The sequence below is a fragment of the Pseudomonas sp. ACN8 genome (assembly GCF_002303925.1).
Classification (GTDB): Bacteria; Pseudomonadota; Gammaproteobacteria; order Pseudomonadales; family Pseudomonadaceae; genus Aquipseudomonas.
Genome location: NZ_MRCS01000033.1, coordinates 1 through 57671 on the forward strand (window position 1 = coordinate 1; position 57671 = coordinate 57671).

A 57671-nucleotide genomic window follows, 5' to 3' on the forward strand; every position below is an offset into this window, starting at 1 on the left:
GCCGCACGCTTTGCCGACGGCAGTTTTTGTGGCGCAGCGGTCAATGGATTGAGCGGCAATGGCCTGGACAACCTGGTGCTGATCACCACGTTGGCGGTGCTGAGCATTGCCTTGCTGACCTCGATCCACAATGCCGCGCCCGAAGCGCCGACCGCGATCAACAGCGAGGCGCCGAACAGCGTCGGGTCGTAGTCGATGCCCGGTTGCATGCGCATGGCGGCCATGCCGGTGTAGTGCATCGCGCTGATGCCGGCGCCCATGACCAACGCGCCAAAGGCCAGTTGCCAGGCCGGCAATTGCGGCTGGCTGACCAGCCACAGCGCAAAACCGCTGGAAAGCACGCCGATCAGCAGCGACAACAGGGTGATGGCGCCGTCATACCCAAGATCGATCGGCAACTTGAACGCGAGCATGCCGATAAAGTGCATCGACCAGATGCCGATGCCCATGGCAACGGCCCCGCCCGCCGTCCACAAATGCACGGCGCGGCCTTTGGCGGTGGCGATGCGTCCGGTAAGGTCGAGTGCGGTGTATGAAGCGAGAATCGCTACGCAGAGCGAAATGATGACCAGGGTGGGGGAATAGCTGCCGATGAGCATGGAGACTTCTCGCGAATGCCCCCCTTATTGGTATTGATTCTCGCTGGGGGGAAAATGCGGCGATTGTACTGATTCCAAATAAGAACGCACTCACAAAATGAGCAAAGGGCCATCAGTCCGATGAAACGCTTGTTTTAAGGTTTTACATTAACTCCTTTCTAACGCACAAAACCTGTGGGGGTGAGCTCGCTCCCACAGGGATTGCGCTATCGGCTATCGCTCACCTCAAGCTGCCCGTCCCAGCCACCCCCCAACGCGGCAATCAACTGCACGCTGGCGATCAGGCGGCTTTGCAACAGGTCCAGGTTGCTGCGTTCATTGCTTAGCGCCGCCGCCTGGGTCACCACCACATCGATGTACGCGATCAAACCGGCCTTGTACTGATTCTGGGTCAGGCGCAACGATTCCCGGGCAGCATCCAGTGCCTGTTGGCGCACGACAGCTTCGTCCTCAAGCACCTTGAGCTGCACCAGGAAGTTTTCCACTTCGCGGAATCCGTCCAGCACGGTCTGACGGTACTTGGCCACCGTTTCGTCATAGGCCGCTTCACTGCGGTCGACTTCCGCCGAGCGCTGGCCGCCGTCGAACAGGGTCATGGCCAATTGCGGTCCGACCGACCAGAAACGGTTCGGCAGACTGATCCAGTTGGCATAGGTGCTACTGCTGTAACCGCCGTTCATGTTCAGGGTCAGGTCGGGGTAATAGGCGGCCTTGGCCACGCCGATATTAGCGTTGGCGGCCATCACTGAACGCTCGGCGGAAGCAATGTCCGGGCGACGCTCCAGCAGCTGTGAAGGCAGTGCCGGCGGCACTTGCGGCAACTGCGGGATGTCCTGGCTTTCCGCCAGGCTGAACTGCGAAGGCGGCAGGCCGATCAGCACGGCGATGGCGTTCTCGAACTGGGCGCGTTGCCAGATCAAGTCGACCATATCGGCTTCGGTGCCTTTGAGCTGCGTCTGGGCCTGGGCCACCGCGTCCTTGCCCGATACGCCGGCGCGGTACTGGTTTTCGGTCATCTTCAACGAGCGCCGATAAGCCTCGACCGTGTCCTGGAGCAGGCGTTTCTGGCCATCGATCACCCGCAATTGCAGGTAATTCTGCACCAGCTCCGACTGTTGGCTCAGGCGCATGGCCGCCAGATCGGCAAAGCTGGCCTGGGCATTCGCGGTGTCGGCTTCGAGGCCCCGGCGCAGCTTGCCCCAAACGTCCGCCTCCCAACTGACGCCCGCTTGGGCCGAGTACGTGTCGCGAATACCGCTGGACGAACTGCTCAGGCTGGAGTTGCTGCTGCCGGTGCCCTGGCTTGAACGGTTTTTGCTGACGTTCAGGTCCACCGTCGGGAAAAACGCCCCCCGTGCGCTGCGCACCAAGGCCTGGGCCTGGCGGTACTGAGCCTCGGACTGGGCGACGGTCTGGTTGGCGCTATTGAGTTTTTCGATCAGGTCGTTGAGCTGCCGGTCGCCATACAATTCCCACCACGCACCACGCGCCAGGGCATCACTCGGATTGGCCTGACGCCAGCCCTCTGCGGCCTTGTACTGCACAGGCTCGGCGGTTTGCGGGCGCTGATAATCCGGGCCGACGGCGCAGGCACTGAGCATCGCCACGCACAGTGACAGGCTCAACAGGCGCGAGCCTCGAGCCGTGAGCAGCGGCGCAGCCAGGTTGAAAAACGAACGTTCAGTCATAGCGGAGTTTCCAGGGCAGCATCGGTACGCACGCCACGCCATTTATTGAAGCGATGGCGCAGTCTGTCGAGATAGAGGTAAACCACCGGGGTGGTGTAAAGCGTCAGCACCTGGCTGAAGATCAGCCCACCGATGATGGTCAGGCCCAGCGGCTGGCGCATTTCCGCCCCTTCGGCGCGGCTGAGCAGCAACGGCAAGGCACCGAGGATCGCCGCCAGCGTGGTCATCAGGATTGGTCGCAAACGTTGCAGGCAGGCGCTGCGGATCGACTCCAGCGGGGCCATGCCCTGGTTTCGTTCCAGCTGCAACGCCAGGTCGATCATCAGAATCGCGTTCTTCTTCACCACGCCGATCAGCAGAAACAGCCCCAGCAACGAAATCAGGCTGAACTCGCCGCCCAGCGCATAGATCGACAGCAATGCGCCGACCCCGGCCGACGGCAGGGTCGAGAGAATCGTCAGCGGGTGAATGTAGCTTTCATACAACACACCCAACACCAGATACACCGCCACCAGCGCCCCCAGAATCATCCACGGCTGACTTTTTTGAGTCGCCGCGAAAGCGTTGGCGGTGCCGGCCATTTTCGCGATCACGTCTTCCGGCAGGCCGACCTTGGCAATCGCCCGCTCGATGGCGGCACCGCCCTGCTCCACGGTCACGCCTTCGGCCATGTCGAAGGCAATGCTTTCCGAGGCGAACTGACCTTCGTGGCTGACCCGGTCGTTTTCCAGGCTGTTCTCGTAATGGGCGATGGTCGACAGCGGGATCCGCGCGCCATTGGCGGTGATCACCTGGACCTGCTTGAGCGTGATCGGGTCCTGGGCGTACTTCGGATTGACCTCCATCACCACCTGATACTGGTTGAGGCTGTCGTAGATGGTCGAAATCTGCCGCTGGCTGTAGGCGTTGTTCAGCACCGCCGTGACCATGTCCATGTCGACACCCAGGCGCTTGGCCTGGTCACGGTCGACGATCAGGGTCACTTGCCGGGCGCCCCGGCCTTCCCGCGCATCGATCGCCGTCAGCTCCGGCAAGGCCTTGAGCGCGGTCACGACTTTCGGGTACCACTCGCGCAATGCCCCCAGATCCCCGCTCTGCAGGATGTACGAGTACTGCGAGGTGGTCTGCTCGCGACCGCCACCGAATTGCAGGTCCTGGTCCGCCATGAGCATCAGTTGTGCCCCGGGAACCTTGGGCATTTCCTTGCGCAGGCGCTCGATGACTTTCTGCGCCGAAATGCTGCGCTCCTTGATCGGCTTGAGGCGAACCAGCATGAAGGCGTTGTTGGTGCCGTTATTGCCGCCAATGAACCCGGCGACGCTTTCTACCGCCTCATCCTTCAACACCGCCCGGCGGAAAATCTCCATCTTCGGCTGCATCACGCTGAACGACAGGCCATCGTCGCCGCGCACGAAACCGATCAGCTGGCCGGTATCCTGCTGCGGTAAAAATGTTTTAGGAACAATGATATACAGCGCAATGTTCACACCAATTGTCACGAACAGACTGAGCAATGTCAGGCGCTTGTGGCGCAGCACCCAGTCGAGACTGGTGGCGTATTTGCCGACCATCCAGTCGTTGGTTCGTCGGCTCCAGCGTTGCAGACGGTTCTCCTGCCCCGGCGTGTGCGGCTTGAGCCAGCGGGCGCAGAGCATCGGGGTCAGGGTCAACGACACCACCAGCGAGACCACGATGGCCGCCGCCAGGGTGATGGAGAATTCGCGGAACAGGCTTTCAATGATCCCGCCCATGAACAGGATCGACAGGAACACCGCCACCAGCGATACGTTCATCGACAACAAGGTAAAACCGACTTCCTGGGCACCCAGGTACGCGGCCTGCATCGGCCGCACGCCTTCGTCGATGTGCCGGGAAATGTTCTCCAGCACCACGATGGCATCGTCCACCACCAGCCCGGTGGCCAGGATCAGCGCCATCAGCGACAGGTTGTTCAGCGAAAAGCCATAGAGATACATCACGGCAAAGGTGCCGACCAGCGACACCGGCACCGCCAGGGTCGGGATCAGTGAGGCGCGGAAGTTGCCGAGGAACAGGAACACCACCAGGATCACCAGCGCCACGGCGATCAGCAGGGTCATTTCCGCTTCGTGCAGCGTGGCCTTGATCACCGGCGAGCGGTCCATGGCCAGGTTCAGCTTGACGCTGGCGGGCAGCACCGCCTGCAACGCCGGCAACTGCGCCTTGATCTCGTTGACCGTCTCGATGATGTTGGCGCCGGCCTGCCGGTTGATCACCAGCAGCACCGCCGCGTCGTCGTTGAAGAAACCGCTGTTGTAGCGGTCCTCGACGCCATCGCTGACCTTGGCCACATCCTTCAGGCGCAGGGCCGCGCCGCCGTTGTAGTGGATGATCAGCGACTCGTAGTCCCGGGCTTTTTCCAGCTGGTCGTTGGCCTGGACCTGCCACAGCCGTTGATCGTCTTCCACCGACCCCTTGGGCCGGCGCACGTTGGCATTGGCGATGGTGTTGCGCACATCGTCCAGGGCCACGCCGTACTGGTTCAACGACTGCGGTTCAAGCTCGATACGTACCGCCGGCAGCGAACTGCCGCCGATCTGCACTTCACCAACGCCCTGCACCTGGGACAGGCTCTGGGACAGGATCGTCGAGGCCAGGTCATAGAGCTGGCCTTTTTCCAGCACATCCGACGTCAGCGACAGCACCATGATCGGCGCCTGGGACGGGTTGACCTTCTTGTAGGTCGGCATGCTGCGCATCCCGCTCGGCAGCAGGGTGCGCGAGGCATTGATAGCCGCCTGCACTTCCCGCGCCGCGCCGTTGATGTCGCGGTCCAGGTCGAATTGCAGGATCACCCGGGTCGAACCCTGGCTGGAGCGGCTGCTCATGGTGTTGACCCCGGCAATGCTGCCGAAGGAGCGTTCCAGAGGCGTGGCCACGGTGGACGCCATCACCTCGGGGCTCGCCCCCGGCAGGCTGGCCTGGACCACGATCACCGGAAAGTCCATTTGCGGCAGCGGCGACACGGGGAGCAAACCGAAGCTCACGCCGCCCAGCAGCATGATCGCCAGGCTCAGCAACATGGTCGCGACCGGGCGCTTGATGAAAGGTCCGGAAAGATTCATGGCTGCTCTACCGCTTCCGCGGACTCAGGCTTGCGGCCCCAGCGCCGACCGAGACGGTCGAAATACAGATAGATCACCGGCGTGGTGAACAGCGTCAGCACCTGGCTCAGCAACAGCCCGCCGACCATCACCAAGCCCAACGGCTGGCGCAGTTCCGCGCCGGAACCGGTGGCCAGCATCAATGGCACGGCACCGAACAGCGCGGCCAGGGTGGTCATCAGGATCGGCCGGAAACGCAGCAAGGCCGCCTGATAGATCGCCGTTTGCGGGTCCATGCCCTGGTTGCGCTCGGCGTCGAGGGCGAAGTCGATCATCATGATCGCGTTCTTCTTCACGATGCCGATCAGCAGAATGATGCCGATGATCGCGATCATGCCCAGGTCATTGCCGCTCAGGATCAACGCCAGCAAGGCGCCCACCGCCGCTGACGGCAGGGTCGAAAGAATGGTGATCGGGTGGATGTAGCTCTCGTAGAGCACGCCCAGCACGATGTACATGGTCACCACCGCCGCCAGTATCAGCAGCAAGGTGCTCGACAACGAAGCCTGGAACGCTTGCGCCGCGCCCTGGAACTGGGTCTGCACGCCAATCGGCATGCCAATGTCCTTCTGCACCTGCTCGATGATCTCGACCGCATGCCCCAAGGCCACGCCGGGCGCCAGGTTGAAGGACATCATCACCGCCGGGAACTGGCCGATGTGGGTGATCGCCAGTTGCGCCTGACGCTCTTCGATGTGCGCCAGGCTTGACAGGCGCACCTGCCCGCCATCAGTGGTCTTGACGTGAATCTGCTCCAGCGCCTGCGGGCCGATCTTCTCGCCGGACTGCGATTGCAGCACCACGCGGTACTGACTGGCCTGGGTGTAGATCGTGGATATCTGCCGCTGACCAAAGGCGTCGTACAACGCATCGGTGATGTTCGACACCGACACCCCAACCCGCGACGCCGCATCGCGGTCGATCACCAGGTAGACCTGCAAGCCCTTGTCTTGCAAATCGCTGGCGACGTCGGTCAATTCCGGCCGGTCGGCCAGGGCCTCGACCAGACGCCCGCTCCACAGGCTCAGCAACGCCGAGTCCGGTGACGACATGCTGAACTGGTACTGCGTGCGACTGACCCGGTCTTCGATGGTCAGGTCCTGCACCGGCTGCATGAACAGGCGAATGCCCACCAGCTTGTCCAGCTCCGGTTGCAGCCGGGCAATCACTTGCGTGGCGCTCAGGTCGCGGTCGTGGTGCGACTTGAGGTTGATCAGCAATCGGCCGCTGTTGAGGGTCGAGTTGTCGCCATCCACGCCTATATAGGACGACAGGCTCTCGACCGCCGGGTCGGCCAGGATCACCTTGGCCAGTTCCTGCTGGCGCTCGCTCATGGCGGTGAAGGAAATCGATTGCGGTGCTTCGGAAATACCCTGGATAACGCCGGTGTCCTGCACCGGGAAGAAGCCCTTGGGCACCACCATGTACAGGAAAACCGTCAGCACCAGAGTGCCGATGGCCACCATCAAGGTCAGCGGTTGGTGCTTGAGCACCCACTGCAACTTGCGTCCGTAGGCGGCGATCATCCAGTCGATGAATGCACCGCTGGCACGATAGAAGCGGCCCTGCTCTGCTTCCTTGGGTTCACGCTTGAGCAACCGCGCGCACATCATCGGCGTCAGGGTCAGGGACACCACCAGGGAAATCAGGATCGCCACCGCCAGGGTGATGGCGAATTCGCGGAACAAACGCCCGACCACATCCGCCATGAACAGCAACGGGATCAGCACGGCAATCAGCGACAACGTCAGGGAGATCAGGGTGAAACCGATCTGTTTGGCGCCTTTGAGCGCAGCGTTCAGAGGGCTGTCGCCTTCTTCGATGAATCGGGAAATGTTCTCCAGCATGACGATCGCATCGTCCACCACGAAACCGGTGGCGATGGTCAGGGCCATCAGGGTCAGGTTGTTGACCGAGAAGCCTGCCAGGTACATCACGCCGAACGTACCGATCAGCGACAGCGGCACGGCCACCGACGGAATGATCGTGGCGCTGGCGCGACGCAGGAACAGGAAGGTGACCATGACCACCAGGGCGATGGCGATCAGCAATTCGTGCTGCACGTCCTTGACCGAGGCGCGGATGGTCTGGGTGCGGTCGGTCAGCACCACCACGTCGAGGCCGGCCGGCAGGTTGTCGGTGATGCTCGGCAGCAGGGCCTTGATCCGGTCCACCACCTCGATGACGTTGGCGCCGGGCTGACGCTGGATGTTCAGCAGCACGGCCTGGTTCTCGTTGGCCCACGCAGCGAGGCGCTCGTTCTCGGCGCCGTCGACGATTTGTGCCACGTCCTTGAGCCGCAGCGGTGCGCCATTGGCGTAGGCCAGGATCAGGTTGGCGTAGTCCTTGGGCGACGTCAGTTGATCGTTTGCATCGAGCATCGAGACCCGGGTCGGGCCGTCGAAGTTGCCCTTGGGCTGGTTGACGTTGGAGGCGCCGATCAGGGTGCGCACGTCCGACAGGTTCAGACCATTGGCGGCCAAGGCCTCCGGATTGACCTTGATCCGCACGGCCTGGCGCTGGCCGCCGGCAATGCTGACCATGCCGACGCCGCTGATCTGGGCAATCTTCTGCGCCATGCGCGTATCGACCAGGTCATTGAGCTTGGGCAACAGCATGGTCTTGGAGGTGATGGCCAGGGTCAGCACCGGCGTGTCGGCCGGGTTGACCTTGTTGTACACCGGTGGTGCCGGCAGGTCCTTGGGCAACAGGTTGGTCGCGGCGTTGATCGCTGCCTGCACCTGCTGTTCGGCCACGTCCATGTTGATGTCGAGGCTGAACCGCAGGGTCAGCACCGACGCCCCGCCCGAACTGGTAGAAGCCATTTGCGTCAGGCCGGGCATTTGCCCGAACTGCCGCTCAAGCGGTGCGGTCACCGCGCTGGTCATGACATCCGGGCTGGCGCCGGGGTACAGGGTCATGACGCGAATGGTCGGGTAATCGACCTGGGGCAACGCCGACACCGGCAGCAGACGATAGGCGATGACGCCGGCCAGGATAATGGCCAGCATGCTCAGCGTGGTGGCTACCGGGCGAAGGATGAACAGCCGCGAGAGATTCATGCGCCGCCCTTTTTCGCCTTGTCAGTGGTCGCAGGCTCAGCCGCGTTGACCGCTGACTTGCCTTGCAGGTGTTCGGTTGGCGTGGTCGGCACGTCCTGGCTGTCATTGACCACCTCCACGTCGCTGCCGTCCTTCAGGCGGTCGGTGCCCTCCAACACGACCCGGTCGCCCGCCGACAGGCCTTCGGTGACCACAGTGTTCACGCCGTCACTGGCGCCGACTTTCAACTGACGGATCTTGACCTTCTTGTCACCGTCCAGGGCATAGGCGAACGTACCGTTGGTACCGAACTGGATCGCGGCCGAAGGCACCAGTACTACATCTTTGAGGGTATCGGCCAGCAGGCGCACATTGACGAACTGGTTGGGGAACAGCGACTGATCGCGGTTCTCATAACGGGCCTTGAATTTCAGGGTGCCGGTGGTCACGTCGATCTGGTTGTCCAGACTCTGCAGCACGCCAGTGGCTTGCAATTTGGTATCACCGCGATCCCAGGCTTCAGCCGGCAACTTGGCGCCGCTGCGATAACGGGCCAGAACGGTGTCGAGGCTGTTTTCCGGGAGGGTGAAAGCCACGCTGATCGGTTGGGTCTGGGTGATGATCGCCAATGCGGTGGTGTCGTTGGCCGCTACCAGGTTGCCGACGTCCAGTTGACGCAGGCCGACGCGACCGGTGATCGGTGCGCGGATCCTGGTGAATTCGAGATTGAGTTTGGCGTCGTTGACCGCCGCCTGATTGGTCTTGACCGTGCCCTGGAACTGACCGACCAACGCTTCGGCGGTGTCCAGGGTCTGCTTGGCAATACTGTCTTCGCGGTACAGGCCGCGATAGCGCTCGACGTCGACCTGGGCGTTTTTCAGCTGCGCCTGATTCTGCAGCAAGGTGCCCTCGGCCTGGAGCAAGGCATTCTGGTAAGGGCGCGGGTCGATTTCGGCCAGCAGGTCGCCGGCCTTGACCATCTGCCCTTCTTCGAAATGGATCTTGACCAGCTCACCGCCGACGCGGCTGCGGACATTGATGGTATTCAGCGCCGTGACCGTGCCCAGCGCCTTGAAATAAAGCGGGAAATCCCCCTTGACCGCCGGCGCCACTCGCACCGGTACCGGTCCGGACGCGCCACCGAATCCAGGTCGCATTCCGCCTGACCTGCCGGTTTGCCCGGCGACGGCTTTCTGCCCCGCAGCCTCTTTGGGTGCAGCGCTGCCGGGCCAGAACTTCCAGCACAAGCCAGCGATGACCAACAGGACAAGCAGGCCGAACAGCCAGCGACGGGGACTACGGGAAGCGGAGGATTGCATTGAGTGATCAACCATTGGGCGCGTGGGCTTTTTTACATGAGGCTGAACGATAAGCACTGGCGGGTTTTAAGCAAAGCGCCTTTACCGGCAATTTACCTTTGGCTTACGTAGCAGGAGATTTATCCAAGACACTGAAACACAAATGAAAACGGCCTGGACAGAGCCAGGCCGTTAACAATTGTAAAGCTTTACTTACTTCAATACGGCAAGGGCTGCTTCGTAATTCGGTTCGTCAGCGATTTCGCCAACCAGCTCGCTGTGCAGCACGTTGTCGTTCTCGTCCAGAACCACCACGGCACGGGCGGTCAGGCCTTTGAGCGGGCCGTCGGCGATGGCAACGCCGTAGTCCTGGATGAACTCGGCACCGCGCAGGGTCGACAGGTTCTGTACGTTTTCCAGGCCTTCGGCGCCGCAGAAGCGGGCTTGGGCGAACGGCAGGTCAGCCGAAATGCACAGCACAACGGTGTTGGCCACGTCGTTTGCCTGGGCATTGAACTTGCGCACGGAAGTGGCGCAGGTCGGGGTATCAACGCTTGGGAAGATGTTCAGCACTTTACGCTTGCCGGCGAAGCTCGCCAGGGTGACGTCGGACAGATTGCCGGCAACCAGGGAAAAGGCTGGCGCCTTGGAACCGGCTTGTGGCAGTTGGCCGTTGACTTGAACCGGGTTGCCTTTAAGGGTGACTTGAGCCATGAACGGAGTCCTTCTGAACGTTGTGGTGGAGAATTTTGACGAGGCCGAAGTTAACCATGAAATTGTCCTGCGACCTATGGCCAAACATGAATTGTCATGTAACAAGATACAAAACTGGATACAACCCACAAACCCGTGGCAGCGAGCCTGCTCGCGAAAGCGCAATGTCATTCAACATCGCGGGCGACTGATCTGACGCCATCGCGAGCAAGCTCGCTCCCACAGGGTTTGTGTGTTAGCCGAACAAGTCGGCAAAAGTACAGAGTACGCCCTCACCCGCCGCCACCCGATGTTCATGACGAAAGGCACGTGACACGTCATCGGCGAAAACTTTTGTTAACACTCTGTCGAATGGCTCCACCGTCGTTCGACTATAAATCGAGCCACTCAACTGCAACGGAGACGACACCATGCGATTCATGATCATCATCAAGGCCAGCCAGGATTCCGAAGCCGGCGTCATGCCCAGCCAGGAACTGCTGACGGCCATGGGCAACTACAACGAGGAACTGGTCAAGGCCGGCATCATGCTCGCGGGCGAAGGCCTGCACCCGAGCAGCAAGGGCGCACGGGTAAAATTTTCCGGTGACAAACATACGGTAATCGACGGCCCCTTCATCGAAACCAAGGAACTGATCGCCGGTTTCTGGTTGTGGAAAGTGAAGTCCAAAGAAGAAGCCATCGAATGGGTCAAGCGCTGCCCCAACCCGATGCCGGGCACCGAGGCCGAGATCGAGATTCGTCAGGTGTTTGAAGCCGAAGATTTTGGTGCCGAGTTCACGCCGGAACTGCGCGAGCAGGAAGAGCGTGTGTGGGAGCAGGCGAAGAAAAACTGAATCCCCGGCTGGGGCGAGCCTGCTCGGGATAGTGCCGATCAGTCGCCCCTGTTTACTGGTTGCAAACCTCAGTCGCAAGCACGCTCTGTCCCTGCGGGATATTGCCTACACCCCTAGCCACCATCCTCCCCCGACAGATCACCTCCAGACGGCAACCCCTTGTTTCGTATTAACTTCTTAGTACACAAAAAAACAACGAGAACCTGCACACAAAACGAAAGAATTAACTCATTCGACTGGCTAACTCATGTTTAGATGCTTAACTCTATCTGACGCGTCCTACGGCTCGTTCAGAAAGAGATTACGGAGTAACGGCCAAAAATAAGGCCGAGTACCCAATGAGCCACCAGGGAATCGGGGGAATCATGTCGAAAAATATGGAGATGCGCGCCTTTTTTTTGGTGAGTCTGCATACGCCTTGCCTTTATACCCGGGCACACCCCAACACCCCGTCCAACCTGTCGCACGCCGCAAGGCTCTCGACTGATACGCCCTCCTTTTCTGTGCTCCATTCCATCCGGTTTGCGTACGCACCACGCGCTCGATGTGTTCGCCGAGCAATCGCCGCACTAACCCGCCCAGGCCATAAAACAGCTATCCATGAACGCTGGTATTTGCCAAAACCGCAAGTCAGCAACGGCGAATGGAAAATGCCGCTGTTGAACCCCGTCAATCAAAAACAATAAGTGGAGTCAGTCATGATCAGGCCTCTCGTAGTGCGCCCCCTGTTGTTGGCGCTGTGCATGGTCAGCGGCAGCCCGTTGGTACTGGCGGCTGAAGGTGGTGTCGGACGGCCGATCACCGGCCAGCAAGTGTTCTCCAATGCCGGGATCGTGCCGCCGGAACCCGGCTGGGTCATGTCCCTGACCAGCATCTGGTACGACGGCGACCTCAAGGGCAACGCCCAGGTGCCTTTGGTGGGGGCCACCAGTACCGGGCTGGACATGAAGGTTTCCTACACCATGGCCAACTTCACCCATGTCTGGGACACCGGCAAGGGTCGCTGGAACTATGCATCGGCCGTTGGCGTTCCGGTGCAGTACACCGACATCACGGCCAACATCACCGGTCCCCGAGGCAGAACACTAGGCTCTTCCGACACTGGCACGCAGTTCGCCGACATGCTGGTGACGCCGATTGCCGCCGGCTATCACTTCGACGAACTCAATCACATATCGTTCTCGCTGCCGATCTACGTGCCCACCGGCGCCTACAACGACGATCGCCTGGCCAACCCCGGGCAGAACAATTACACCTTCATGCCGACCGTGGCGTTCACTCATCTGGACGGCAAGGGCGGCGAATTCACGCTGTCGAGCGGCCTGGAGTTCTACACCGAGAACGATGCCACCGATTATCGCAACGGCAACATCTACACCCTCGATGCGTTATGGACCCACGGCTTTGGCAACGGCTGGAACGCCGGTATCGCCGCCGGTTACATCCAGCAAGTTACTGATGACTCGGGGTCCGGCGCCGACAGCGGTTTCCGCGGTCGCTCCGTGGGTGCCGGCCCGACAGTGGGCTGGACCGGCAAGTTCGCCGATGCCCAGGCCAACTTCAATGCGCGCTGGGTGCCGGAGTTCGACACCAAGAACCGCCCTGAAGGCAATGGAATCAGCGTCAACATGACCCTGGCGTTTTTCTAGGAGAACCCATGAGCGCACTCAACGACCTCAACGCCCTGCAAGCGAGCATCGCCGAAGCGGTGCTCGGCCAGGACCAGGTGATCCGGCAGATGCTCGTCGGCTTGCTGGCCAACGGGCATTTGCTCCTAGAAAGCCTGCCCGGCCTGGCCAAGACCCGCACGGTCAAGTCACTGGCCAGACACCTGGACGCGAAGATGAGCCGCATCCAGTTCACCCCGGACTTGCTGCCGTCGGACATCACCGGTGCCGAGGTGCTGCATCAGGTCGAAGGCAAGAACGAAATCCGCTTCCAGCCAGGCCCCCTGTTCGGCAACCTGATCCTCGCCGACGAAATCAACCGTGCGCCGGCCAAGGTCCAGGCGGCGTTGCTCGAAGCCATGGAAGAACGCCAGATCACCGTGGCCGGCAACAGCCATGCGCTGCCGGACCTGTTCATCGTGGTCGCCACCCAGAACCCGATCGAACAGGAAGGCACGTATCCGCTGCCGGAAGCGCAGATGGACCGCTTCCTGATGAAGGTGCTACTCGATTATCCGAGCGCGGAAAACGAAAGCCAGGTGCTGCGCCTGCTGCGCGAAGAAGAACAGGCCCTCGGCGCCAAAACTGCCGCCGTGCAGGGCTTCTCGTTGTCTCAGGACGTGGTGTTCGCCGCGCGCCGTGAAGTCAGCGCCGTGCACGTCTCCCCGGCCATCGACCGCTACCTGATCGACCTGATCAACGCCACTCGCCACCCGACCGATTACGACGCCGACCTCGGGCGCTGGATCAGCATCGGCGCCAGTCCGCGCGGCGGCATCGGCCTGGACCGTTGTGCCCGGGCCGACGCCTGGTTGCAGGGCCAGGATTTCGTTTCTCCGGACAACGTCCGCGCCGTGCTGCACCCGGTGCTGCGCCATCGCCTGCAACTGAGCTACGACGCGGTGGCCGATGGCGTGAGCGCCGATCAGGTGCTCGACCGTCTGCTCGATAAAGTGGCGATTCCGGCCTGATGTCCATGAACAGCGCGGACGGGCTGGTGTATGTCTCTCTGGCGCAATTGATGGCCCTGGAGTTCAAGGCCCGTGACCTGAGTTTTCTGGCGCGTCAGCCCCAGGGCAGCATCCTGGCCGGCAACCACGCCTCGCGTTTGCGTGGCCGGGGCCTGAACTTCGATGAACTGCGCCGCTATCAGCCGGGAGACGATTTGCGTCATCTCGACTGGCGCGCGTCCCTGCGCACCGGCAAACCGGTGGTACGGACATTCACCGAAGAGCGCGACCGCCCGGCGCTGATCCTCGTAGACCAGCGCATGTCGATGTTCTTTGGCTCGCAACGCAGCTTCAAATCCGCCGTCGCCGCAGAACTCGGCGCCCTGGCGGCGTGGATGGTGTTCAACGCCGGCGACCGCGTCGGTGGACTGGTATTCAACGATCAACGCATCGACAGCATCGCCCCGCTGCGCAGTCGAAAACGGATCGAAGCGCTGTGCAGCCGCATCGCCCGGCAGAACCAGGCACTCAATGCGGCCAATCCGGACGCCGAAGGCGAAGACCAGCTCGACAAGGTCCTGCAGCATTGCCTGGCGGTGGCCGGTCACGATCACCTGATCTGCATCGTCAGCGACTTCGCCGGGGCCGGCGAACGCACCTTGCAACTGATGCGACAACTGGCGGCCCACAACGATGTGATTGCCATGCAGGTGTACGACCCGCTGGCGCTGAACCTGCCGAAAAACGGTCGTTTGCTGATCACCCAAGGGCAATTGCAGGTGGAACTGGCGGTGGATCGGCAGCAAGTGCATCAGCCGCTCGGGGATTTCCTCAGCGGACGCCTCAAGGACGTCGCTACCCTGCTGCGCCGCAGCCAGGTGCCGTTGATGATGTTCAGCACGGCGACAGAAGCCCACGAACAACTGCGCGCCGAACTCGGCAAGTTTGCCGGAGGGCGCCGATGAACCCCTCTATCCCGAGCATCGACCAACTCAAGGAAATGGCACTGCCGGCGCCGGTCAGTTATGCACCGCAAACCTGGGGTTGGTGGGCGTTGCTGGCGCTATTGATCGTTACGCTGGCAGTAATAGGCGCACGGCGCTACTGCCAATGGCGGCGCGATCGCTATCGGCGCGAGGCGTTGGTGCGCCTGGAGGAACTGCAACAGCGCAGCAATGACCTGAGCGCATTGCGCGAGCTTCCCGAACTGCTCAAGCGGGTCGCGATCTCTATGCCTAACGCGAAACCTGTGGGAGCGAGCCTGCTCGCGAAGAGGGCCCTACATTCAACGTCGATGGCGTCTGATACGACGCATTCGCGAGCAGGCTCGCTCCCACAGAGATCTCCTGCGGCATTGGGGAAAGAGGATTGGCAGGCATTTTTGCAGCGGCACAGTAAACAGCCGCTACCCGCCGACCTGAGCCAACAACTCTCGCTGCTGGCCTACGCCCCCGACGCAACATTGCGGGCCATGCCCACCGAGCAGCGCCAACAACTATTCAGCACCTGCAAAACCTGGGTGGAGCGTCATCATGTGGCAGCTTGATTACCCCTGGTTGCTGATCCTGCTGCCGCTGCCGTGGTTCGGCTATCGCTACTTGCCCGATTACCGCGAGGCGCGCAGCGCTGTGCGTGTACCGTTTTTCGGGGCGATGAGCCGTGCGGTCGGCCAGGCCCCGAGCCAGGCCGGCACCCGCGGCAACCGCTGGCAATTGCTCCTGAACCTGCTGGTCTGGACGCTGTTGCTGGTGGCGGCGAGCAGGCCGGTGTTGGTGGAAAAACCCATCGAACGCCAGCAGCCGGTGCGGGACCTGATGTTGGCCATCGACATTTCCCAGTCGATGGAAACCACCGATTTCACCGACGCCAACGGTCAAAAGATCGATCGCCTGGCCGCGGTCAAGGAAGTGGTGCACGGGTTCATCGACAAACGTAAAGACGATCGAATCGGACTGATCGTGTTCGGCACAGGTGCCTATCCGCAGGCGCCGTTGACCCTCGACCACGCCAGCCTGTCTCTGCTGCTGGACGACACCGGCATCGGCATGGCCGGCCCCAACACGGCCATCGGCGACGCCATCGGCCTGAGCCTGAAACTGCTGGACAAGGCCCACGAGCAGGAAAAAGTGCTGATCCTGCTCACCGACGGTAACGACACCAGCAGCGCCATCACCCCGGATCATGCGGCCGCCATGGCCGCGGCCAAAGGCGTGGTGATTCACACCATCGGCATCGGCGAGCCGAATGCCGAGGGCGAAGCCAAGGTCAACCTGCAAGGCTTGCAGGACATTGCCCAAGCCACGGGCGGACGCTTCTTCCGCGCCGAAGACCGCAATGCCCTGGATCAGGTCTACAGCACCCTCGACAAACTGACTCCGCATCAGGTGAAAACCCTCAGCCACCAGCCCAAACGCGATCTGTTCTGGTGGCCGCTGGGCGCGTCCATCGCCCTGCTCGCGCTTTATCACCTGGGCGCCCTGCTGCTTCCACGGCTGATGCTCACCCGTCAACGGCAGGAGGCCTGACATGGACAGCAACCTCAGCGACTTCCATTTCCTGCGCCCCCTGTGGCTGTTGCTCGCGGTGTTCGGTGCTTTTCTGCCATTGCTGTGGCGGCGCAACCAGGACCTGCAACGGCGCTTGCGCAGCAACATCGCCGCGCACCTGCTGCCGCATCTGCTGATCACCCCGCAGGACCGGCAACGCCTGCGTCCGGTACATCTGGTGTGTGCGCTGCTGGTGCTGGGCGCCATCGCCGCCGCCGGGCCGACCTGGGAGCAGGACCGGCCGGACTTTCTGGAAAACCGTGCGCCGCTGATCATCGCCATCGACCTGTCACCCTCCATGGACGCCGGCGATGTTCCACCCAGTCGCCTGGAAGCGGTCAAGCACAAGCTCCATGACTTGATCCAGCGCCGCGCCGGTTCACGCAACGCCCTGATTGCCTACGCCGGCAGCGCGCATCTGGTATTGCCCGCCACCGACGACCCGGCGCTGCTCGATACGTTCATTCAGGCCCTGAGCACCGACCTGATCAACAAACCGGGGAAAAATGTCAGCGCGGTCATCGATCAGGCCAAGCGCCTGCTCGCCGCCGAGAAAACACCCGGCACCCTGCTGCTGATCACCGATGGCGCCGACACCTCGGCACTGGCCGGGCTGGACAAGCAACTGGCAAACAGTGCGCTGCAAGTGCTGATACTGGCGGCTGGCAGCAGCGACGGCGGGATCATCCGCGATGCCAGCGGCCAGCCACGCACCGACAGCAACGGTCGCCCGAAAATGGGCAGCTTCGATCAGGACGCCCTCAAGCAGCTGGCCTCGGCGATGGATGCGCCGCTGGGCAGCCTGACCCTCAACGATGACGATCTGGACTGGATCGAACTGCACGCCGAGCAGCATTTCCAGTCAGCCAGTGACGAACAGCGCGAACTGCACTGGAAGGACGCCGGTTACTGGCTGTGCTGGCCGCTGTTGCTGATCGCCTTTTTCAGCGTACGCAGGGGCTGGAGCCTGAACTGGATGGCCGCACTGCTGCTGGCGGTGGGCCTGGGCCTGCAACCGGCGCCGGCCCAGGCCAACGCGCTGACCGATGCCTTTTTCACCCGCGACCAGCAAGGTCGCTGGGCTTTCGAACATGAGCACTACCCTCAGGCGGCGGCGCTGTTCGTCGATCCGTACTGGAAAGGCGTGGCCGCCTATAACGCGGCCGATTTCGACCTGGCACTGGCCAGCTTCGCGCGGCTCGATACACCGCAGGCGTATTTCTACCTGGGCAACATCTACGTGCGCCGGTTCAAGTTCGATCAGGCCATCGCGTCCTATACCCAGGCGTTGAAATTGCAACCGCAGTTCCCGCAAGCTTCGGCCAACCTGGCGTTGGCCATAGCCTTGGAAAAGGACACTGAAAGCGCCGAGAAAAACACGCCAGAGGTCAAACCCGACGAAATCAAGATGGACAAGGCGCCGGGTAAAGGCCAAAGCAAAAAGGTGGAGACCCAGCAAGCGGCCTCGGATGAGCAATGGTTGCAGAACCTCACCACATCGCCGGCGAAATTCCTCAAGCAGAAATTCAGTCTGCAGGATCAGGCGGGGGCTAAACCATGATCAGCCTTCAAGACCGAGTCGCTGCCATCGCGAGCAGGCTCGCTCCTACAGAGGATTTGCGGTGCGCCAGGATCAAATGTAGGAGCGAGCCTGCTCGCGAAGGCGCCAGATCAATCACCACAACACTCGGCGCCCTGCTCATTGGCCTGGTCAGCCTCAACACATTCGCTGCCGACCCGCAGTTGAAGGTACAGGCCACCCTGCAACCCGCCACCCCCGTCATGGTCGGCAGCCTGGTCAGATTGCAACTCGATGTCTTCACCGACGCCTGGTTCACCAGCGCCCCCACCCTGCCCGACCTGAAACTGCCCGGCGCCTTGGTGATGCCACCGGACGGCCATGCCGAGCACATCAACCAGACCATCGACGGCCAATCCTTCAGCGGCATGCGCTACAGCTACCTGATCACCCCGAACCAGGCCCAGGGCTTCGACATTCCGGCACTGACGGTACACGCCACACCGGGCCAGGCCAGCCACGCACTCAGCGCCCAAAGCCAGCCTTTGCATTTCAGCGCCGCGCAACCACCGGGGTTCCAGCCCGGCGAGGCAGTGCTGGTGGCCCAAGGGCTGCGTTTTACCCAGAAGACCACCCACTCGGCCACGCCGCTCAAGGTCGGCGACAGCATCACCCGGGAGCTGACCTTGCAGGCCGACGGTGCACTGGCCATGTCACTGCCGACACCGGCACTGGACGATATCAAGGGCCTGAGTCGCTACCCGAAAACTCCGCAAATCCGCAATCTGGATGACGGTCGGGGCCACTTCAATGGCGGCCAACGCATCGACAGCATGACTTATCGAATCGACACCGAAGGCCACTACCGCCTGCCATCCGTTGAACTGAAATGGTGGGATGCCAGCAGCCAGCAAACCCGCACGGCCACGGTGCCTGCCGTGACTTTCGAAGCGACCGCAAACGGCGCCTACAAGCCGGTATTTTCAATCGCCGAAGACCTGAAAAAACTCGGCCAGCAGAATCGCCTGCACCTTTCCGGGCACTGGTTCGGACTATTGGCACTGGTTTTGGCGGTGGTGGCACTCGGTTGGTTCAGTCGCCCGCTCGTGCACCGCGCGCACCTCAAGTGGCAAGCCCGACGCCACGCCCGGCACACCGCTTGGCTCGAGTCCGCCGACTACGCGTGGCGGCAGATCCCGGCGCAGATCGAAGGCAATCCGGCGCAACTCAGCGCCCTGTACCTGTGGACCCGACGCAGCCACCACGGCCTGAAACTGACCGGCCTCGGCCCGCGCCTGCAAACCTTCCTGCGCACCTGTTATGGCCGCGAACCGGACAAAGAACAGGCACTTCGCCAAATCGGGGAATCCTTGTCTACGCTGCATAGTCAGGCCGGACGCAACAGAGAATCAGTCTCTTGCGCACTGCATCCACTCAATCCTGTTCACGACAAGGACTTGCCATGACGAATTCGATATCTCAACGCCATCATCGCGCATTCAGTTTCCTGCTGACCCTGGCCTTGAGCCTGCCGCTGCTGGTGCAGGCGGCCGAGCCGCTGCCCTCCTGGAACGACGGGCCGTCGAAAAAGCAGATCATCGAGTTCGTGCAGACGGTCACCGATCAAAACAGCAAGGACTTCGTCAGACCCGAGGACCGCATTGCCGTGTTCGACAACGACGGCACCCTGTGGAGCGAGCAACCGATGTACTTCGAGTTGCTGTTCGCCCTCGAGGAAGTCAAGCGCACCGCATCGCAGCACCCGGAATGGAAAACCACCCAGCCCTTCCAGGCCGTGCTGGAAAACGATCACAAGGCCCTGGCTGCCAGTGGCCTTGAAGGCATGATGAAAATTTTCGGTGCCACCCACACCGGGATGACCACCGAAGCCTTCGATGACTACGCCAAGACCTGGCTGAGCCAGGCCCGCCACCCGAAAACCGGCAAGCCCTATACCGAGATGATCTTCCAGCCGATGCTGGAGATGCTCGACTACCTGCGCGGCAAGGACTTCAAGACCTACATCGTCTCCGGCGGCGACACCGGGTTCATGCGCGCCTTCGCCGAGAAGGTCTATGGCGTTCCGCCCGAGCAGGTGATCGGCACGACCTTCGTGACCACCTTTGATTACAAGGATGGCAAGGCGTCGATCCTGCGCACACCGAAACTGGCCCACAACGACGATGGCCCGGGCAAACCGGTCAGCATCGACGCGGTGATCGGGCGCCGGCCAATCCTCGCCTTCGGCAACTCCGACGGCGACCTGCAAATGCTCCAGTGGACCGCCGCCGGTCCCGGCAAACGCTTCATGGGCCTGGTGCATCACACCGACGCCAAACGTGAATGGGCTTACGACCGGCAGTCGCAGATCGGTCGTCTGGACAAGGCCCTGGACGAAGCAAACAAACGCGGCTGGACGGTCGTCGACATGGCCTCCGAATGGCGTCGGATCTACCCGTTCGATGCCGCCACTCCCGAGCAAGCGCAATAAAAAGACGTCATGCAGGACCGCAATAAACGTTTGTCGCTGTACGCGACGCAAGTGAGCATAAGGAGCCAGTCAGATGACTCGCATACGTAAGTGGATACCGAAACTCGCCCTGATGGCGACAACGGTCATGGCAATGGCGGCGAATGCCGCTGACAAACCCAACATCCTGGTGATCTTCGGCGACGATATCGGCCAGACCAACGTCAGCGCCTATTCCATGGGCGTGGTCGGCTACAAGACCCCGAACATCGACCGCATCGCCAAAGAAGGCATGATGTTCACCGACTACTATGCGGAGAACAGCTGCACCGCAGGACGGTCTTCCTTCATCACCGGGCAGACGCCACTGCGTACCGGGCTATCGAAAGTTGGCGTGCCTGGCGCACCGGTCGGTTTGCAAAAGCGTGACATCACCATCGCCCAGGCCCTCAAGTCCCAGGGCTACGCCACCGGCCAGTTCGGCAAGAACCACCTGGGCGACAAGGATGAATACCTGCCGACCAACCACGGTTTCGACGAGTTCTTCGGCAACCTGTACCACCTCAATGCCGAAGAAGAACCCGAGCGTCCGTACTGGCCCAAGGACGACCCCGAGTTCGTCAAGGCCTACTCGCCGCGCGGCGTGATTCACAGCTTCGCCGATGGCAAGATCGAAGACACCGGCCCGCTGAACACCAAGCGCATGGAAACCATCGATGACGAAACCACCGCCGCCGCGCAAGCGTTCATCGAGAAACAGGCCAAGGCGGACAAGCCGTTCTTCGTCTGGATGAACACCACCCGCATGCACTTGTTCACCCACGTGCGTGAATCGATGAAGGGCCAGAGCGGCATGCCCGGCAACGATTACGCCGATGGCATGCTCGAGCACGACGGCGACGTCGGCAAACTGCTGAAAACCCTCGATGACCTGAAAATCACCGACAACACCATCGTCGTCTACACCACCGACAACGGCCCGAACCAGTTCTCCTGGCCGGACGCGGCGACCACGCCGTTCCGTAACGAGAAGAACTCCAACTGGGAAGGTGCCTACCGAGTGCCGGCTATGGTCCGCTGGCCGGGCAAGATCAAGGCCGGTGAAGTGTCCAACGAGATGTTCTCGGGCATGGACTGGTTCCCCACGCTGCTCGCCGCAGCGGGCGAAACCGATGTGAAAAACAAGCTGCTCAAGGGCTGGGCGCCGACTTCCGGTGGCACCAACTTCAAGGTGCACCTGGACGGCTACAACCAACTGCCTTACCTGACTGGCCAGGCGCCAAAGGGTGAGCGCAAGGAGTTTTACTACTTCAACGATGACGGCGTGCTGGTTTCGATGCGCTTCGGCAACTGGAAAGCCGTGTTCTGCGAACAGCGCGCACCGGGCGGTTTCAAGGTCTGGAGCGAACCATTCGTATGCTTGCGCGTACCGAAGACCTTCAATCTGCGGATGGACCCGTATGAGCGAGCCGACATTGTTTCTGACCAGTACTACGATTGGCAAACCAAGAACGTCTACCTGACTGCGCAAGCAGTTGGCAAGTCGGCGGCGTTCCTGCAAACCTTCATCGAATACCCGCCTAGCCAGAAACCGGCGAGCTTCAGCATCGACCAGATCCGTGCTGCGGTAGACGCCAAAATCGCTGAAAAAATGAAAGCTGCACAGTAAGACCGCTGGACCGCCGCTCGCCTTCACTGGCGAGCGGACTTATTTTCGATCCGGGACCGCATCGACTTCATTCGCGAGCAGGCTCGCTCCCACAGGGACAGCATTGCAAATGTGGGAGCGAGCCTGCTCGCGAAGAGCCGGTGCGGTCACAGGCTATTTCGAATTGGAACAAGGCAATCCGCAATGACCTCACGTGTCGCCAGCAAGTCGTCGGCCATACCTGCCCTTCAAGTCGCCTCCCCGGCGCTGTTGATCCCCGCCCTGTTGCTGTTTGTCTCCGGCGCCGCCGCGCTGGTGTACCAGGTGCTGTGGATCAAGCAGCTGTCGCTGGTGGTGGGCGTCGAGGTCTATGCCATCACCACCGGGATCAGCGCGTTCTTTGCCGGGCTGGCCCTGGGCGGCTTGCTGTTCGGCCGCTGGGCGGACCGGATGCAGCAACCGGTTGTGCTCTACGCCGGGCTGGAAGTGCTGGTGGCGGTACTCGGCGTCGCCGCGACCTTTGCCATGAGTCTGGCGGCCAGCCCCTTTGCCTGGCTGGAAGCACACGTAGGTTTGCTGGCCTGGGTGCTGCCGTTCGCGCTGGTGGGCATTCCCGCGCTGTTGATGGGTGGCACCTTGCCGGTGCTGGTTCGCTCCCTGGCCACTGACCCACAACACCTGGGCAAGGCCGGCGGGCAACTGTATGCGGCGAACACCGCCGGGGCCATTGCCGGCACCCTGCTCGCCGCGTTCGTGCTGATCGCCACCCTCGGCGTGCGCGGCAGCGCACTGGCCGCCGCCATGCTGAACCTTCTGGCCGCCGCGGGAGCCTTGTGGTTTCAGCGCCGGCGCGTGGCAACCGTCGATGCCCCGGTGAAACATCACACTGAAAAAACCCCCGACCGCCTGGCCCTGTGGCTGTACTCCATTGCCGGTGGCGTGGCCCTGGGCTACGAAGTGGTGTGGTCACAATCGATCGTGCAATTCATGAGCACCCGCACCTACGCCTTTGCGGTGGTGCTGGCGACTTACCTCACCGGGTTGTTCCTGGGCAGCATGCTGCTGGCCCGTCGAGTCGATCGTCTGCGCGATCCCTGGGGGGTGTTCGGTTTGCTGATTGCCGCAGCCGGAGCGATTGCCTTGCTGGAAGTGGCGTTGCTCGGACGCTGGCTGGTGCTCGCCCAGACCCTGGTCGAATCCTGGGTATTGTCATTGGGCGGCAGTGAGCTGGCGGGCATGAGCACGCGGTTTGCGGTGGCCGCCTTGAGCATCGTGTTTGTACCGACCCTGTTGCTCGGTGCGGCGTTCCCCTTGGCCCTGCGCTTGAGTGTCGGCGGCGAACGGGTGGGGCGCAACGTCGGCGAAGTCGTCGCGTTCAATACCCTTGGCGGGATCATCGGGGTGATGCTCTGCGGCTTTGTCCTGATCCCGATGCTCGGTCTGGTGCGAACCCTTGGACTGCTGGCGATGATCGCCGCCGGTATCGCCTACCTCGCCGTACGCAAGGGCCATGGCGTGAAAAAGGGCCGACGCCAGGCAGTGGTTGCCATCGGCCTGGTGTCGCTGGCACTCGCCGTGTTCACGCCGGTCAACAAACTCGCCAGCCTGCTGCCGGGGGCGCGCAATGGCACGCTGACGTTCTACGAAGAAGGCCGTGGCGGAACCGTCGCCGTGGTCACCCAGGGCAAGGGCGAAAGAGCGTTCCAGCGCTTGTACATTCAGGGCGTGTCCAATACCGGCGACGCCATGCCGTCCCTGCGCTACATGCGGATCCAGGCGCTGTTGCCCCTGTTGATTCACAACGGTGAGCCGCGTTCGGCACTGGTGATCGGGTTCGGTACCGGTATCACCGCGGGTGCCCTGACCCGCTACCCCGGTCTGGAACATCGCGTGGTCGCCGAACTGCTGCCTTCGGTGGTCAAGGCGGCCCCCTTGTTCAAGGGCAATTTCAATGCCGCGACCGATCCGGGGGTCGATGTGCGCTTGCGTGACGGTCGCCAGGAACTGCTGCGCAATCCGCAGCGCTACGACCTGATCACCCTCGAGCCGCCACCGCCCTCCGCTGCCGGCGTGGTCAACCTGTATTCCCGGGACTTCTACCAACTGGCCGCCAGCCGGTTGCACAAACAAGGCCTGGTCGCCCAATGGCTGCCGCTACCGACGCAGAACATCGACGACTCGCGCTCACTGGTGCGCAGCTTCCTCGACGTGTACCCGTACGCGACCCTGTGGACCAGCGAATTCCACGAGATGCTGCTGGTGGGTTCGATGGAGCCGATTGAACTGGATGTGGCAAAGATCAACGCACGCTTCCAGCAAGACAGTGTTCGCGGCACCTTGCAGGATGTCGGCGTCGGTTCGGCCGCGGCGTTGCTCGCCACCTGGGTGACTGACCGTGAAGGGCTCGAACGCTTCGCTGGCGATGCGCAACCGGTGACGGACGATCAGCCCAGGATCGAATACGCGCCCTGGGTTCGGTCGAAAGAGATCAGCCGCGTGTTGCCCGCCCTGCTCGACTTGCACCAGCCGCCAGCCGTGTTGAACGCCGACGCCGGGTTCATCGAGCGCATGAACACCCAGCATCAACGCCTGATGCAGTTCTACCGGGCGAGCCTGCATGCCTATGACGGCGACCGTGACGCCTGGGCCAGGGATATGCGCGAGGTGATGCGTTGGGATTCCGGGAATCCGTATTACCGGTGGTTTGTCGGGGAGTGATTGGGCGCCTTGGCGGCCGCCATCGCGAGCAGGCTCGCTCCCACAGGGGACTTGTGGCGCTCACAGATCCAGTGTGGGAGCGAGCTTGCTCGCGATGGGGACATCAGCTTCACAGCATCTGCCATTTGACAGACGCCGACCATCCGGCAAAGCTGAATCGAGCTTCATCGCGCGCCGCAAGGCAATCGCACCTGGACCATGGAAGTCGTAATGCCGAACCATAAAAATAAAGCTGCAATCCCAAACCCTGATTCGCAACCGACCCTGATCAACCGTTACCTGTTCCCTGTCACCATCGGCATCCTGCTGCTGGCAGTGGCGGGTATTGGCTGGTTTTTGCTGGGCGGTACACCGACGCCGCTCAAGTCAGTTCCCGTCAGCGCCCCTGCCGTGCAACCGGCCAAACCGCAACCGGTCGCTGCCGCGCCTGCGAAAATGGTCGATGAGCAACAATGCCAGGGCTGCCACGGCGAGCAGGTCAAGGACTGGCAAGGCTCCCATCACCAACTGGCGATGCAGCAAGCCAACGCGGACACCCTGCTCGGCGACTTCAACAACGTCACCTTCAAGGCCGAGAAAGAGACCACGGTGTTCTCGCGCAAAGGCGACGAATTCTGGGTCAACACGCCGGGAATCGATGGCAAGAATGCCGATTTCAAAGTGGCCTACACCTTTGGCATCGCCCCCTTGCAGCAATACCTGATCGAGGTCGGCGAAGGCCGCTTGCAGGCTCTTGCGGTGGCCTGGGATACCGAGAAGCACCGCTGGTTTCACCTCTATCCGGGCCAGGGCGTCACCTTCAAGAACCCGCTGCACTGGAGCAAGCCGAGCCAGAACGCCAACTTCATGTGCGTCGAGTGCCACACCACCGGCTACAAGCGCAATTTCGATGCGGCGAAAAACACCTTCGACAGCCACTGGAACAGCCTCGGCGTCGGCTGTCAGGCCTGCCATGGCCCGGCGTCCAGTCACCTGGAATGGGCCGCGAAGAAAACCGACCTGATCCATGCCGGCTTTGCCGTCGATCTCAAGGACAAGAACGCCACCGTCGAAATCGAAACCTGCGCCCGCTGCCACTCGCGTCGTGCGCCGCTGGACGATGGCTACACGGTCGGCAAGCGGCTGATGGACGACTACCTGCCGAGCGTCCTGACCCGCGAGTTGTACGCGCTGGACGGCAAGATCAAGGATGAAGTGTTCGAACACGGCTCCTTTGCCCAGAGCAAAATGTTCGACAAGGGCGTGCGTTGCAGCGACTGCCACAACCCCCACAGCACTCAGCTGAAAGCGCCTGGCAACGGAGTGTGCCTGCAATGCCACAACACCGCCGGCAAAACCACTGTGGAAGGTGTCGACGGCAAGGGCCTGCTAGCGAAAAACTACGACTCCATCGAACACACTCGCCACACCCTGGGCCAACCGGGTTCGCAGTGCGTGGATTGCCACATGCCCGGCAAGTTCTACATGGGCAACGACTTGCGGCATGACCACAGTTTCAGTATTCCCAACCCCGAGCGGGCGAAAAAACTGGGGACGCCTGACGCTTGCCTGACTTGTCACCAAGGCAAGGCCGGCGACAAGGTCACCGAGCAATTCAAGCTGTGGAACACCGCCAACGCCAGCGTGGTACAGGCCCCGCGCTACGACGAAAGCCTGTGGCTGATTCGCAATGGTCAGGCCGGCGCTGGCGAGGCATTGTTCGAGCAACTGCAACGCAGCAACCTGCCGGCGATTCAGCGGGCGACACTGCTGGCCGAGCTGCCGGCATACCCGAGCGAACAGGCGTTGAAACTGACCACCAAGGACCTGGGCAACCCGGCGCCGCAAGTCCGTGAGAGCGCGGTGCGAGCGGTCAGCGCCTTTCTGCCGCCAGCGGAGCGCGCGCCATTGCTGACGCCGTTGCTGAGCGACCCGGTGCGGGCTGTACGCATCGCCGTCGCCCGGGACCTGCTCAGCGTGGCACGCAATGGCCTGGGCACCGCCCAGGACAGCTGGAATGCCGCCATCGCCGAGTACGAGGCGGTGCAAAAAAGTCTGGCCGAGCGTGCCGAGGCCAACCTGAACCTGGCCATGCTCTATCAGGCCGATGGCCGCGGCACAGAAGTCGAAGCGTTGCTGCGTACCGCCCTGCAGCGCGATCCGGACTTCTACCCGGCGTTGGTCACCCTGGTGCAATGGCTGGAGGCCAACGGTCGCCGTCAGGAAGCCCATGCCCTGCTGGCGCAAAGCCTCAAGGACCACCCCGACTCAGGCCTGCTGCAACACACCCAGGGCCTGGCGCTGATTCGTGCGGGCCAGGCCGCTCAAGCCTTGCCGTACCTGCGCAAGGCCGCGCAACTGGAACCGCAGAGCGGACAGTTCGGCTATGTGCTGGCGGTGGCCCTGCATGACAGCGGCAAGATTGACCAGGCGTGCGCAGAACTGGAACGGCTGTTGAAAGAACAACCGGCGAACCGTAATGCCCGCTTGTCGTTGATCCAGTACTACCTGGACAACGGGCAGGAGCCCAAGGCTCAGGTGCTGTTGCAGGGCTGGAAGAAAATGAACATGGGGGATCCGGCGTTGAAATGATCGGGGGGCTGACTCAAAGGCCTCTAGCGAGCAAGCCTCGCTCCTGCGAAATCAATGTGATAGCTGCAGGAGCGAGTCATTTGGCTGCGTAATAGCCAATCCATTCACTGATCCACAGATCCCGCGACGGCGAAAATGTTGCAGGGCACTTGAAACAGGACATGCTCCGTCGTACTGCCCACCCATTTGCCCAGTCCCTTGCGATGCGCATTTCCCATGACGATCACATCGGCTCGGTGATGCGCTGCAAAGTCAGCCAGCGCTTTGCCAGGTGGCCCTTCAACGAAGTGTTGTCGCTCATTGGGCACGCCGTAGTGGTCGGCCAGAGCGATAAATGACTTTTGCAGTGACTTGCGCACATCGCTGCTGAAGCCCAGCATCGTCACTGCACCAGCACCTGCGTCGGATATATGTGTCTGCGATAGATCGTAGGCATGCAGCAGATGCAGCTCCGCGCTGCATTGCATCGACAATCCGTTCGCCGCCTGGATGATGCGGTCGTTGATGCCAGCGATCTGGGTCTCGGGTTGTGATGGATCGACTGCCGCCACTACCACCCGCGGAAGTGGACACCTGACTTCGCTGACCAGATGCACAGCCACCGGACATTCGCGCAACAGATGCCAATCCAGAGGCGTAATGAACACGCGTTTGAGCGCTGACTCGTGGTGCACGTCCTTGATAACCAGGTCCGGCTGCATTTCTGCCACGTGCCGAAGTATTTCTTGCAGCGCGGTTCGCGTAACAAGCACTTCGGTACTCACCGTGACTCCGCGCCCGCGAATAAGATCGGCCTCATCCTTCAACCATTTTTCGTTCTCTTGCTGACAGGCTTCGCGAAAACGTGCACCTGCGCTCATCAAACCCATCAGGTTGGAGTCTTCGATAAACACCGTGATGTGCAGCGCAGCGCCAGTGGCCTCGGCAATGGCGACAGCTCGCTCCAATGCCGGGGTGTGGCGCATGGCTGGACCGGCTATCAGAAAGAGTCGTTGATACTGGCTCATGTAACACCTCCAAACGTTCCGGGATATCTGGCTCCCCCAGCGCACTGGCCTGTCACACCACCGACGATTTACTATCGCCTCAACTGTCTGGATCGACACTATCAATATACGCCTGGATTCGATCAATTCCCCACTTCACCGGGTCGACTTTTTCAACAGCGGCTACACTGCAAACACATTTACTTACAAATACTTCATTTGCAAAAAACCGGTCTTGCAACTATAGGTGATAAGTTATGGCCCTCGATCGGGCCAAGAGATGCCTAGCCTCACATGCGCATCAAGCTACCCAGTATTTCTGCCCTCGGTGCTTATCTCGCACTGTCTTGCCTCTTTGTGACCGCATGGTTACTCAATCCTGCCCACACGCATTCGTCCTTTGCGATGAATCCGGTGAAGGCTGTGGCCGATCAAGTGGCCAGGCCCATTTATACCAGCCGTTTCGCCTCGTCCGGGCTGGTGGACTTCGTGCATTCCTCGGCCGTAACCGCCTTGCCTGACGGTAGCTTGATGACAGCCTGGTTTGCTGGCTCTCGCGAAGGCGCAGCCGATGTGCAGGTGCGTTCCGCCCGCTTCGACGAGAAAACCGGCGAATGGGGTGCTGAGCAGGTATTGGCGACTCGGAGTTCGACCCAACAAGGCACCCAAAGATACATCCGCAAGCTGGGCAATCCGGTGATTGCACTGGCGCCGGATAAACGCCTGTGGTTGTTCTACGTATCCGTGTCCATGGGCGGCTGGGCCGGCAGTGCAGTCAACGTCATGGTTTCCGACGACTTCGGTGAAAATTGGTCCGCTCCGCGCCAACTGATCACGTCCCCCTTTCTGAACATCAGCACCCTGGTCCGATCCGCACCCGTGTTTCATGCCGACGGTTCCATCGGTTTACCGGTCTACCACGAATTTCTGGGCAAGTTTGCCGAATACCTCTACTTGAGCGCAGACGGTGATGTGATCGACAAATACCGCATCAGCTACGGCAAGAACTCATTGCAACCCACGGTGGTTCCGCTGGATGGGCAGCGCGGCATCGCCTTGTTGCGATATGCCGGCAACACTCACCACCGTGTTCTGGCGACCCGCACCGAAGATGCCGGACAAACCTGGAGCGAACCTTATCCGCTCGACCCATCGAATCCCAATTCTTCGCTGGCAGCTGTCGCAACCCCCGAACATGGGTTGCTGGTAGCGCTCAATGACCTGCAAGAGGGGCGCTTCAAGCTGAGCCTTTACGGTACCGACGAAAAAATGGACGATTGGCACTCGTTGCGTGACCTGGACAAATCACCTGATCCGGAAGGCGATCCGTTTTCACCCCTGGCCTACAAGAAAATCATAGGCAATGAGTTCCGCGGTTCCAGTGGCGCGCTCCGCCAGCCGCTGGAGGCGCAATTCCTGAAGAATCTCGACACACGTGTCTGTAACCCCCGAGGCTGCGAGTTTGAATATGAATATCCATATTTCATCCGCAGCCCGGACGGCATGTATCACCTGGTTTATTCCTGGAACAACACTTTCATCAAGCACGTTGCTTTCAACGATGCGTGGCTGTCCGAGCGACTCAAATGATTAACCTTTGGCAAGCCCATGTCAGCTTCGCGATGATCCTCTTCCTCGTGCTTCCGTCTTTCGGTTTAAACAGGAACTGGCGTATCGCCCTGCTTGCCGCCTTGCTGGCCGCCAGTTTCATTCCACTGGACGGGTTGTCGTTGGCCACGTATTTGCGCAGCCACATCGATGACCTTGCGATCACGTCACTCGTGTTCATGGCTTGGGGCTGTTTACGTCGGCTGGGCTTCTTGCCGCCTGCGCAGCAAGGTAAAACCGGCATATTGATCATGTTCGCCACATTGGCCCTGGTGCTGTATCCGGCAACCCTTGGTCTGAGCGATCTGGATCCCTATCGGCTTGGATACAACCCGCGCCCGATGTTGATTTTCTTCGCACTGCTCACACTGGGCCTGTTTTACCTGCGCAACAGCCTGGCCGTCGTGATGCTGTCCAGCGCGACCCTGGCTTTCATCATCGGGATAAAACCTTCGCAAAACTATTGGGATTACCTGATTGATCCGCTACTGGGTCTGTTTTGCTGCGCGGCACTTCTGATGATTTTCATACGCTGGACGTACGGTTACCTGAACAAACGACTCAGCTCAGTGCGTAACGTATCCAGATCCGTTTGAGCTTCAACGACATATTTAACAGGGGAACATGGATGGCTTGGCTGCAATCGAGACGTTTGCACTATTGGCTAGGCGCAACAGCGATTCTGTTTGCGTTGTTTGCCCTGCTACGGGTGATGTTCTTTTTCGGCTATTCCGGTTTCGACGCGAATGCCCTGATCGACGACGAGGCCGTACGGGAAACCCTGGGCATCGGTTTTCGTTTCGATCTGCGCCTGGCCATTCTGGTGATGCTGCCGTTGGCTTTGCTGGCCTGGATTCCTCGCTGGAACCTCACCTCAAGCCGCTTGCTGCGCTGGATCGCACGTTTTTATATCTTCGCGTCCCTGGGTGCCCTGCTGCTGATCTACATCATCGATTTCGGGCATTACGCGTACCTGGGCGTGAGGATCAACGCCACGGTATTGCGCTTCATCGAGGATGCACAGATATCCCGTGACATGGTCTGGCAGACCTACCCGGTCATCTGGATTTCTCTGGGTTGGCTGGCAACGGTAGCGCTGGTGACACTGGCCCTGGTGCGTCTGGAACGAGTGACGCTGGACCGCCCTCGCAAACCGGTTCACCCGCTCTGCGCCACATGGGGCGGCGCGTTGATGGTCATGGTGGTATTGCTGGGCATCCTGGGCCGTGTCGAGAACATGAACCTGGAAAACCCGGTGCCATTGCGCTGGAGCGATGCCTTCTTCTCGGGCAATAACCAGACTGCCGCACTGGGGCTCAACCCGGTGATCTTCCTCTATGACACGCTCAAGGTCGGCCAGTCGCGCTATGACGAAGCGCAGGTGCGCGAGCACTATTCAGTCATGGCCAACTACCTGGGCGTTGACCAGCCCGATCCGCAATCTCTCAATTTTGTTCGCCACCAGGCACCACAACCTTACAAAGTACCGGGATCACGACCGCCAAACGTGATGTTTGTCATGCTTGAATCCTTGGGCACCAGTGCCGTCGGGGCTTACGGCAACCCGATCAATCCGACACCCAATCTCGATCGCCTGGCCACCCAGAGCTGGTTTTTCGAGCACTTCTATGTGCCGGTAACAGGGACTGCAAAAACCGTATGGGCCAGCATTTCCGGGGTCCCTGACGTCACGCGCCAGGAGACTGCGACACGTAACCCGCTGATCACCCGGCAGAACTCCCTGGTCAATGCCTTCACCGGCTACGAGAAGATCTACACCATCGGCGGCAACTCCGGCTGGGCCAACATGAATGCCTTGATTCGGCAAAGCATCGACGGCGTTCGCCTGTACGAAGAGCGGGATTGGAAATCCCCGGTGGTGGATGTCTGGGGCATTTCAGATCTGGACCTGTTCAAGGAAACCGACCAGCTCCTGCAGGCGCTCCCCAAGGACAAACCGTTCTTTGCGTATGTACAGACTGCCGGCAACCATCGTCCCTTCACCATTCCCGAGACCAATGATGGATTCGAGGTCAAGCACCCTACCCTCGAGGAAGTCCAGGCCGCAGGATCGCGCAGTGTCGAGCAATACAACGCCGTGCGCCTGCTGGACTTCAACATCGGCCGCTTGATGGAAATCGCCAAGGCTGGCGGCTACTACGACAACACCATTTTTGTGCTGTTTGGCGACCATAACACCCGTATCGCCCAAATCCCTTTCCTGGCCCCGGCCTATGAGCAACTGGGCCTGGAAAGCAATGCGGTGCCGATGATCATCCATGCCCCGGGCTTGCTCGGGACACGCAAGGTCCAGGAGGCGGTTGGCCTGGTGGATTTGCTGCCAACCGTGGCGGGCATGGCCGGTCTTGAGTTCCGCAACAGCGGCATGGGTCGTGATATCCAGCAGCCGGCGCCCGAGGGTGAACGCGTGGTACCGCTGGTATTGCGTGAGGGAACGTTCCCGTTGATTGCCGGCGTGACTCAACATTACATGGTGCAAATGGAGCACGACGGCAGTTCGCCAACGCTCCACGACCTTGCCTCGAAGACGCCTCTGGACAACGTGGCGGAGCAAAACCCCGAAGAGTTCAAACGCCTGGTGCAGTTGACCCGCGCCATGCATGAAACCTCAAGGTTGATGCTGTATCAGAACGTGAGACAGTAACGGCTGGTGCCAGCAAGCCCGCGCCTATGGTCCAGATAGACGCGGGTGGGCCTGAGCGAAGAAATCAGCTGCGCTCGCGGGGAATCAGGCTCTGCAGCTGTTGCGCCAGAAAGTTCGCATCGAATTCAAAGGTATCCGGGTCCTTCAAGCCATTGGTCTTGCGCCACTGCCAACCAGTGGACGGCGGCACGCACACCAATGACACACTGCCATAACGCGCTGCGGTAAACCCCATCACAGCCACGGAAATCTGCCCGCCGACGCCCATCACATCCGGCACGAACTCCACCGGTTTGCCAGCAATCACAATGGACAGTTTTTCGCTCTTGAACGTCGAGGTCTCGACTGGCACGCTCGGCCCCGATGCGACATAGGCCTCACGGCTTACTTCCAGCAAATGCGGTACCAGCACCGGCTCCAGCCACTGCTGGATCTGATCGAACAGTTCAGCAATGCGCGCCGCCCATTGTGCCGATTGCGACTCGAACAGCTGTTTCTTGTGCGCTTCGCTTTCTGCGTAGTGACGAAGCATCTCGCCCAGTTGCTGTACATCGTCCATTGCGGTGGTCCTTTGGTTGAAGCAGTACTGCGGACTTTCAGAATGGCAGATGCGCGTTGTTCGCGTACGACTAAAAGCGCGAACGGTACTGGCTGGGAGTCAGAGAGATGCATTCGACATTTTCTGATAGATCGAAATACGGATCTACGGGCCCCTCGCCCGATCACAGCACCCTGACCTTGCTCGACACCACCGAGCTGCATGCGCAAGCTGCGGTGGCGTTCGCCCTGGGCGACTGACTCAACCGGCCCTGGGCGTACGACGCAGGCGCGCCATGCTCAAGGTGTCCACCAGTACGCCGTCGCGCACGGCGTAATCACGGAACAGGCCCTCGGTTTCGAAGCCGAACTTGCGGTACAGGGCAATGGCCGCTTCGTTGTCGGCATATACCGACAGCTCGATGCGCTGCAGATTCATCCAGTTATCGGCAATATCCAATGCCGTTGCGAGCAGCTTCGAGCCCACGCCTTTGCCCTGCCAAGCCACCGCAACGCCCATGCCGAAGCTGCCGGCATGGCTGCGACGAATGCGTGAGAATTGCTCCAGGCCAATGTTGCCAACCACCGTGCCTTGATGCAGGGCCACCACTTTCACCAGGCGTTCGTTATCCAGCGCCAGGCGACTGCGCCAGAGGTCGGTGGACTGAAACGGCATCTGCAGAGTTTGACGGGCGATTGCCGGATCGTTGTACAGCGCCGCAATGCCTTCGATATGGGATTCGTTGAAACGTTCGAGGGTGATGACAGGTTCGGTGGTTGGCATGGGTGAATCATCCTTGAAGCAGACATGGCCGTTCACTCTATAACGCTACCTTCGGCTGTGGCGAGAACCAATGTGGGAGCACTCAGCTTTCGAACCACTCCCGGCGCTCGCTGAAGGTGTTTTCGATCAATTCGACGATCATCCGTACCTGCGCGTCGTCCCCGGAATCGGCGTTGACCGCCATCCACACCTGACGCCGCATGGGTTGGTCAAACAAGCCCGGCAAGGCAATCAGCCCGCGGTCGAAGTGGCTCATGTAGTGCGGCAGCAGGCCGATGCAGGCGCTGCATCGGATCATCTCCAGCATCAGCCCGTAGGATTGCAGTTGCACCGCCCCCGCCAGGCGCTGGTCCACCAGTGCATTCCATGGCCGGAAACTTTCGACATGGACGTCCGGCCGCCATTGCACCAGGAGAAAATCGGCCAGGTCATCCATGCATTCCGGCCTGGAGGCAACCCGCGAGTAGCGCTTGGCAATGTGCGGAAGGTAATCGAGTGGCGCCAGGCGCCGGGGTTCATTGGTGGCAAAGCTCGGCCCCGGCAACGGCGATCCGGTCTCGCCCAGCCACACCACCACGTCGGCGCTGACCGCCTGCAATGACATTTCGCTGTCGAGCGTGATGATGTCCAGCCGAACGCTGGCGTTGCGCCGCAGCAGTGCAACCAGGTCGCGTCCGAGAATGTCATGCAGGATCGAATCCGCCACGGCCAGGCGAATCAACGGTTGCTCGATCACCGGCAAATTGCGTTCATGGGCCAGGGCGATCAATTGTGCGTGCAAGCGCAAGCCATCGCGGCTGAGGCTGAATCCAATGTCAGAATGGTTGAACAGCGAACACTGCAACTGCGTTTCCAGCAGCACCAGTTGCCTGCGCAGACGGGTGGCCTTGATGTTGAGACTACGGGCGGCCTGCATGAAGCAACCGCAACGGGCGCTGACGGTGAAACACAGCGCCCGTTCGGGGTCGATACCCGCTGCCAACTGGCGCCAGGACGCGTTTTTATCGATGGCTACACGATACTCGGCAGCACCCTGTTGGGTGTAGATTTCCATGACTGACATCGAGGACTCCCTGTCGATCGGACACTGACAGGTCCATCCTGCGGATCCTTCATGAAGCTGCTGTGACAAAGACTCAGGCGCTGGGTGTCTGCCGGAAGCTTACGGCCAGGCGATTCCAGCTGTTGATGGTGGTGACGGCGATGGTCAGGTCGACCAGTTCGCTTTCACTGAACTGGTCCCGGGTCTGGACGTAGACATCGTCGGGCACATGGCTTTCGGAGAGCAAGGTGACCGCCTCGGTCCAGGCCAGCGCGGCTCTTTCCCGGGGGTTGAAAAAGTTACTGTCGCGCCAGACCACAATGGAATACAGGCGCCGGTCGCTTTCGCCCAGGCGTCGTGCATCCACCGAGTGCATGTCGGTGCAAAAGGCACAGCCATTGAGCTGCGAAGCACGAATCTTGATCAGGTGCAGCAGGCCCTGCTCGATGCTCAGGCTGCTGGTCAGGGCCTCCATGGCGATCATGGCTTTCATCGCCTTGGGGGACGCGCTGTAGTAATCCAGACGGGGGTTCATGGAGCGATCTCGTGCAACCGTGAGGTGATTTTCACGGTAGTCGCTGGCGCGCAAGCATGACAGATCCAATCAGGCGATTTCCCCGGTGACCAGCGCCACCAGACCAATTGACGGTTTTTCCACTGCACAACTTCTGTACTACAAGCGGATAAGGGTAATCTTGCGCGACGCACACGCGCCTCAACAGCCCCGGAGCCTCGCCGGTATGGAACTACATGTTGTCATCAACGGCCGCAAGGATCTGGCCGGCCAGCTGTACAACCAACTGCGCAGCGCCATCGAGTCCGGTCGTCTGACCGCCGGGACGCAACTGCCGCCCAGCCGTTTGCTGGCCGAACAACTGGGTATTTCGCGCAAGACCATTTCCGACACCTACGCCCAACTGACCTACGAAAACTTCCTCACCGGGGTGGTCGGCAAAGGTACCTACGTCAACGCGCGCTCGTCCAAGGTGCAGCGCAAACAGAGCCACACCGAGCTTGCCGGTTTCGAGGTGATCGAGTCCTGGCGCAACCTGCCGGTGTTTCTGCGTCATCCGACCCTGGAAGGCTCGCTGCGCTACGACTTCATTGGTGGCGCCACCAGCAAGGGCCAGTTCCCCCAGGATGACTGGCGGCGCTGCACCTCTCATGCGCTGCGCCAGATGGCCGGTTCCAAGGGCCTCTACAGCCTGCCCGAGGGCTTGCCCGCCTTGCGCAACGCCATTGCGCAGCACATCGCGTTCTCCCGCGGGGTCAATTGTCAGGATGAGGATGTGGTGGTGTGCAACGGCGCGCAACAGGCGCTGGACCTGATCGCCCGGGTGCTGATCAGTCCGGGCAGCCTGGTCGCCATGGAGGACCCCGGCTACCCGCCAGCGCGTCTGCTGTTCGGCACCCATGGCGCCACGGTGATAGGCGTGCCGGTGGACGCCGAAGGCATTGTGGTGGACCGGATTCCTCGCGGCACTCGCCTGATCTATGTCACCCCGTCGCACCAGTTCCCGCTGGGCATGCCCATGAGCCAGGCACGCCGGGAAGCATTGCTGGCCAAGGCCCATGAGCTGGGCGCGATCATCATCGAGGACGACTACGACAGCGAATTCCGCTATGAGGGCCGCCCCACCGATTCCCTGCAGAGCATGGATGAACGGGGGATCGTCGCTTACGTCGGGACGTTCTCGAAAACCCTGTTACCGGAGCTGCGGCTCGGCTATGCGATCCTGCCGCCGGCGATCCTCGAGGCCGTGGTGCGCGCCAAACAGCTCACCGACCTGCACACCTCGACCCTGCCGCAATGGGCACTGGCCAAATTCATCGCCGAAGGCTGCCTGCTCAAGCACATCCGGCGCTGCCATACGATCTATGCCGGGCGCCGCGAGCGGATCCTGACGCGCATGGCCGGCGACCTCTCGTCCTGGCTTGAGGCGGTGCCGTCTACCGCCGGCTTCCACATGGTGGTGATGTGCAAAGTGCCGATAGATATTCCATTGGTGATCGAACTGGCGAAAAAAGTCGAAGTCGGGCTCTATGCCATCGACAGTTTTTTCTATCAGGAAACGCCCAGGGCCGGGCTTTTCTTGGGTTTTGGCGCCATCGAAACCCTCGACATCGACATCGCCCTGGACCGTTTGCGCGACATCCTGCAGCAGGTGGCCTGACGGATTGGCCTGCGGCTTTATCCGGCGATTGGCTATTGGCGGTCCCAGGGGGCGGGCCTATCCTGCATAGGCGTTATCCCTCAATGAGCAGGATTCGTCCGGCCTGATTCAGGAGTGTGAGCAATGTCCCATGAAGTGATCAATACCGTACAGGTACAGGCCGCCGCCGGCCGCTCGGATGAACTGGGTAAGCAACTGCAAAAGATTGTCGAAACCCTGCGTGAACTACCGGGCTGCGAATCCTATATGGTCGACCGCTGCCCCGAGGACACCAATCGCTGGACCGTCAGCGCCCACTGGCAATCGGAAGCGGCCATGCGATCGCATTTCAACTGTCCTGAAGTCCAGGGCTTCATCAGCCTGATAGATAGCCAGTTGGCCAATGCCGTGGACTTCAACAGTTTTCCGATCGTTTAACCATTTCCCGTGGTGAGGGAACTTGCTCCCTCGCCATCATTTTTTCTCCGTTGGCCTTCCTGCAATTGGCCCCCTCGCCTTCCAGAATATTGGCTGTTTAACCTCTACAGCTTGCGCACTACTGTGGTTTGCAACAACCAACCACCGCAGGTAAAGAACCATGAACGTGTTGCGCTTTTGTGCTGCCCCTCTCGTCGCCCTGGCCCTTATTGCATCCGCATCGGCCTTTGCCCATGCCCCTTCGGAAAAAGTTACCGTCCTGCAGGACGAAATGCTGAAGAACGTCCCTGGTAAAAAAGCGCTGATGATCGAAGTCGATTACCAGCCCGGTCAATCGTCCATCGCCCACAAACACGATGGCACCACCATGGCCTATGTCATTTCCGGACAAATCACCTCCCAAGTGAAGGGCCAGCCGGCGAAAACCTACAAGGCCGGTGAGTTCTGGTATGAGCCGGCGGGGTCGGAACACCTTGTGTCGAAAAACGCCAGCGCGACCAAGCCTGCCAAGTTGCTGGTATTCATGGTTTTGGCCCCGGACGAGAAAGTGTTGATCCCATTGGAACACTGATGGCTGAACGTACAGCTATAAATAAAAAGGCTCGAATCGTGAATTCGGGCCTTTTTATTTCCCGACGCAATTAGCCGGAGACTTTTAAACCAAACAAAACTATTGACCGCCGGATAAGTGCGGACATTGGTTATTTAAATAAATCATCCAGGGTTTAGTCTTGAGTCACCGCCGGCACAGCACCGGCAACTTTAACTTTCGACTAAAGTTGTTTCACTGGAGAAACACCATGAAACTTGCGCTTGCCAGTACGTTCACCATGGCTGTTGTTTTAACCGGTTGCTCGATTCCCACTGCGCCGACGGCGGTCTCTTCACTGAGCGGTATCTTTACCGAACCGGTAGGCCGTAGCAGTACTACCCTGATAACCAACGGCAGCCATATCTCGCTGGGTATTGTCTACAGCCAGAATACCCAGACCAACCGCGCCTATCTTCGGGACTACCAGGCCAACGCCGGAACCGGTTTCGGCCAGAGCCTGCTGGTACAGCCAATCCATGACGCCTATGTAACCACCTCCAGGCCGGACATGGCCGTGGACTGGGTCAAGGCCTCCCTGCAGCGGCAATTCGGCTCTGTCACGGTGTACCCGGACATGCAGAGCCTCAGGGCGGCGAAACCGGATGTGATAGCGGTAATTGACACCCGCAGCCAACTGATGACCTCGCGCAGTTCAGACATACAAGCAGATGTCAGTGCGGTTTTTTACGACAAGAACTTTAACTACATCGGTACTGCACAAGGGCATGACGCCAAAGCACTCAGCCCGGTGTGGGCCGACTATAAACGCAGTGAAGAGATAGTTGCGGACATTAACGAACAACAGAATGTACAAGTCAGGGCGCTGCAAAAGTTTGACCAGTCGCTCAGTAATTTACTGACCAACCCGACAAGTAATGTGTCGATGGTTGATAATAAATCCAGCCAGAAGTTGTATTGACTTCAATGGCCCCATCGCGAGCAGGCTCGCTCCTACAGTGGGCTTCTGTTGTACACAAAATCTGTGTTCACTGAAGAATGACTGTGGGAGCGAGCCTGCTCGCGATGGGGCCCGGTCAGCCACCACAAAACCCAGGTCAAAAAAAACCCGCATCTCTCGATGCGGGTTTTTTCATCCAGCGCCTATCAGGCCGCCGGTTCCAGCTCGGCGGCGACTGCGGCAGGCACTACCGCTTGACCGCTCAACGCCAGGTCCAGCAGTTCGCGGTTGGCCACCGCGTACATGGCGTAGTCGGTGCCGCTGGCGGCACGGATTTCCACCAGCATGACGCGCCAGCGTTCGATCATGCTTTCGTGCTGCGCCATCCACAGGGAGAGCCGTGTTTCCACGTCCTGGGTGCCGTCGCCCTGTTGCAGGACCGAGATGGTGATCGCGCGTTGCTGCCAGTCGACGTCATCGCGGAACGCTTCACGGGCCAGGGCCTGCCAGTTGTTTTCAACCGGCAGAGCGCTGATCTGTTGGATGTACCAGGTGATGTCCAGCGCGCTGCCCACGGCGAAGTAAGCCTTGGCCACCTCAGCCGGGTCCTGGCCAGTCACGTCGGAAGCCTCGATGATCGGCAGCAGGGTATACAGGTGCGAGGTACCAGCCACCATACGCGCCAGAAGCTCCGGAACACCGGCTTCGACGTAAGCCTGATAACGGCTCTGCCAGGTTTCACGGATCTCGCCACTGAGCAACTCGTCAAGCTTCAGACCCAACTCCTTCAGGTGCGGACCGAAGTGGGCGACATCGCGGGCAGCATTCTGCTCATTGCGACGGGCACGCAGGAACCAGCGCGTCGCGCGACGCCCCAGACGCATCAGCTCGTCCATCAGCTCCAGTTGCACGTCGGCGGAGACCTGGTAGTCCAGGTTCTCGATCTGACGGAACCAGTGCGGGAGATGGAAAATGTCACGCACGATCACATAAGCGCCGGCCACGTTCGCCGGGCTCATGCCGGTCGACTCTTTGAGTCGTTGAACGAAGGTGATGCCCATGTGGTTGACCAGATCGTTGGCGATCTGGGTGCTGACGATTTCGCGCTTCAGGCGGTGACGACGCATCGCCGCGGAGAACTTGCTCACCAGGGTTGGCGGGAAAGCGGTTTCCATGTCGCGGGTCAGGTAGTCGTCGTCCGGCACCAGGGAGCCCAGCAACTGCTCCTTGAGGTCGATCTTGCTGTAGGAGATCAGCACCGACAGCTCGGCACGGGTCAGGCCATGGCCTTCGGCAATGCGCTCGTTGATGGCTTCTTCAGCCGGCAGGAACTCGATGGCGCGATCCAGCTTGCCGCGGCCTTCCAGATCGTTCATCAGGCGCTTGTATTCGGCAATCCGCGGCAATGCACGGCGGGCTGCCAGAGACAGGGCCTGAGTCTGCTTGTAGTTGTTGCCCAGCACCAGACCACCGACTTCGTCGGTCATGCTCGCCAGCAACTCATTACGTTGCTTGTCGGTCATGTCGCCGGCCTGAACCACTTCGTTCAGCAGGATCTTGATGTTCACTTCGTGGTCGGAGCAATCCACGCCACCGGCGTTGTCGATGAAGTCGGTGTTGGAACCGCCGCCATTGAGGCCGAACTCGACGCGACCCAGTTGGGTCATGCCCAGGTTACCGCCCTCGCCCACGACTTTGCAGCGCAGTTCGTTGCCGTTCACGCGCAGCGCATCGTTGGCCTTGTCGCCGACATCGGCGTGGCTTTCAGTGCTGGCCTTGACGTAAGTACCGATACCGCCGTTCCACAGCAGATCCACTGGAGCCTTGAGCAAGGCATTGAGCAGTTCGGTCGGTGTCAGCTTGTCGGCCTTGATGTCGAAGCGTTCCTGCATTTGCGGGGAAATCGCAATGCTCTTCGCGCTACGGGAGAAAATGCCGCCACCTTCGGACATCAGGCTGGTGTCGTAGTCCGACCAGGCCGAACGTGGCAGGTCGAACAGGCGCTGACGCTCGGCGAAGCTGCTGGCGGGTTCAGGGTTCGGGTCGATGAAGATGTGCAGGTGGTTGAACGCTGCGACCAGTTGCAGCTTGTCGGACATCAGCAAGCCGTTACCGAACACGTCGCCGGCCATGTCGCCGACGCCCACCACGGTGATGCTGTCTTCCTGGACATTGATGCCGCGCTCGCGGAAGTGGCGCTGTACGCCAACCCACGCGCCCTTGGCGGTGATGCCCATTTTCTTGTGGTCGTAACCGGCCGAACCACCGGACGCAAACGCGTCACCCAGCCAGAAGCCGTAGTCGATGGCGATGCCGTTGGCGATGTCGGAGAAGGTCGCAGTGCCCTTGTCCGCGGCCACCACCAGGTACGGGTCATCGTGGTCATGACGCACGACGTTGGCCGGCGGCACCAGGGCGCCGTCTTTCAGGTTGTCGGTGATGTCCAACAAGCCCGAAATGAAGATGCGGTAGCAGGCGATGCCCTCGGCCGCGATCTCGTCACGGCTGCCGCCCAGTGGCAGGCGACGCGGCAGGAAGCCGCCCTTCGCACCCACCGGCACGATCACCGAGTTCTTCACTTGCTGGGCTTTTACCAGGCCCAGGACTTCGGTACGGAAGTCTTCTTCACGGTCGGACCAACGCAGGCCTCCGCGAGCCACGTTGCCGAAGCGCAGGTGTACGCCTTCGACGCGCGGCGAGTAAACGAAGATTTCGAACTTCGGAACCGGCTTCGGCAGTTCAGGAATCAAGTGCGGGTTGAACTTGAAGCTGAAATACGACTTGTTATGGCCGTTGGCGTCGGTCTGGTAGAAGTTGGTGCGCAGGGTGGCCTTGATCAGGTCCAGGTAGCGACGCAGGATGCGGTCTTCGTTCAGTACCTGGACGTCGTCCAGGGCGCTGAGGATCGCGTGTTCCAGGCGTTGCTGCTTGTCATCCAGATCGTCGCCGGTCAGCTTGCGCGCCAGGTAGAAACGGGTCTTGAACAACCGGGTCAGCTCGCGAGCGATGTCGGTGTGGTTGTTCAGGGTGCTGGCGATGTAGCCCAGGTCGAAGCCCAGACGAATCTGCTTCATGTAGCGGGCGTAGGCACGCAGCAGCGCAACGTCGCGCCATGGCAGGCCGGCGGTCAGCACCAGACGGTTGAACGCGTCGTTCTCGGCTTCGCCACGCACGATGTGGACAAAGGCGTCCTGCAGCGTGTCGTTGAGTTGCTGGATGTCGAGTTCCAGGCCTTCGGCGGCAGTGAACGCGAAGTCGTGAATCCAGAACTCGCGGCCACTGTTGTGGCGCAGGCGGTACGGGAACTCACCCAGCACGCGCAGGCCGAGGTTTTCCAGGATCGGCAGCACGTCGGACAGCGCCAGCGGGGTATCGGCGTGGTACAGCTTGCAGTGCAGCATGCGCTGGCCGGACACCTGGCCCAGCGGCTGGTAGAAGCTCATCACCAGCGGATTTTTTTCGTTCAGGCTCAGCAGATGCTGCATATCGACCACAGCCGAATGCGCTGCGAAACGCTCGCGGTAACCGGCCGGGAAGCCTTTCGGGAAGTCGGCCAGCACGTTGGTGCCATGGGCTTCACCGAAGCTTTCAACAGTCAGGGCGGCGTAGTCGTCCTGCCAGCTGCGGCAGGCCTGCACCACTTCTTTTTCCAGCAGCAGCGGGTCGATGTCGAGGCGGTTTTTCGGGTCGACGCGCAGGATCAGTTGCACGCGGGCCAGCACGGACTCGGAGAAGAAGGTCCAGAACTCGCAATCGGTCGCTTTCAGGCGATCCATCAGCACTTGCTGGATCTTCTGGCGCACTTCGGTGGAATAGATGTCGCGCGGCACGTAGGCCAGGCAGTAGCAGAAACGACCGTACGGATCTTTGCGCAGGAACACGCGAATCTTGTTGCGTTCCTGGATCTGCACGATCGACATCACGGTGCTGAACAGCTCGTCCACCGGGGTCTGGAACAGATCGTCGCGCGGCAGCACTTCGAGCACCTGTGCCAGTTCCTTGCCCAGGTGAGCCTTGGCCTGGAAGCCGGAGCGGCGTTCGATTTCCTCGACCTTGCGGCGGATGTACGGGATGACCCGCACGCTCTCGCCATACACCGACGAGGTGTACAGGCCCATGAAACGGCATTCCTTGATGACCTTGCCGTCGGCGTCGATTTCGCGGATCGACACGAAATCCGGGTAAGCCGGACGGTGGACACGGCTTGGGTGCGAAGCCTTGGCGAACGACAGCAGGGTCGGTTCGCGCAGGTAGTTCACGGCGTAGTCTTCGATACGCAGGTCATCGTAGGTCAGACCGGTACGCAGCAGCTTGGTCAGGCCAAGGAAGGAGTCCTTGTCATAAACAATGTGGCCGCCATCGGCTTCATCGCTGACCACAAACTCTTCGTAGCCGAGGAAGGTGAAGTGGTTACCCACCAGCCATCCCAGGAAGCTCTTTATTTCGCTCTTCTCATCGCCATCGACGGCGAACCGGCTGTTGTCCAGCATGGTCAGGATGTCCTGGACCTTGGCCTTCATCGGCTCGAAATCACCGACGGCCACGCGGACTTCACCGAGCACCTGCTCCAGCTCTTTGCTCAGCACATTGAGTTCGGCGGTGTTGGCGCAGCGGTCAATTTCCAGGTACATCAGCGACTCTTGCTGAATGTCGTCGCCCTGGGTGCCTTTAGGCAGGATTTCCAGCAACTCGCCCTTGCTGCCACGACGCACGCTCAGCACGGTGGTTTGCAGGGTATGGATGCTGTAGCCGCGGCGGTTCAGCTCGGTACGCACCGAGTCCACCAGGAAAGGCAGGTCGTGGTGCAGCACTTCGACCGCGGTGTGGGTCGACTGCCAGCCGTGGCGTTCGTAATCGGGGTTGTAGACGCGCACTTGCGGCTGCGCGTGATCGAAGCGCTCAAGCAGGCGCCATGCAGAAAGGGTGCAACCAGCAAGGTCGGACAACCGACGCTGGGTCAGCTCGTCAAGGGAAATGATGCCGAAGAATTGTTCAGCGAACAGCGCCACTTGTGGCAGTGCCTGTTCACTGATGTGCTGCGCCAGTGCCGCTTGCAGTTGGTGCTGGAAGTCGGCTTTGCTGGCTGCGGTGAAGAACGCCATCTGTGGTACTCCGCTTGGGCTTGTTATTGATGGAAGCGTCGCGCGAAACCCCTTTCGGGGCTACGTTTCAAAGCTAGCCGTCACCCGGTTCCTGATTCTCGGGCAGAGGAAACAGGGTGACAGGTGGGTGAAGCTGGACGAGACACTCAGGTCACATTCACCTTCCGTGAATGGGCATCTGCAAAAACGACTGGACTGCGTGCAGCGCAATGTCTTTACGGGTGCTCATCCGTTGCGCAGCTTAACCAGTGCGGCAAGGCCCGTGCTTGCGGTGCTGCGACATATTCGGTCATCGGAACGCAGCTCAAGGCATGCGCATCGAACAACACTAGCATTTGCACAGGAAAATGACGGTTTTCCGTCCGGTTTTACGGGACATTCGTACCAGAAATGACCAGTAACACTCTGTCCGCCCACGACCCGGTCATCGACACTCAACCAAGCAGAAATGTGCGCGGGCTGGCAGAATCGCCCTTTGCTGCGTTTACCACGCCCGTCGAGCCAGGAATTTCCCATGAAAATGAAAACCGCCCTCTTGATCGTCAACCCTTGCGACGACGAAGAAGACAACATGGCCATGCTGTGCTGCCACAGCGAACAGGGCGAAATGTTCCTGATGAGCCGCTACCCCGATGAAGACGAGCTGGAAATCACCCTCGACGGCGAGCCTTCGACCCTTGATGGCGTGAAAGTCACCCTCAGCCCTTCCCTGCTGAAGATCGAAATTGCTGCGGCGGATGCCGATGCGCTGAATGGGGATGATGTGCTGGAAATCACCTTCGACCCGGACATGGTGGATCTGACTGAAGTGGAAGAGACCTTGCAGAACATCCTCAAGGGCACCGGGACTTATATCAGTCAGCTCTGACAGCGTCCGGACGAGCCTCTTCGCGAGCAGGCTCGCTCCTACAATTGATTGTCGTACACCGTCAATGTAGGAGTGAGCCTGCTCGCGATGGGGCCGGCACAGCCACCCAGCCACTCCCCTGCTACAAAAATCCAGCAATTGCCCCAACCATTTCCCGCACTTTGCGCAAAATGCCGTTAGTCGCCGCCCCCCGCGATGGATTAAAGTAACGCCCCCAGCCCTGGCGTATTTCCAACGTCCTCGGCCACCCTTTTGCAGGAACAGTCATCGATGGAACATCGTGAAGCGCTGCTGGCGCTGCGAACCTTTCTTTCAACGCAGATTCTCGGCCAGGAAAAGCTCATCGAGCGCTTGCTCATCGCCCTGCTCGCCGACGGCCATATGCTGGTCGAGGGGGCTCCCGGCCTGGCCAAGACCAAGGCCATCAAAGAACTTGCCGAAGGCATCGAAGCTCAGTTCCACCGCATCCAGTTCACCCCCGACCTGTTGCCGGCCGACATTACCGGCACGGAAATCTACCGCCCGGAAACCGGCAGCTTCGTGTTCCAGCAAGGCCCGATCTTCCACAACCTCGTGTTGGCGGATGAAATCAACCGTGCCCCGGCCAAGGTCCAGTCAGCCTTGCTCGAAGCCATGGGCGAGCGGCAAGTCAGTGTCGGGCGCAGCACCTATGAGCTGTCGCCGCTGTTCCTGGTGATGGCCACGCAGAACCCGATCGAGCAGGAAGGCACCTACCCGCTGCCGGAAGCCCAGCTCGACCGCTTCCTGATGCACGTGAAGATCGGTTTCCCGGACGCGACGGTTGAACGCAAGATCCTGCAACAGGCCCGTGGCGAAGCGCTCAACGGCGAAGCGAAGCCTGAGCGTCGGGTGACTCAACAGACGATTTTTGTCGCGCGCAAGGAAATCCTCGGTCTGTACATGGCCGACGCCGTGGAGGAATACCTGGTGCAGCTGGTCATGGCCACTCGCACCCCGGCCAAGTTCGATCCGGAGATGGCCGAGTGGATCGCCTACGGCGCCAGCCCCCGCGGTTCGATTGCCCTGGACCGCTGCGCCCGCGCCCACGCCTGGCTGGCCGGACGCGATTTCGTCAGCCCCGAGGATATCCAGGCCGTGCTGTTCGACGTGCTGCGCCATCGCATCATACTTTCCTTTGAAGCCGAAGCCGCTGGCATCGATCAGGACCGTGTGGTCCAGCGGATTCTCGACGTCGTAGCCGTCGCTTGACCCCGATGAACGCCAGCCTGCCGCCCGAGCCGGGCATCCGCGTCAGCCTCGCCGACCTGATCGAGATGCGCCATCGCGTGCGCGAAGTGCAGCTGTTTTCCACGCCGAGCCAACGCAGCCCGCTGATCGGCCTGCACCATTCCAAATTGCGCGGGCGTGGCGTCGACTTCGATCAGGTGCGGGTCTATCAGGCCGGCGACGATGTGCGCACCATTGACTGGCGCGTGACTGCGCGTACCCAGGAGCCACACACCAAGCTGTTCCACGAAGAACGTGAGCGGCCGATTTTCATCATGGTCGAACAAAGCCGCCGGCTGTTTTTCGGTTCGGGCCTGATGTTCAAGTCGGTGCTCGCCGCCCAGGCCGCGAGCCTGATCGGTTGGGCGGCCCTGGGGCACAACGACCGGGTCGGCGGCCTGGTGTATGGCGACAATGTGCATTACGAAATCAAGCCTCGGCGCAGCAAGCAAAGCCTGCTGCAGTTGCTCAACCGGCTGGTGCGGGTCAACCAGTCGCTGACCACCGAAGGCGAACCGGACCGCGACGCCTTCGGTATCGCCCTGCGCCGCGCCCGGGAAGTGTCACGCCCGGGCAGTCTGGTGATCGTGATTTGCGATGAACGCGCCCTGTCGGACAGTGCCGAGCAACAGCTGAGCCTGTTATCGCGCCATTGCGACCTGTTGCTGCTGCCGCTGTCCGATCCGCTGGATCATGCCCTGCCCGCCGCCGGCCTTTTACGTTTCGCCGAGCGCGGTGCGCAACTGGAGCTCGACACGCTGAATTTCGACCTGCGCCAGACCTACCGGGCCCAGGCCGAAGCACGCATCGCTCGCTGGGAGCTGCTCGCGCAAAAACTGCGGGTGCTGATGATGCCCCTGAGCACCCAGAGCGAGATGGTCGAGCAATTGCGCGAATACCTGAACCCACAGAATGCGGGGAAAGGTCGATGAGCAGCCTTGACCAACTGCAACCACTGATATCCCCGCCACCGGTGGAGTTCTGGCCTCCGGCACCGGGTTGGTGGCTGCTGCTTCTGTTGGTGCCACTGATCGGTTTTGGCCTGTGGAAGCTGCGGCACTTCATTCCACGCAAACGCCCGGTGGTACGCGCCGAACAGCCGCTGGACCCGGTGCGCCTGGCCGCCCTGGCCGAGCTGGCCTTGATGCCCAAACCCTACGACGGTGCGCCGGCCGGTGCCTGGCTGCAGCAACTCAACGGTTTACTCAAGCGCCTGTGCCGCAACCACTACCCCTACAGCCAGAGCCACACCCTCAACGGCCGCAAGTGGCTGGCATTCCTCGACAATCGGTGTCCGGCAGCCGGGCTGACCCGCTGGATGGTGCTGGTCGAAGGCGCCTACAAACCCGAATGCAAACTCGACGACAAGGCCATCGCCGGCCTGACCCAGGCCGTCGACACATGGATTCGCAAGCATGTTTGAGTTCGCCTGGCCGTGGATCTTCGCCCTGTTGCCGCTGCCGTGGCTGATGCGCATCGTATTGCCGGTGGCCGACAGTGGCGAACCGGCGCTCAAGGTCAGCTTCCTCAGCGATCTGGAAGGCCTCGCCGGGCGTCGCGCCCGGGCCAACCTGCCGGCATGGCGCCAGCAGGCACCCTTCATACTGCTGTGGCTGTTGCTGTTGCTCGCGGCGGCGCGCCCACAGTGGCTCGGCGAACCCTTGCCGATTGCCGCCAGCGGCCGTGACTTGCTGGTGGCGGTGGACGTTTCCGGTTCCATGGACTTCCCTGACATGCAGTGGCAGGACGAAGAAGTGAGTCGACTGGCGCTGGTCCAGCACTTGCTCGGCGATTTCCTCGAAAGCCGCGAAGGTGACCGGGTCGGCCTGATCCTGTTCGGTAGCCAGGCCTACCTGCAAGCCCCGTTGACTTTCGACCGCCATACCGTACGCGTCTGGCTCGACGAAGCACGCATCGGTATTGCCGGCAAAAACACCGCCATCGGCGATGCCATCGGCCTGGCCCTCAAGCGCCTGCGCTCGCGCCCGGCAACCAGCCGCGTGCTGATCCTGGTCACCGACGGCGCCAACAATGGCGGTGAAATCGATCCGCTCACCGCTGCACGGCTGGCGGCCAGGGAAGGCGTGAAAATCTACCCGATCGGCATCGGTGCCGATCCGGAGCAAAGCGGCTCCGTGGGCTTGCTCGGTGTCAATCCGAGCCTGGACCTTGACGAGCCGTCCCTCAAAGCCATCGCCGAAGCCACCGGCGGCCAGTATTTCCGCGCCCACGATGGCAACGAACTGCAATCGATCAAGGACACCCTTGACCAACTCGAGCCCGTGGCCCAGCAACCGACCCAGGCCCGCCCGGCCCAAGCCTTGTATCACTGGCCACTGGCCCTGGCGCTGTGGTTGAGCATGCTGCTGCTGGCCCCCGTACTCTGGCCGGACAACCCGTTGCAACGCTTGCTTACCAAGGATCTGTTTTTGCAGACGCAATTGCTGCCCGACTGGCGCCAGCGGCTCAAACGCCTGCGCCTGCGGAGGCGCCGATGAGTGCGCTGTGGCCTTACTGGTTCCGCCCCTGGTGGCTGTTGTTGCTGCCGGTGCTTGGCTGGCTGCTCTGGCAACTCTGGCATCGCAAGAAGCGCGCCGGGCGCTGGCAGATGATCCTGCCACCGGCCTTTCACGCAGCACTGCTCAGCGGTGGCAGTGGTCGCGACAGTAAATTACCCTGGATCGCCCTCGGTCTGGCGTGGCTGTTGACCGTGCTCGCCTTGTTGGGTCCGAGCTGGCAGCGTGTCGAGCAGACCAGTCAAAAGCCCGCCGACCCGCTGGTGGTGATTCTCGAGCTGACCCCGGAAATGCTCGCCACCGACGTCACGCCCAACCGACTCGAACAGGCACGACGCAAGCTGCTTGATCTGCTGCAGATTCGCAGCGACGCGCAAACCGCCATCGTCGTCTACGCCGGCAGTGCCCACACGCTTGTACCGCTGTCAGATGATCTTTCCACCAGCCGCAATCTGCTGGATGCGCTGAAACCGTCGTTGATGCCGGAGGCCGGTCATCGCGCCGATCTGGCGGTGCTCAAGGCCCTCTCGCTGCTCGATCAGGCTGCTTTGGGCGACGGCCGGATCCTGCTGATCGGTTCGTCCCTGACCGACCAGGAGCGGCTGGGCATCCGTCGCGCGCTGATCGGCAAATCGACTCAATTGCTGATGCTCGGCATCGGCACCGCCGAAGGCTCGCCGATCACCCAAGAGGACGGCAGCTTCCTCAAGGACGAACAAGGCGCAATCCTCGTGCCGCGCCTCGACGAGCCCGGCTTGAAAAATTTTGCCAGTGACCTGGATGGGCGCTATCGCCAGGCACGCCTGGACGATAGCGACCTGCACGCCCTTGGCCTGCTCGACGGTCCACGCCACTTGCGCAACGACGGTCAGACCTTGCGCCTGGACACCTGGGCCGATCAGGGTTACTGGCTGCTGCTGCCACTGTTGCTGCTCGCGGCCTGCGCGGGACGTCGCGGTTGGCTGCTGTGCCTGCCACTGCTATTGGCGCTGCCTCAACCGAGCTACGCCTTCGACCTCGCGGACCTTTGGCTGCGCCCTGATCAACAAGGCCTGCATTTACTCAAGCAAAAGCGCCCCGCCCAGGCCTCGCGACGTTTCGAAAACCATCAGTGGCAAGGCGTGGCGCTCTATGAGGCCGGCGACTACACGGGCGCCGCCGAGCGGTTTGCCGAAGGCGACGATGCCCACGCCCACTACAATCGAGGCAATGCCCTGGCCAAAAGCGGTGAACTGGAGGCTGCCCTGGACGCTTACGAGCAGGCACTGGAGCGTCAACCGGATCTGCGTCCGGCACTGACCAACAAGGCGCTGGTCGAACGTCTGCTCAAGGAGAAAAACACGCCACCCCCTCCTGAGCCAGACGCCAGCAACGCCCGGACCGAAGCCGAATCCCGGGAGCCGCCGCCCGGTGCCGCCGCCCAGCCCTCGAGCAGCGGCGAACCGAAAACCGAGGGGCAACCGCCCCGCCCGGGTGAGGAGCAACCCGCCACCAGACCGCCGAAACCGGGGACCAACGAGGTACCGGGCAGCGAACTGGGTGACGAACAACACACCACACCGCCCTTGCGCCCGGCCACCGACAGCATCGAAGGTGAACAGCGCCAGGCACTGGAGCAGTGGCTGCGACAGATCCCGGATGACCCCGGTGAACTGCTCAGGCGCAAATTCTGGTACGAACAGCAACAACATCAGGATCAGGAAGAAACTCGATGACCCGCTTCACCGTTTTATTGCTCGCGCTGCTGCATGGCCTGTTGTTCTGCACGGTTCAGGCACAGGCAGCAGAACTGGTCGCCAGTGTTGATCGCAGTCGCCTGAGCTCGGGCGAGACGGTCGAGCTGACCCTGGAATCAAGTGATGTCACCCAGTTCGGCAAACCTGACCTGGCAGCGCTTGAGCCTTTGTTCGAAGTACGCGGCACACGCCAGGTCAACCAGCTGAACACCCTGAGCGGTGAAAACCAGGCCACTACTCGCTGGATCGTCACCCTTTTGCCCCGGCAAAACGGCAGCGTGGTGATTCCGTCACTGCAACTGGGTGAACTGCAGAGCCAGCCGATCACCCTGCAAGTGGTCGAGAGCGAAACACCGGACATCCCGGACAAGCGTGCCGCGGTGTTCATTGATGCCAGCCTCGATCAAACCAGCGTGTACGTACAGGCCCAGGCGGTTCTGACCCTGCGCATCTACCATTCGGTATCGCTGTACGACGACAGCAGCCTGCCACCCTTGCAGATACCTGACGCGCGCATCGAACAATTGGGCGAATCGCGCACCTACGAAAAAGACATCGACGGCCAGCGCCACGGCGTGATCGAAATGCGCTACGCGATCTACCCGCAACACAGTGGCGAACTGATCATTCCGGCACAGGTCTTCAACGCCGCGCTGGTCGACCCGCAACCGGTACAGGACGCCGCCCAGGGACCGAAAGCCGGCAAGCTGATGCGCGTCACTTCGGCCGAACTGTTGTTGACGGTCAAGGCCAAGCCCATCACCTATCCGGCCGATGCCCCCTGGCTGCCAGCGCGCAGCCTGACCCTGAGCGAAAGCTGGAACCCGGAGCCGGATCACACTCAGGTCGGTGATTCACTGACCCGCAGCCTGACGGTAAAAGCCGAAGGCTTGTCCAGCACCCAACTGCCACCGCTGCCCGGCACCGATGTCGGTGGTCTGCGTCGTTACCCGGATCAACCGGTGCTCGGCAACCAGAACAGCGAACGCGGCCTGGTCGGCAGCCGCGAAGACCGCGAGGCCCTGGTGCCGACACGGACCGGCGCCATCGAATTGCCCACCGTCGACGTGGTCTGGTGGAACACCTTTGAAGACCATCTGGAACACAGCAGCCTGCCGGCTCGCACACTGCACGTGACGGCCAACCCGAGCCTGATGGTCGACACCCCCGCCGGTGCCTCACCGGTCGATGCCGGCACCGACAGCGAAGCAATCTGGCGCTGGAAACTCAGCACCCTGATCCTGGCCTGCACCACCCTGCTCGGCTTCGGTCTCTGGTGGCGTGGCCGCTGGCAACCGGCGGTGGCGCGAGTCGCTCAAACCGGCCCGAGCCCGCGCACCGTACTCGACGACCTCAAGCGCGCGTGCCAGGCCAACGATTCCCACGCCACCCGCCAGGCCCTCGACGCCTGGGCCCGCCAACAACCGGAAACCCTGGCCGACATGGCCGCCCGCTTCGTGCCACTGTCCAACGCCCTCGACGGCCTGAACGGCGCGCTGTACAGCGAAACCGGCCAGTACTGGCAAGGTGACGAGTTGTGGCGGGCGATCAAGGCGATCCCGATGGCCGAACGGGTGCAGGACCCGGTCGGTGACAGTGGGTTGCCGCCGCTTTATCCCAAATAATCTAAAAGCAGCGTCAGTAACTGACTCTGGCGCTGCTTCTGTATGGAATTGCTCATGCGTCTGTTTCACACCTCCGACTGGCACCTCGGGCAGAACCTGCACGGCCAGGATCGCGATTTCGAGCACGGCTGCTTTCTCGAGTGGCTGTTGCGCCAGCTGAAACTGGATCAACCGGATGTGCTGTTGATCGCTGGCGATATCTTCGACACGGTCAATCCGCCGGTCAAAGCCCAGGAACGCCTCTACGACTTTATCGTCAGCGCCCACGAACAGCAGCCGTTGCTGACCATCGTGATGATCGCCGGCAACCACGACTCCGGCTCGCGGATCGAACTGCCCGCACCCTTGATGCGGCGCTTACGCACTCATGCGCTTGGTCGTGTGCTGTGGCTGGACGACGGGCAACTGGATGCCGAGCGCCTGTTGCTGCCCTTGCCCGATGCCAGTGGTGAAGTCGCGGGCTGGTGCCTGGCGCTGCCGTTCCTGCGCCCGGCGGAAGTCACCGGCGCGCATTTGGGTGACAACTACCTGCGCGGGATCGGTCAGGTGCACGAGTGGCTGATCGAAGCGGCCAACGCCAAGCGCCAGCCGGGGCAGGCATTGATCGCCATCAGCCACGCGCACATGGCCGGCGGTTCGGTGTCGGAAGACTCCGAGCGCAGCCTGATCATCGGCAATGCCGAAGCCCTGCCCGCCAGCCTGTTCGGGCCGAGCATCAGCTACGTCGCCCTCGGTCACTTGCACAAGCCGCAGAAGGTCAATGGCGAAGAACGCATCCGCTACAGCGGCTCGCCGATCCCGCTGTCGTTCTCCGAGATCAGCTATCAGCACCAGATTCTCGACATCAAGCTCGACGGCGAAACCCTGGTTAGCGTCGAACCGAAACTGATCCCCCGCGCGGTCAACCTGCAACGCATCGGCCCGGCGCCATTGAGCGAGATCCTGCTGCAACTGGCGGATCTGCCGAACATCGACCTGTTGGCCGAGATCCAGCGCCAGCCATGGCTGGAGGTGCGGGTGCGCCTCGACGAGCCGCAGCCCGACCTGCGCAATCAAGTGGAAACCGCCCTGCAAGGCAAGGCCGTGCGCCTGGTGCGCATCGCCGCCGAGTACGCCGGCAACGGCGGCCGTGACGGTGCCGACGAAGGCAGCACGCTGATCGAACTGGACCAGCTCACGCCTCAGGAACTGTTCAGCCGCGCCTGGCAGGACAACTATGGCAGCGAGGTCGACGAGCAGACCCTCAAGGACTTTGCCGAGCTGTTGCAGGACGTGCAGATGGAGAGCGAACAACCATGAAAATCCTCGCGATCCGCCTGAAAAACCTCGCCTCGCTGGCCGGGCCGTTTGAAATCGACTTCACCGCCGAACCCCTGGCCAGTGCCGGACTGTTCGCCATCACCGGCCCCACCGGCGCCGGCAAAAGCACCCTGCTCGATGCCCTGTGCCTGGCACTGTTTGGCGCCGTACCGCGCCTGAATAATACCGGCCGCGACGCCAAGGTGCCGGACGCCGACGGCGAAATCGCTACCGGCGACCCGCGCACCCTGCTGCGTCGCGGCACGGGTGAAGGCTATGCGGAAGTGGATTTCGTCGGTGTCGACGGCCGTCGTTATCGCGCCCGCTGGGAGGCCAATCGTGCCCGGGACAAGGCCGCCGGCAAGCTACAGGCCAGCCGCCAGAGTTTGCGCGACATCGATCAGGATCAATTGCTCGCCAGCCAGAAAGGCGAATACAAGACTCAGCTCGAAGCCGCGCTAGGCCTGAATTTCGAACAGTTCACCCGCGCGGTGATGTTGGCGCAAAGCGAGTTCAGCGCGTTCCTCAAGGCTGACGACAACGACCGCAGCGAACTGCTGGAAAAACTCACCGACACGGCGCTCTACACGCGCCTGGGTCGTCGCGCCTTCGACAAGACCAAGGAAGCCCGCGAGGCGCACAAGCTGCTGCAGGATCAGGCCAGTGGTGTGACGCCGCTGTCACCCGAAGCCCGTGCGGAACTGGATGCACGCTTCAACGAAGCGCAGCAGCAGCTCAAGGCCCGGCAGGCGCAACTCAAACAGCTTGAACTGCAGGACACCTGGCTCAAGGACCTGCGTCGCTTGCAGGACGAACATCTGGCTGCGACTGAACAACTGCAATCGGCACAGACCCACTGGGAAGCCCTTTCCAGTGAGCGCTTGAGGCTCACCCGCCTCGAACAACTGGCCCCGCAACGGCACCAGTTCGCCCGTAAAGCCGAGGTCGATGCGCTGCTGACACCCTTGGCAACGCACATTGCCTTGCACACGCAGCAGCACGGCGAACTCGGCGAGCGCCAGACGCAGCTTGAGCAGCAACTAAGCAGCGCCCGGATCGCCTTGAGCGAAACCCAACAGCGACAAACCGACAGCACGCCGTTGCTGCGTCAGGCCTTCGAAGCGCAAAGCACCCTCGCCCGCCTCGCCAAGGACACCGCCCTCAGCGCCGAAGCCAGGCAACAGGCGCAACAGGCCTGCAACCAGGGCCAGGGCACGATCCAGACCTTGCTCGATCAACAAGCCCGTGGCGCCGCGGACTTGCAGCGCATCGCCACCGGCCTGGAGCAAAGCACTCATCTGGCACCGTTGAGCGATGCCTGGAATGCCTACCGTGATCGCCTGCAACAGTTGATGTTGATCGGCAACCGGTTGAATCAGGGCCAGACCGAACTGGCCAGCCTCGAACACAACGCCGCGAGCACCGAACAAGCGCTGACCGCGCAGAAGCAACAACTGGAGGTGCTGTTCAAGGAGGCCGGCGCCGAACCGGATGCCGTCGCCGAGCAGATCGGCATCCTGGGCAGCCTGTTGCAGGATAACCGCAAGCAACTGCGCGCCGTCGAAGACCTGGCGCGCCTGTGGGCCAGCCAGCAGGACCTGGACAAGCGCGGCGCCGAACTGCAACAACGCCAGCTCACCGCGCAGCAGGAACGTGAACGCCTGACCCAGGACGGGGTCAAGGCCAAGGCTGAGCTGAGCGTTGCCGAACAGACCCTCAACGTCACGCGCGAACTGCTGGAACGCCAGCGCCTGGCGCGCAGTGCCAGTGTCGAAGAACTGCGAGCGCAGTTGCAGGACGATCAGCCTTGCCCGGTCTGCGGCAGCAACGAGCATCCCTATCATCAGCCCGAAGCCCTGCTGCAAAGCCTCGGTCGTTTTGATGAAAGCGAACAGGCCAACGCGCAAAAGGCCGTCGACCTGCTCAAGGAAAAGCTCACCGACCTGCGCGCCGAAGTCGGCGGGCTGATCGCCCAGCAAAAGGAACTGCTGCAACAGCAGGAGCAACTGGCGACCCAGCAGCAGGCCCTCGCCCCGAGCCTGGAAGCTCACCCACTGGCGACCCAACTGCTGAACCAGGATGCCGCCAAACGCGACGCCTGGCTTATCCAGCAAAACAGCCAGCTCAACCAGAGCATCAGCCAGGACGAGCAACGGCAGAGCGCGCTGCTCACCCTGCAACAGGATGCCGCACGCCTGACCCAGCAACTGCGCCATGCCGAAACCGCACACCAGCAAGCGGCCCAGCACCTGAGCAATCAACAGCGCGAACTGGACAACGACCGCCAGCGCCTGGACGAAGAACTCAAGGCATTCGCCAGCCTGCTCCCAGCCGAAACCCTGCAAGCGCTGCGCGTCGAACCGGCCGCGACCTTCATGCAACTCGACCGGCAGATCGCCGAGCGCCTGGCGCAACTCGAGCAACAAAAGGAAGAACTGACCGAGCAGCAACAGCGCCAGCAAAACCTGGAGAAGGAACAGGACCGCCAGCAAAGCCGCGTGCAGCAATTGCAGACCGCCGAACAGCAGTTCACCGAGCTGGCCGAGCAGCAACAGGCGAGCCAGCACACACTCGGGCAATTGCTCGGCGAGCACAGCAGCGCCGAGCACTGGCAGCAGCAACTGGAACAGGCCGTGGAACAGGCGCGCAGCGCCGAAGCCACGACCGGCCAGGCCCTGCAAAACGTCCACACGCAATCAGTGCAAATCGCCGCCGAGCTCAAGGCCCAGCAGGAGCGCTTGCACGCACTGCAAGGCGAAGAACGTGAGCTCGCCGGCAAGATCGGCGACTGGCGGGCTCGCCATCCCGAACTGGATGACGGCGGCCTCGAAGACTTGCTGCGCGTCGACGATGCCCAGGTCAGCGAACTGCGCCAGCGCTTGCAGCACAGCGAAAAAGCCATCGAACAGGCCAATGTGCTGGTGCAGGAGCGCGACAAGCGTTTGCTCGATCACCAGGCGCAACACAACGGCAACCTCGATGCCGAACAACTGGCCAGTGCGCTGGTCGACCTGCAAAACCTCGCCGCCACCAGCGAGCAACACTGCGCCGAACTGCGCGCCGAGCAGGCCGAGGATCAGCGCCGGCAAAACGCCAATCAGGCCCTGGCGCAGCAGATCGCCGATGCCTACAACGAGTACCAACGCTGGGCACGCCTGAACGCGTTGATCGGCTCCGCCACCGGCGACACCTTCCGCAAGATCGCCCAGGCCTACAACCTCGACCTGCTGGTGCATCACGCCAACGTGCAATTGCGCCAACTGGTGCGCCGCTATCGCCTCAAGCGCGGCGGCAGCATGCTCGGCTTGCTGGTGATGGACACCGAAATGGGCGACGAACTGCGCTCGGTGCATTCGCTGTCCGGCGGCGAGACCTTCCTGGTCTCGCTGGCGCTGGCCCTGGGCTTGGCGTCGATGGCGTCGAGCACGTTGAAAATCGAGTCGCTGTTCATCGACGAAGGCTTCGGCAGCCTCGATCCGGAATCCCTGCAACTGGCCATGGACGCCCTCGACGGTTTGCAGGCCCAAGGGCGCAAGGTCGCGGTGATTTCCCACGTACAGGAAATGCATGAACGGATTCCGGTGCAGATTCAGGTCCAACGTCAGGGCAACGGCCTGAGTACCCTGGAGGTGAAATGAACACCCTGTATTCCTTCCGCCGCTGCCCATACGCCATGCGCGCACGCATGGCCCTGCGTTATTCGGGCGTGGCCGTGAACATCGTCGAAGTCAGCCTGAAAGCCAAGCCCGCCGAAATGCTCGCGCTGTCGGGCAAAGGCACGGTGCCGGTGCTGAGCGCCGATGACAGGGTGATCGACGAAAGCCTCGACATCATGCGCTGGGCCCTGGCACAGAACGATCCGCAGGACTGGTTGCTCAAGGCTGATCCTGCTGCTGCGGCACAAATCGCCCCCCTGATCGAACACAACGATCAGGTGTTCAAAGTGCACTTGAATCGCTACAAGTACGCCGAGCGTTATCCCGAGCAGCCGATGGAGGTTTATCGCGGCGAGGGTGAGGTGTTTTTGCAAAGGCTGGATGATTTGCTGGAGGGACGCGACTACTTGCTGGCCGATCATCCAAGCCTGGCCGATGTAGCGTTGATGCCCTTCGTGCGCCAGTTCGCCCACGTCGACCGCGAATGGTTCGCGCAGACACCGTATCGAC

At 61.3% G+C, this 57671-nt stretch carries 42 protein-coding genes and 1 pseudogene (1 of these 43 running past the window's edge); 31 read left to right on the forward strand and 12 right to left on the reverse strand.

Annotated features, from left to right (window positions below; translation table 11 throughout):
• From BSF44_RS18695 to tpx, 6 genes are all read right to left on the reverse strand, one after another.
• A partial coding sequence (locus tag BSF44_RS18695; protein WP_305887001.1) for an MHYT domain-containing protein occupies positions 1-599 on the reverse strand: 599 nt, incomplete at its 3' end.
• A gap of 206 nt (positions 600-805) precedes the next feature.
• Positions 806-2287, reverse strand: coding sequence for an efflux transporter outer membrane subunit (locus tag BSF44_RS18700; protein ID WP_095944770.1), 1482 nt, complete (start codon positions 2285-2287; stop codon positions 806-808).
• Positions 2284-5391: an efflux RND transporter permease subunit gene (locus BSF44_RS18705; protein WP_095944771.1), complete on the reverse strand. Its 3108-nt coding sequence runs from the start codon at positions 5389-5391 to the stop codon at positions 2284-2286. Before BSF44_RS18705 ends, BSF44_RS18700 begins: the two co-directional genes overlap by 4 nt.
• Entirely contained in the window at positions 5388-8492 is a 3105-nt protein-coding gene (locus BSF44_RS18710; protein ID WP_095944772.1) for an MdtB/MuxB family multidrug efflux RND transporter permease subunit, read from the reverse strand. Before BSF44_RS18710 ends, BSF44_RS18705 begins: the two co-directional genes overlap by 4 nt.
• Entirely contained in the window at positions 8489-9805 is a 1317-nt protein-coding gene (locus tag BSF44_RS18715) for an MdtA/MuxA family multidrug efflux RND transporter periplasmic adaptor subunit (protein ID WP_095944773.1), read from the reverse strand. The genes BSF44_RS18710 and BSF44_RS18715 overlap by 4 nt, the downstream gene beginning before the upstream one ends.
• 177 nt (positions 9806-9982) lie before the next feature.
• On the reverse strand, positions 9983-10483 hold the full coding sequence (tpx, locus tag BSF44_RS18720) for a thiol peroxidase (protein WP_095944774.1): 501 nt from the start codon (positions 10481-10483) through the stop codon (positions 9983-9985).
• Positions 10484-10893: 410 nt separating this feature from the next.
• Between tpx and BSF44_RS18725 the strand changes: the two genes are divergently transcribed.
• The 13 genes from BSF44_RS18725 to BSF44_RS18780 all read left to right on the forward strand — a co-directional run bounded on the left by BSF44_RS18725 (position 10894) and on the right by BSF44_RS18780 (position 27408).
• Positions 10894-11319 carry a YciI family protein gene (locus tag BSF44_RS18725; protein ID WP_095944775.1) on the forward strand — a complete coding sequence of 142 codons (426 nt, stop codon included), beginning with the start codon at positions 10894-10896 and terminating at the stop codon, positions 11317-11319.
• Between the two features lie 365 nt (positions 11320-11684).
• Positions 11685-12005 carry a hypothetical protein gene (locus BSF44_RS29880; RefSeq protein WP_141250055.1) on the forward strand — a complete coding sequence of 107 codons (321 nt, stop codon included), beginning with the start codon at positions 11685-11687 and terminating at the stop codon, positions 12003-12005.
• A gap of 12 nt (positions 12006-12017) precedes the next feature.
• Positions 12018-12968, forward strand: a complete 951-nt coding sequence (locus BSF44_RS18730) for a transporter (protein ID WP_095944776.1) — start codon at positions 12018-12020, stop codon at positions 12966-12968.
• Between the two features lie 8 nt (positions 12969-12976).
• Positions 12977-13957, forward strand: coding sequence for a MoxR family ATPase (locus tag BSF44_RS18735; RefSeq protein ID WP_095944777.1), 981 nt, complete (start codon positions 12977-12979; stop codon positions 13955-13957).
• The gene (locus BSF44_RS18740; protein ID WP_371918282.1) at positions 13957-14901 is read left to right on the forward strand and encodes a DUF58 domain-containing protein; all 945 of its coding nucleotides are present in this window, start codon (positions 13957-13959) and stop codon (positions 14899-14901) included. The genes BSF44_RS18735 and BSF44_RS18740 overlap by 1 nt, the downstream gene beginning before the upstream one ends.
• Positions 14898-15482, forward strand: a complete 585-nt coding sequence (locus BSF44_RS18745; protein ID WP_095944778.1) for a DUF4381 domain-containing protein — start codon at positions 14898-14900, stop codon at positions 15480-15482. The genes BSF44_RS18740 and BSF44_RS18745 overlap by 4 nt, the downstream gene beginning before the upstream one ends.
• The gene (locus BSF44_RS18750; protein WP_095944779.1) at positions 15469-16461 is read left to right on the forward strand and encodes a VWA domain-containing protein; all 993 of its coding nucleotides are present in this window, start codon (positions 15469-15471) and stop codon (positions 16459-16461) included. The genes BSF44_RS18745 and BSF44_RS18750 overlap by 14 nt, the downstream gene beginning before the upstream one ends.
• 1 nt (position 16462) lies before the next feature.
• Positions 16463-18043 carry a VWA domain-containing protein gene (locus BSF44_RS18755; RefSeq protein WP_095944780.1) on the forward strand — a complete coding sequence of 527 codons (1581 nt, stop codon included), beginning with the start codon at positions 16463-16465 and terminating at the stop codon, positions 18041-18043.
• Positions 18040-19467 (forward strand): BatD family protein, encoded by a 1428-nt coding sequence (locus tag BSF44_RS18760; protein ID WP_095944781.1) that lies wholly within the window; start codon positions 18040-18042, stop codon positions 19465-19467. The genes BSF44_RS18755 and BSF44_RS18760 overlap by 4 nt, the downstream gene beginning before the upstream one ends.
• Positions 19464-20492, forward strand: coding sequence for an HAD family phosphatase (locus BSF44_RS18765; RefSeq protein ID WP_095944782.1), 1029 nt, complete (start codon positions 19464-19466; stop codon positions 20490-20492). Before BSF44_RS18760 ends, BSF44_RS18765 begins: the two co-directional genes overlap by 4 nt.
• Positions 20493-20565: 73 nt before the next feature.
• Complete coding sequence (locus BSF44_RS18770; protein WP_095944783.1) at positions 20566-22140, forward strand: arylsulfatase; 1575 nt, start codon at positions 20566-20568, stop codon at positions 22138-22140.
• Positions 22141-22323: 183 nt separating this feature from the next.
• Entirely contained in the window at positions 22324-24837 is a 2514-nt protein-coding gene (locus BSF44_RS18775; RefSeq protein WP_095944784.1) for a fused MFS/spermidine synthase, read from the forward strand.
• 210 nt (positions 24838-25047) lie between these two features.
• Positions 25048-27408 (forward strand): tetratricopeptide repeat protein, encoded by a 2361-nt coding sequence (locus BSF44_RS18780; RefSeq protein WP_095944785.1) that lies wholly within the window; start codon positions 25048-25050, stop codon positions 27406-27408.
• A 104-nt stretch (positions 27409-27512) separates the two neighbouring features.
• On the opposite strand, the gene BSF44_RS18785 is transcribed toward BSF44_RS18780, so the two are convergent.
• Positions 27513-28415, reverse strand: a complete 903-nt coding sequence (locus BSF44_RS18785; protein WP_095944786.1) for a universal stress protein — start codon at positions 28413-28415, stop codon at positions 27513-27515.
• Between the two features lie 273 nt (positions 28416-28688).
• On the opposite strand from BSF44_RS18785, the gene BSF44_RS18790 reads away from it, so the two are divergent.
• Genes BSF44_RS18790 through BSF44_RS18800 form a run of 3 tightly spaced genes read left to right on the forward strand, consistent with a single transcriptional unit; the run spans position 28689 to position 32667 of the window.
• Positions 28689-29984, forward strand: a complete 1296-nt coding sequence (locus BSF44_RS18790) for an exo-alpha-sialidase (RefSeq protein ID WP_095944787.1) — start codon at positions 28689-28691, stop codon at positions 29982-29984.
• On the forward strand, positions 29981-30598 hold the full coding sequence (locus tag BSF44_RS18795) for a hypothetical protein (RefSeq protein WP_095944788.1): 618 nt from the start codon (positions 29981-29983) through the stop codon (positions 30596-30598). Before BSF44_RS18790 ends, BSF44_RS18795 begins: the two co-directional genes overlap by 4 nt.
• Positions 30599-30630: 32 nt before the next feature.
• Complete coding sequence (locus BSF44_RS18800) at positions 30631-32667, forward strand: LTA synthase family protein (protein WP_095944789.1); 2037 nt, start codon at positions 30631-30633, stop codon at positions 32665-32667.
• A gap of 64 nt (positions 32668-32731) precedes the next feature.
• On the opposite strand, the gene BSF44_RS18805 is transcribed toward BSF44_RS18800, so the two are convergent.
• Entirely contained in the window at positions 32732-33226 is a 495-nt protein-coding gene (locus tag BSF44_RS18805; protein WP_095944790.1) for a hypothetical protein, read from the reverse strand.
• Between the two features lie 158 nt (positions 33227-33384).
• On the opposite strand from BSF44_RS18805, the pseudogene BSF44_RS29885 reads away from it, so the two are divergent.
• A pseudogene (locus BSF44_RS29885) lies at positions 33385-33465 on the forward strand (aspartate/glutamate racemase); the annotation flags it as partial.
• 1 nt (position 33466) lies between these two features.
• Here BSF44_RS29885 and BSF44_RS18810 read toward each other — a convergent pair.
• The 3 genes from BSF44_RS18810 to BSF44_RS18820 all read right to left on the reverse strand — a co-directional run bounded on the left by BSF44_RS18810 (position 33467) and on the right by BSF44_RS18820 (position 35565).
• Positions 33467-33988: a GNAT family N-acetyltransferase gene (locus BSF44_RS18810; RefSeq protein ID WP_095944791.1), complete on the reverse strand. Its 522-nt coding sequence runs from the start codon at positions 33986-33988 to the stop codon at positions 33467-33469.
• Positions 33989-34070: 82 nt separating this feature from the next.
• A complete protein-coding gene (locus BSF44_RS18815; RefSeq protein WP_095944792.1) occupies positions 34071-35051 on the reverse strand; it encodes a LysR family transcriptional regulator in 981 nt (326 codons plus the stop codon).
• Positions 35052-35124: 73 nt separating this feature from the next.
• Positions 35125-35565, reverse strand: a complete 441-nt coding sequence (locus BSF44_RS18820; RefSeq protein ID WP_095944793.1) for a carboxymuconolactone decarboxylase family protein — start codon at positions 35563-35565, stop codon at positions 35125-35127.
• Positions 35566-35770: 205 nt separating this feature from the next.
• On the opposite strand from BSF44_RS18820, the gene BSF44_RS18825 reads away from it, so the two are divergent.
• From BSF44_RS18825 to BSF44_RS18840, 4 genes are all read left to right on the forward strand, one after another.
• Positions 35771-37204, forward strand: a complete 1434-nt coding sequence (locus tag BSF44_RS18825) for a PLP-dependent aminotransferase family protein (RefSeq protein ID WP_095944794.1) — start codon at positions 35771-35773, stop codon at positions 37202-37204.
• A gap of 123 nt (positions 37205-37327) precedes the next feature.
• Positions 37328-37621, forward strand: a complete 294-nt coding sequence (locus BSF44_RS18830; protein WP_046037161.1) for a putative quinol monooxygenase — start codon at positions 37328-37330, stop codon at positions 37619-37621.
• A gap of 160 nt (positions 37622-37781) precedes the next feature.
• Positions 37782-38192 (forward strand): cupin domain-containing protein, encoded by a 411-nt coding sequence (locus BSF44_RS18835; protein ID WP_095944795.1) that lies wholly within the window; start codon positions 37782-37784, stop codon positions 38190-38192.
• A 229-nt stretch (positions 38193-38421) separates the two neighbouring features.
• Positions 38422-39132 carry an ATPase gene (locus tag BSF44_RS18840; protein ID WP_095944796.1) on the forward strand — a complete coding sequence of 237 codons (711 nt, stop codon included), beginning with the start codon at positions 38422-38424 and terminating at the stop codon, positions 39130-39132.
• Positions 39133-39317: 185 nt separating this feature from the next.
• Here the strand turns inward: BSF44_RS18840 and BSF44_RS18845 are convergent, their stop codons facing one another.
• Positions 39318-44213 (reverse strand): NAD-glutamate dehydrogenase, encoded by a 4896-nt coding sequence (locus tag BSF44_RS18845; RefSeq protein ID WP_095944797.1) that lies wholly within the window; start codon positions 44211-44213, stop codon positions 39318-39320.
• Between the two features lie 514 nt (positions 44214-44727).
• Here BSF44_RS18845 and BSF44_RS18850 point away from each other — a divergent pair.
• From BSF44_RS18850 to BSF44_RS18895, 10 genes are all read left to right on the forward strand, one after another.
• Entirely contained in the window at positions 44728-45081 is a 354-nt protein-coding gene (locus tag BSF44_RS18850; protein WP_095944798.1) for a hypothetical protein, read from the forward strand.
• Between the two features lie 270 nt (positions 45082-45351).
• Positions 45352-46311 carry a MoxR family ATPase gene (locus tag BSF44_RS18855; protein WP_008049510.1) on the forward strand — a complete coding sequence of 320 codons (960 nt, stop codon included), beginning with the start codon at positions 45352-45354 and terminating at the stop codon, positions 46309-46311.
• 5 nt (positions 46312-46316) lie between these two features.
• On the forward strand, positions 46317-47261 hold the full coding sequence (locus tag BSF44_RS18860; RefSeq protein ID WP_095944799.1) for a DUF58 domain-containing protein: 945 nt from the start codon (positions 46317-46319) through the stop codon (positions 47259-47261).
• Positions 47258-47752: a DUF4381 domain-containing protein gene (locus tag BSF44_RS18865; RefSeq protein WP_095944800.1), complete on the forward strand. Its 495-nt coding sequence runs from the start codon at positions 47258-47260 to the stop codon at positions 47750-47752. Before BSF44_RS18860 ends, BSF44_RS18865 begins: the two co-directional genes overlap by 4 nt.
• Positions 47745-48827 carry a VWA domain-containing protein gene (locus tag BSF44_RS18870; RefSeq protein ID WP_095944801.1) on the forward strand — a complete coding sequence of 361 codons (1083 nt, stop codon included), beginning with the start codon at positions 47745-47747 and terminating at the stop codon, positions 48825-48827. The genes BSF44_RS18865 and BSF44_RS18870 overlap by 8 nt, the downstream gene beginning before the upstream one ends.
• Entirely contained in the window at positions 48824-50560 is a 1737-nt protein-coding gene (locus BSF44_RS18875; protein WP_095944802.1) for a tetratricopeptide repeat protein, read from the forward strand. The genes BSF44_RS18870 and BSF44_RS18875 overlap by 4 nt, the downstream gene beginning before the upstream one ends.
• Positions 50557-52206, forward strand: a complete 1650-nt coding sequence (locus tag BSF44_RS18880) for a BatD family protein (RefSeq protein WP_095944803.1) — start codon at positions 50557-50559, stop codon at positions 52204-52206. Before BSF44_RS18875 ends, BSF44_RS18880 begins: the two co-directional genes overlap by 4 nt.
• 54 nt (positions 52207-52260) lie before the next feature.
• Positions 52261-53505 carry an exonuclease SbcCD subunit D C-terminal domain-containing protein gene (locus tag BSF44_RS18885; RefSeq protein WP_095944804.1) on the forward strand — a complete coding sequence of 415 codons (1245 nt, stop codon included), beginning with the start codon at positions 52261-52263 and terminating at the stop codon, positions 53503-53505.
• Positions 53502-57143, forward strand: coding sequence for an AAA family ATPase (locus BSF44_RS18890; protein ID WP_095944805.1), 3642 nt, complete (start codon positions 53502-53504; stop codon positions 57141-57143). The genes BSF44_RS18885 and BSF44_RS18890 overlap by 4 nt, the downstream gene beginning before the upstream one ends.
• On the forward strand, positions 57140-57671 hold the 5' portion of the coding sequence (locus tag BSF44_RS18895; protein ID WP_095944806.1) for a glutathione S-transferase. It continues 65 nt past the right edge of the window; the window shows 532 of its 597 coding nt (coding positions 1-532); its start codon is at positions 57140-57142; its stop codon lies off the right edge, out of view. The genes BSF44_RS18890 and BSF44_RS18895 overlap by 4 nt, the downstream gene beginning before the upstream one ends.

Coding starts and splice junctions, on each gene's coding strand:
- BSF44_RS18870 (WP_095944801.1), top strand. CDS start 47,745: ATGTTTGAGTTCGCCTGGCCGTGGATCTTCGCCCTGTTGCCGCTGCCG.
- BSF44_RS18815 (WP_095944792.1), bottom strand. CDS start 35,051: ATGTCAGTCATGGAAATCTACACCCAACAGGGTGCTGCCGAGTATCGT.
- BSF44_RS18715 (WP_095944773.1), bottom strand. CDS start 9,805: ATGGTTGATCACTCAATGCAATCCTCCGCTTCCCGTAGTCCCCGTCGC.
- BSF44_RS18875 (WP_095944802.1), top strand. CDS start 48,824: ATGAGTGCGCTGTGGCCTTACTGGTTCCGCCCCTGGTGGCTGTTGTTG.
- BSF44_RS18780 (WP_095944785.1), top strand. CDS start 25,048: ATGCCGAACCATAAAAATAAAGCTGCAATCCCAAACCCTGATTCGCAA.
- BSF44_RS18880 (WP_095944803.1), top strand. CDS start 50,557: ATGACCCGCTTCACCGTTTTATTGCTCGCGCTGCTGCATGGCCTGTTG.
- BSF44_RS18825 (WP_095944794.1), top strand. CDS start 35,771: ATGGAACTACATGTTGTCATCAACGGCCGCAAGGATCTGGCCGGCCAG.
- BSF44_RS18770 (WP_095944783.1), top strand. CDS start 20,566: ATGACTCGCATACGTAAGTGGATACCGAAACTCGCCCTGATGGCGACA.
- BSF44_RS18745 (WP_095944778.1), top strand. CDS start 14,898: ATGAACCCCTCTATCCCGAGCATCGACCAACTCAAGGAAATGGCACTG.
- BSF44_RS18710 (WP_095944772.1), bottom strand. CDS start 8,492: ATGAATCTCTCGCGGCTGTTCATCCTTCGCCCGGTAGCCACCACGCTG.
- BSF44_RS18800 (WP_095944789.1), top strand. CDS start 30,631: ATGGCTTGGCTGCAATCGAGACGTTTGCACTATTGGCTAGGCGCAACA.
- BSF44_RS18785 (WP_095944786.1), bottom strand. CDS start 28,415: ATGAGCCAGTATCAACGACTCTTTCTGATAGCCGGTCCAGCCATGCGC.
- BSF44_RS18885 (WP_095944804.1), top strand. CDS start 52,261: ATGCGTCTGTTTCACACCTCCGACTGGCACCTCGGGCAGAACCTGCAC.
- BSF44_RS18855 (WP_008049510.1), top strand. CDS start 45,352: ATGGAACATCGTGAAGCGCTGCTGGCGCTGCGAACCTTTCTTTCAACG.
- BSF44_RS18790 (WP_095944787.1), top strand. CDS start 28,689: ATGCGCATCAAGCTACCCAGTATTTCTGCCCTCGGTGCTTATCTCGCA.
- BSF44_RS18835 (WP_095944795.1), top strand. CDS start 37,782: ATGAACGTGTTGCGCTTTTGTGCTGCCCCTCTCGTCGCCCTGGCCCTT.
- BSF44_RS18725 (WP_095944775.1), top strand. CDS start 10,894: ATGCGATTCATGATCATCATCAAGGCCAGCCAGGATTCCGAAGCCGGC.
- BSF44_RS18850 (WP_095944798.1), top strand. CDS start 44,728: ATGAAAATGAAAACCGCCCTCTTGATCGTCAACCCTTGCGACGACGAA.
- BSF44_RS18775 (WP_095944784.1), top strand. CDS start 22,324: ATGACCTCACGTGTCGCCAGCAAGTCGTCGGCCATACCTGCCCTTCAA.
- BSF44_RS18795 (WP_095944788.1), top strand. CDS start 29,981: ATGATTAACCTTTGGCAAGCCCATGTCAGCTTCGCGATGATCCTCTTC.
- BSF44_RS18740 (WP_371918282.1), top strand. CDS start 13,957: ATGTCCATGAACAGCGCGGACGGGCTGGTGTATGTCTCTCTGGCGCAA.
- BSF44_RS29880 (WP_141250055.1), top strand. CDS start 11,685: ATGTCGAAAAATATGGAGATGCGCGCCTTTTTTTTGGTGAGTCTGCAT.
- tpx (WP_095944774.1), bottom strand. CDS start 10,483: ATGGCTCAAGTCACCCTTAAAGGCAACCCGGTTCAAGTCAACGGCCAA.
- BSF44_RS18860 (WP_095944799.1), top strand. CDS start 46,317: ATGAACGCCAGCCTGCCGCCCGAGCCGGGCATCCGCGTCAGCCTCGCC.
- BSF44_RS18735 (WP_095944777.1), top strand. CDS start 12,977: ATGAGCGCACTCAACGACCTCAACGCCCTGCAAGCGAGCATCGCCGAA.
- BSF44_RS18705 (WP_095944771.1), bottom strand. CDS start 5,391: ATGAATCTTTCCGGACCTTTCATCAAGCGCCCGGTCGCGACCATGTTG.
- BSF44_RS18810 (WP_095944791.1), bottom strand. CDS start 33,988: ATGCCAACCACCGAACCTGTCATCACCCTCGAACGTTTCAACGAATCC.
- BSF44_RS18730 (WP_095944776.1), top strand. CDS start 12,018: ATGATCAGGCCTCTCGTAGTGCGCCCCCTGTTGTTGGCGCTGTGCATG.
- BSF44_RS18765 (WP_095944782.1), top strand. CDS start 19,464: ATGACGAATTCGATATCTCAACGCCATCATCGCGCATTCAGTTTCCTG.
- BSF44_RS18865 (WP_095944800.1), top strand. CDS start 47,258: ATGAGCAGCCTTGACCAACTGCAACCACTGATATCCCCGCCACCGGTG.
- BSF44_RS18755 (WP_095944780.1), top strand. CDS start 16,463: ATGGACAGCAACCTCAGCGACTTCCATTTCCTGCGCCCCCTGTGGCTG.
- BSF44_RS18750 (WP_095944779.1), top strand. CDS start 15,469: ATGTGGCAGCTTGATTACCCCTGGTTGCTGATCCTGCTGCCGCTGCCG.
- BSF44_RS18830 (WP_046037161.1), top strand. CDS start 37,328: ATGTCCCATGAAGTGATCAATACCGTACAGGTACAGGCCGCCGCCGGC.
- BSF44_RS18845 (WP_095944797.1), bottom strand. CDS start 44,213: ATGGCGTTCTTCACCGCAGCCAGCAAAGCCGACTTCCAGCACCAACTG.
- BSF44_RS18820 (WP_095944793.1), bottom strand. CDS start 35,565: ATGAACCCCCGTCTGGATTACTACAGCGCGTCCCCCAAGGCGATGAAA.
- BSF44_RS18840 (WP_095944796.1), top strand. CDS start 38,422: ATGAAACTTGCGCTTGCCAGTACGTTCACCATGGCTGTTGTTTTAACC.
- BSF44_RS18700 (WP_095944770.1), bottom strand. CDS start 2,287: ATGACTGAACGTTCGTTTTTCAACCTGGCTGCGCCGCTGCTCACGGCT.
- BSF44_RS18760 (WP_095944781.1), top strand. CDS start 18,040: ATGATCAGCCTTCAAGACCGAGTCGCTGCCATCGCGAGCAGGCTCGCT.
- BSF44_RS18890 (WP_095944805.1), top strand. CDS start 53,502: ATGAAAATCCTCGCGATCCGCCTGAAAAACCTCGCCTCGCTGGCCGGG.
- BSF44_RS18805 (WP_095944790.1), bottom strand. CDS start 33,226: ATGGACGATGTACAGCAACTGGGCGAGATGCTTCGTCACTACGCAGAA.